At 47.3% G+C, this 57,147-nt stretch carries 51 protein-coding genes (1 of these 51 running past the window's edge); 27 read left to right on the top strand and 24 right to left on the bottom strand.

Translation table 11 applies throughout. The features are described 5' to 3' along the window. Positions 1-265 precede the first annotated feature (265 nt). From KME11_16585 to KME11_16575, 3 genes are all read right to left on the bottom strand, one after another. A complete protein-coding gene (locus tag KME11_16585) occupies positions 266-1,405 on the bottom strand; it encodes a PAS domain-containing protein (GenBank protein ID MBW4516829.1) in 1,140 nt (379 codons plus the stop codon). A 174-nt stretch (positions 1,406-1,579) separates the two neighbouring features. Next, a complete protein-coding gene (locus KME11_16580) occupies positions 1,580-2,806 on the bottom strand; it encodes a hypothetical protein (GenBank protein ID MBW4516828.1) in 1,227 nt (408 codons plus the stop codon). Between the two features lie 291 nt (positions 2,807-3,097). Further along, positions 3,098-4,210, bottom strand: a complete 1,113-nt coding sequence (locus KME11_16575) for a transporter substrate-binding domain-containing protein (GenBank protein ID MBW4516827.1) — start codon at positions 4,208-4,210, stop codon at positions 3,098-3,100. A gap of 322 nt (positions 4,211-4,532) precedes the next feature. Here KME11_16575 and KME11_16570 point away from each other — a divergent pair, with 322 nt between their 5' ends. The 3 genes from KME11_16570 to KME11_16560 all read left to right on the top strand — a co-directional run bounded on the left by KME11_16570 (position 4,533) and on the right by KME11_16560 (position 8,560). Further along, on the top strand, positions 4,533-6,398 hold the full coding sequence (locus KME11_16570; GenBank protein MBW4516826.1) for a serine/threonine protein kinase: 1,866 nt from the start codon (positions 4,533-4,535) through the stop codon (positions 6,396-6,398). Between the two features lie 226 nt (positions 6,399-6,624). Next, complete coding sequence (locus KME11_16565; protein ID MBW4516825.1) at positions 6,625-7,554, top strand: hypothetical protein; 930 nt, start codon at positions 6,625-6,627, stop codon at positions 7,552-7,554. Then, positions 7,547-8,560, top strand: coding sequence for a serine/threonine protein kinase (locus KME11_16560; protein ID MBW4516824.1), 1,014 nt, complete (start codon positions 7,547-7,549; stop codon positions 8,558-8,560). Before KME11_16565 ends, KME11_16560 begins: the two co-directional genes overlap by 8 nt. On the opposite strand, the gene KME11_16555 is transcribed toward KME11_16560, so the two are convergent. Then, positions 8,546-9,721: a glycoside hydrolase family 10 protein gene (locus KME11_16555; protein MBW4516823.1), complete on the bottom strand. Its 1,176-nt coding sequence runs from the start codon at positions 9,719-9,721 to the stop codon at positions 8,546-8,548. The two genes, KME11_16560 and KME11_16555, sit on opposite strands and share 15 nt — an antisense overlap. 368 nt (positions 9,722-10,089) lie before the next feature. Between KME11_16555 and KME11_16550 the strand changes: the two genes are divergently transcribed. From KME11_16550 to KME11_16540, 3 genes are all read left to right on the top strand, one after another. Then, positions 10,090-10,497: a DUF4278 domain-containing protein gene (locus KME11_16550; protein ID MBW4516822.1), complete on the top strand. Its 408-nt coding sequence runs from the start codon at positions 10,090-10,092 to the stop codon at positions 10,495-10,497. Positions 10,498-10,637: 140 nt separating this feature from the next. Further along, positions 10,638-12,371, top strand: a complete 1,734-nt coding sequence (locus KME11_16545) for a hypothetical protein (protein ID MBW4516821.1) — start codon at positions 10,638-10,640, stop codon at positions 12,369-12,371. 353 nt (positions 12,372-12,724) lie between these two features. Beyond that, entirely contained in the window at positions 12,725-16,237 is a 3,513-nt protein-coding gene (locus tag KME11_16540; GenBank protein ID MBW4516820.1) for a DNA polymerase III subunit alpha, read from the top strand. A 23-nt stretch (positions 16,238-16,260) separates the two neighbouring features. On the opposite strand, the gene KME11_16535 is transcribed toward KME11_16540, so the two are convergent. Next, entirely contained in the window at positions 16,261-17,181 is a 921-nt protein-coding gene (locus KME11_16535) for a glycosyltransferase (GenBank protein ID MBW4516819.1), read from the bottom strand. Between the two features lie 147 nt (positions 17,182-17,328). Between KME11_16535 and KME11_16530 the strand changes: the two genes are divergently transcribed. Continuing rightward, positions 17,329-18,519 carry a TRC40/GET3/ArsA family transport-energizing ATPase gene (locus KME11_16530; GenBank protein MBW4516818.1) on the top strand — a complete coding sequence of 397 codons (1,191 nt, stop codon included), beginning with the start codon at positions 17,329-17,331 and terminating at the stop codon, positions 18,517-18,519. On the opposite strand, the gene KME11_16525 is transcribed toward KME11_16530, so the two are convergent. The 3 genes from KME11_16525 to KME11_16515 all read right to left on the bottom strand — a co-directional run bounded on the left by KME11_16525 (position 18,516) and on the right by KME11_16515 (position 21,837). Further along, a complete protein-coding gene (locus tag KME11_16525; GenBank protein ID MBW4516817.1) occupies positions 18,516-19,157 on the bottom strand; it encodes a Uma2 family endonuclease in 642 nt (213 codons plus the stop codon). The genes KME11_16530 and KME11_16525 overlap by 4 nt on opposite strands. A gap of 68 nt (positions 19,158-19,225) precedes the next feature. Continuing rightward, entirely contained in the window at positions 19,226-21,019 is a 1,794-nt protein-coding gene (locus tag KME11_16520; GenBank protein ID MBW4516816.1) for a proline--tRNA ligase, read from the bottom strand. Positions 21,020-21,090: 71 nt separating this feature from the next. Then, positions 21,091-21,837 carry a creatininase family protein gene (locus KME11_16515; protein MBW4516815.1) on the bottom strand — a complete coding sequence of 249 codons (747 nt, stop codon included), beginning with the start codon at positions 21,835-21,837 and terminating at the stop codon, positions 21,091-21,093. Between the two features lie 464 nt (positions 21,838-22,301). On the opposite strand from KME11_16515, the gene KME11_16510 reads away from it, so the two are divergent. After that, on the top strand, positions 22,302-22,613 hold the full coding sequence (locus KME11_16510) for a hypothetical protein (GenBank protein ID MBW4516814.1): 312 nt from the start codon (positions 22,302-22,304) through the stop codon (positions 22,611-22,613). 173 nt (positions 22,614-22,786) lie between these two features. Here the strand turns inward: KME11_16510 and KME11_16505 are convergent, their stop codons facing one another. After that, the gene (locus KME11_16505; GenBank protein ID MBW4516813.1) at positions 22,787-23,218 is read right to left on the bottom strand and encodes an anti-sigma regulatory factor; all 432 of its coding nucleotides are present in this window, start codon (positions 23,216-23,218) and stop codon (positions 22,787-22,789) included. A 3-nt stretch (positions 23,219-23,221) separates the two neighbouring features. After that, positions 23,222-24,919 carry a SpoIIE family protein phosphatase gene (locus KME11_16500; GenBank protein ID MBW4516812.1) on the bottom strand — a complete coding sequence of 566 codons (1,698 nt, stop codon included), beginning with the start codon at positions 24,917-24,919 and terminating at the stop codon, positions 23,222-23,224. Positions 24,920-25,160: 241 nt separating this feature from the next. Between KME11_16500 and KME11_16495 the strand changes: the two genes are divergently transcribed. From KME11_16495 to KME11_16485, 3 genes are all read left to right on the top strand, one after another. Beyond that, positions 25,161-26,072 (top strand): branched-chain amino acid transaminase, encoded by a 912-nt coding sequence (locus KME11_16495; GenBank protein MBW4516811.1) that lies wholly within the window; start codon positions 25,161-25,163, stop codon positions 26,070-26,072. Between the two features lie 128 nt (positions 26,073-26,200). Beyond that, positions 26,201-26,398, top strand: coding sequence for a hypothetical protein (locus tag KME11_16490; GenBank protein MBW4516810.1), 198 nt, complete (start codon positions 26,201-26,203; stop codon positions 26,396-26,398). Positions 26,399-26,483: 85 nt separating this feature from the next. After that, a complete protein-coding gene (locus tag KME11_16485) occupies positions 26,484-26,960 on the top strand; it encodes a hypothetical protein (protein MBW4516809.1) in 477 nt (158 codons plus the stop codon). Here KME11_16485 and KME11_16480 read toward each other — a convergent pair. After that, the gene (locus tag KME11_16480) at positions 26,957-27,757 is read right to left on the bottom strand and encodes a fumarylacetoacetate hydrolase family protein (protein MBW4516808.1); all 801 of its coding nucleotides are present in this window, start codon (positions 27,755-27,757) and stop codon (positions 26,957-26,959) included. The two genes, KME11_16485 and KME11_16480, sit on opposite strands and share 4 nt — an antisense overlap. 100 nt (positions 27,758-27,857) lie before the next feature. Here KME11_16480 and rpsF point away from each other — a divergent pair, with 100 nt between their 5' ends. From rpsF to KME11_16465, 3 genes are all read left to right on the top strand, one after another. Beyond that, on the top strand, positions 27,858-28,175 hold the full coding sequence (gene rpsF / locus KME11_16475; GenBank protein ID MBW4516807.1) for a 30S ribosomal protein S6: 318 nt from the start codon (positions 27,858-27,860) through the stop codon (positions 28,173-28,175). Between the two features lie 233 nt (positions 28,176-28,408). Beyond that, on the top strand, positions 28,409-29,410 hold the full coding sequence (locus KME11_16470) for an NAD(P)/FAD-dependent oxidoreductase (GenBank protein ID MBW4516806.1): 1,002 nt from the start codon (positions 28,409-28,411) through the stop codon (positions 29,408-29,410). Further along, positions 29,410-29,967 carry a hypothetical protein gene (locus tag KME11_16465; GenBank protein MBW4516805.1) on the top strand — a complete coding sequence of 186 codons (558 nt, stop codon included), beginning with the start codon at positions 29,410-29,412 and terminating at the stop codon, positions 29,965-29,967. Before KME11_16470 ends, KME11_16465 begins: the two co-directional genes overlap by 1 nt. Positions 29,968-29,985: 18 nt before the next feature. Here the strand turns inward: KME11_16465 and KME11_16460 are convergent, their stop codons facing one another. Together KME11_16460 and KME11_16455 are read right to left on the bottom strand one after the other, a co-directional pair. Next, positions 29,986-30,699, bottom strand: coding sequence for a lipase family protein (locus tag KME11_16460; protein MBW4516804.1), 714 nt, complete (start codon positions 30,697-30,699; stop codon positions 29,986-29,988). A gap of 25 nt (positions 30,700-30,724) precedes the next feature. Then, positions 30,725-30,871 (bottom strand): hypothetical protein, encoded by a 147-nt coding sequence (locus tag KME11_16455; GenBank protein ID MBW4516803.1) that lies wholly within the window; start codon positions 30,869-30,871, stop codon positions 30,725-30,727. 291 nt (positions 30,872-31,162) lie between these two features. On the opposite strand from KME11_16455, the gene KME11_16450 reads away from it, so the two are divergent. Beyond that, a complete protein-coding gene (locus KME11_16450; protein ID MBW4516802.1) occupies positions 31,163-32,785 on the top strand; it encodes a DUF2079 domain-containing protein in 1,623 nt (540 codons plus the stop codon). Here KME11_16450 and KME11_16445 read toward each other — a convergent pair. Then, complete coding sequence (locus KME11_16445) at positions 32,774-33,436, bottom strand: class I SAM-dependent methyltransferase (GenBank protein MBW4516801.1); 663 nt, start codon at positions 33,434-33,436, stop codon at positions 32,774-32,776. The genes KME11_16450 and KME11_16445 overlap by 12 nt on opposite strands. 70 nt (positions 33,437-33,506) lie before the next feature. Here KME11_16445 and KME11_16440 point away from each other — a divergent pair, with 70 nt between their 5' ends. Genes KME11_16440 through KME11_16430 form a run of 3 tightly spaced genes read left to right on the top strand, consistent with a single transcriptional unit; the run spans position 33,507 to position 35,214 of the window. Further along, positions 33,507-34,643 carry an ABC transporter permease gene (locus KME11_16440; GenBank protein MBW4516800.1) on the top strand — a complete coding sequence of 379 codons (1,137 nt, stop codon included), beginning with the start codon at positions 33,507-33,509 and terminating at the stop codon, positions 34,641-34,643. 37 nt (positions 34,644-34,680) lie between these two features. After that, complete coding sequence (locus KME11_16435) at positions 34,681-34,890, top strand: DUF2281 domain-containing protein (protein ID MBW4516799.1); 210 nt, start codon at positions 34,681-34,683, stop codon at positions 34,888-34,890. Further along, on the top strand, positions 34,891-35,214 hold the full coding sequence (locus KME11_16430) for a PIN domain-containing protein (GenBank protein ID MBW4516798.1): 324 nt from the start codon (positions 34,891-34,893) through the stop codon (positions 35,212-35,214). A gap of 88 nt (positions 35,215-35,302) precedes the next feature. Here the strand turns inward: KME11_16430 and tsaB are convergent, their stop codons facing one another. After that, on the bottom strand, positions 35,303-35,953 hold the full coding sequence (gene tsaB, locus KME11_16425; protein MBW4516797.1) for a tRNA (adenosine(37)-N6)-threonylcarbamoyltransferase complex dimerization subunit type 1 TsaB: 651 nt from the start codon (positions 35,951-35,953) through the stop codon (positions 35,303-35,305). A gap of 50 nt (positions 35,954-36,003) precedes the next feature. Between tsaB and KME11_16420 the strand changes: the two genes are divergently transcribed. Both KME11_16420 and KME11_16415 read left to right on the top strand, forming a co-directional pair. Continuing rightward, entirely contained in the window at positions 36,004-37,884 is a 1,881-nt protein-coding gene (locus KME11_16420) for a tetratricopeptide repeat protein (GenBank protein MBW4516796.1), read from the top strand. A gap of 213 nt (positions 37,885-38,097) precedes the next feature. Further along, positions 38,098-38,304 carry a hypothetical protein gene (locus KME11_16415; protein ID MBW4516795.1) on the top strand — a complete coding sequence of 69 codons (207 nt, stop codon included), beginning with the start codon at positions 38,098-38,100 and terminating at the stop codon, positions 38,302-38,304. Between the two features lie 76 nt (positions 38,305-38,380). On the opposite strand, the gene KME11_16410 is transcribed toward KME11_16415, so the two are convergent. Beyond that, positions 38,381-40,660, bottom strand: coding sequence for an ATP-dependent RecD-like DNA helicase (locus KME11_16410; GenBank protein ID MBW4516794.1), 2,280 nt, complete (start codon positions 40,658-40,660; stop codon positions 38,381-38,383). Between the two features lie 361 nt (positions 40,661-41,021). On the opposite strand from KME11_16410, the gene KME11_16405 reads away from it, so the two are divergent. Both KME11_16405 and KME11_16400 read left to right on the top strand, forming a co-directional pair. Then, positions 41,022-42,218, top strand: a complete 1,197-nt coding sequence (locus tag KME11_16405; protein MBW4516793.1) for a DUF3747 domain-containing protein — start codon at positions 41,022-41,024, stop codon at positions 42,216-42,218. A 197-nt stretch (positions 42,219-42,415) separates the two neighbouring features. Continuing rightward, complete coding sequence (locus KME11_16400) at positions 42,416-43,525, top strand: WD40 repeat domain-containing protein (protein MBW4516792.1); 1,110 nt, start codon at positions 42,416-42,418, stop codon at positions 43,523-43,525. A gap of 10 nt (positions 43,526-43,535) precedes the next feature. Here the strand turns inward: KME11_16400 and KME11_16395 are convergent, their stop codons facing one another. Together KME11_16395 and KME11_16390 are read right to left on the bottom strand one after the other, a co-directional pair. After that, positions 43,536-45,836: a protein kinase gene (locus KME11_16395; protein MBW4516791.1), complete on the bottom strand. Its 2,301-nt coding sequence runs from the start codon at positions 45,834-45,836 to the stop codon at positions 43,536-43,538. Between the two features lie 56 nt (positions 45,837-45,892). Continuing rightward, positions 45,893-47,593, bottom strand: a complete 1,701-nt coding sequence (locus KME11_16390) for a trypsin-like peptidase domain-containing protein (GenBank protein ID MBW4516790.1) — start codon at positions 47,591-47,593, stop codon at positions 45,893-45,895. A 587-nt stretch (positions 47,594-48,180) separates the two neighbouring features. On the opposite strand from KME11_16390, the gene KME11_16385 reads away from it, so the two are divergent. Continuing rightward, positions 48,181-49,320 (top strand): CHAT domain-containing protein, encoded by a 1,140-nt coding sequence (locus KME11_16385; protein MBW4516789.1) that lies wholly within the window; start codon positions 48,181-48,183, stop codon positions 49,318-49,320. Positions 49,321-49,494: 174 nt separating this feature from the next. After that, the gene (gene tatC, locus KME11_16380) at positions 49,495-50,307 is read left to right on the top strand and encodes a twin-arginine translocase subunit TatC (protein ID MBW4516788.1); all 813 of its coding nucleotides are present in this window, start codon (positions 49,495-49,497) and stop codon (positions 50,305-50,307) included. Positions 50,308-50,331: 24 nt separating this feature from the next. Here the strand turns inward: tatC and KME11_16375 are convergent, their stop codons facing one another. Further along, positions 50,332-50,649 (bottom strand): DUF3067 family protein, encoded by a 318-nt coding sequence (locus KME11_16375; GenBank protein ID MBW4516787.1) that lies wholly within the window; start codon positions 50,647-50,649, stop codon positions 50,332-50,334. Positions 50,650-50,890: 241 nt separating this feature from the next. On the opposite strand from KME11_16375, the gene KME11_16370 reads away from it, so the two are divergent. Then, positions 50,891-51,253 (top strand): hypothetical protein, encoded by a 363-nt coding sequence (locus KME11_16370; GenBank protein ID MBW4516786.1) that lies wholly within the window; start codon positions 50,891-50,893, stop codon positions 51,251-51,253. On the opposite strand, the gene fmt is transcribed toward KME11_16370, so the two are convergent. Together fmt and KME11_16360 are read right to left on the bottom strand one after the other, a co-directional pair. Continuing rightward, positions 51,240-52,259 (bottom strand): methionyl-tRNA formyltransferase, encoded by a 1,020-nt coding sequence (fmt, locus tag KME11_16365; GenBank protein ID MBW4516785.1) that lies wholly within the window; start codon positions 52,257-52,259, stop codon positions 51,240-51,242. The two genes, KME11_16370 and fmt, sit on opposite strands and share 14 nt — an antisense overlap. 140 nt (positions 52,260-52,399) lie before the next feature. Then, a complete protein-coding gene (locus KME11_16360; protein ID MBW4516784.1) occupies positions 52,400-53,254 on the bottom strand; it encodes an OmpA family protein in 855 nt (284 codons plus the stop codon). Between the two features lie 381 nt (positions 53,255-53,635). Here KME11_16360 and KME11_16355 point away from each other — a divergent pair, with 381 nt between their 5' ends. After that, positions 53,636-54,325, top strand: a complete 690-nt coding sequence (locus KME11_16355; protein MBW4516783.1) for a hypothetical protein — start codon at positions 53,636-53,638, stop codon at positions 54,323-54,325. A gap of 20 nt (positions 54,326-54,345) precedes the next feature. Here KME11_16355 and KME11_16350 read toward each other — a convergent pair whose 3' ends face one another. From KME11_16350 to KME11_16340, 3 genes are all read right to left on the bottom strand, one after another. Continuing rightward, positions 54,346-55,551 carry a DUF4335 domain-containing protein gene (locus KME11_16350; GenBank protein MBW4516782.1) on the bottom strand — a complete coding sequence of 402 codons (1,206 nt, stop codon included), beginning with the start codon at positions 55,549-55,551 and terminating at the stop codon, positions 54,346-54,348. Further along, a complete protein-coding gene (locus KME11_16345; protein ID MBW4516781.1) occupies positions 55,548-56,156 on the bottom strand; it encodes a DUF3038 domain-containing protein in 609 nt (202 codons plus the stop codon). Before KME11_16345 ends, KME11_16350 begins: the two co-directional genes overlap by 4 nt. A 316-nt stretch (positions 56,157-56,472) precedes the next feature. Beyond that, entirely contained in the window at positions 56,473-56,757 is a 285-nt protein-coding gene (locus KME11_16340) for a DUF427 domain-containing protein (GenBank protein ID MBW4516780.1), read from the bottom strand. Positions 56,758-56,954: 197 nt separating this feature from the next. Here KME11_16340 and KME11_16335 point away from each other — a divergent pair, with 197 nt between their 5' ends. Then, positions 56,955-57,147 carry the 5' end (the start) of an AMP-binding protein gene (locus KME11_16335; GenBank protein ID MBW4516779.1) on the top strand. The gene runs 1,760 nt beyond the window's last position, so the window shows 193 of its 1,953 coding nt (coding positions 1-193); it begins with the start codon at positions 56,955-56,957; the stop codon falls past the right edge of the window.

Here is a 57,147-nt window from a genome sequence, read left to right as displayed (position 1 = left end):
CAGTAGTCAGATTGCTGGGATATGCTTTACTCATATTGCTTTCTCGGTGCTGCGTGCTTTCTATTCGCAGCTTACACTGAGAGAGCTTTTTTACCGACTAGCTGACTTTTCAAACATCCTCTTAGGTGAAATAGATTTTGATAGACGCGATCGATAGGTGGAGCTTAGAATCGCGCAAATATCAATTTAACTCAGGAGCCATTGAACTGAAATTACTTTTGTAACTGTTGTGATCAAAAGAGTTAGTTTTGAAGAGAATATGTGACTACTCTTTCATCTCTTTAGCCACAACCTGATATTCTAAAAGTCTGTCATCATGATCAAATAAGGCTTGACAGCGTAACTCTGGGTGCCGAATTCCCCTGAGCGCTTCTAAAGAACAAGTCGCTGTTGGGTTCTCTGGTGTCAATATTGCACAAGTTGCTTGCAAGCGATCGCGATCGTCATCTGGTAACACTGAGTAAAAATTAGAGCCAACGCCGCTTTCATCACCAAAACAGTTCTCGAAAAGATGATTAGTGAACGTCAGTGTGCCATCGGGCAGAAACCGAAAAACTAAATCTGTCGTCGCATCAACGATCGCCGTATACGCGGCATAGGTCGACTCTAAAACTGACTGAAGATTAACCCTGGCGCTAATTTCACGAAAGCTAAGAACAGCAAAACTTCCTAATTCCTCACCCAAGCGTAGGGTCGATTGTACCGGAAGATATTTCCCAGACTGCTGCTTCAATGAACATTGAAACGACTGCGGAATTTTTCTTTCCTTTAACGAGTCAAGCGCTAACAGCACCTTCCGTAGATCGGCATCATGTACCAAATTAAGAATACTCTCACCCATTAATAATTCAGGTGGATATCCCAAAATATGACCAATAGAGGGAGAAGTCCAGAATACGTGTGCCTCGAAGTCAAGCTGGATCAATAACTCATCGCTTTTCTTCAACAGCGCATCCCACTGGGCATTGCTTTCCACCAAAGCCTGACGTGCCTGATAACGAGGCGTAACATCATTAATCACCTCTACTAACTCAGCACCACCTACGCGGTTAGATATAAATATCTGTCCCTTGGAGGATAGCCAAACGATTTCATTTGATTTATTAATAATCCTGTAGTCTACCTCGAAGCTTTGACCATTCTCGGCGGCAGCTTGAAGCACTTTTTGAATGGGTCGCCGATCGTCGGGATGAACATGGGATAAAAAATCGAGATATTTTCCCTGGAATTCTTCTGGTTCTAGTTGATAAAGATGCTCTAAGCCGGATGAAAACTGAACCTCCATACGGCGCAAGTCCCACACCGCCATCGGTAAATTCAACTGGTCAGCCGACATCATGAGATTCGATCGCGGGTGAAGGAGAACCAGTCGAGACTGGTTGCAAGTCACAGGTTGTTGAGGCATAGTGAAACCCAGAATAAGCCCAAAACACAAATGACAAAGCACCGATATAAATAGGTAGAGCAATCGGGTGAAGATTGCAAACATAGTATTAGATCGGATTGCCAGTTGCATCCGATCCTTAATACGAGCATAAATTCAATGAACAGGACAAATATGATCTATCTGCCTCTAAATTTATTTTTTAGTGTTCACTTGAAAAACTAATCGTAAAATTTCCTCAACTGATTTGCCTTTAACAGTCTGCAACTGCACAAATAATTCAGAAATCAACTGGCGATCGCTTAAACTAAAATCGCCGTAGTCACCCATATCAAATCCAGCCTGCACTTTCGTACAAAGGTTATAAAACCATCGAGCCAGCACCTGTGCCGAGTGTTCAGTCGAAAACTCCCATCGTTTCGTATCAAACTCCAAAATCAATTTACCGCTAGCAGTTGTTAAAGCGTACTTTCCACCGCCCTCTGGCTCCGATAAATACCAAACCGATCGCGCCGAATAAACCTTTTGGCTAAAGTCTCGGAACTGTCGCAGCAACGGCAAAATTCTTAGCGCTTGAGAGCGATCGACAGCCAACCGCGTCGTCTTGCCCTTCGTCTGATCTCCTCCTTGCTGAAGCAAATCGCTATCAGGCACGACCTCAGACTTCAATGGCAGAGCCGCATTCACTGCTTCTACTTGCCACAGAGACTCAGATAACTCCCCCTTCTCATATAAACAACTGGGATAGTCATAAATTTTCATTTCAACAGGTTGCAGCGTCTGTGGGTGAAGTACCTCCACATGTAGCGACACTTGGATCAGCGGCTTCTCACCGGGCTGTGGATTGTAGTCATAATCGGGTGGCGGCTGATCTAAGCGCACGAGCTTCAGGTACCGTTGTTCCTTTGTCCGTAAATGAGTTAAGCAAAAAACATTACCTTCATAGAACACAAGCGCTCCATTGGTGCCTTCTTTCCATTTGTAGGTATGTCCTCCTGGCACAAAAAAGAGTTTACCTAGGTATTTTGTGCCACTCTCCGACGACTTGCGCCGCCGCCGAATGTAGACGTAAAGCTGAGGTGGCGTGATCTCTGAGCTATTGCGTCGTCGGTGAGAAATCCCTTTAAGAAATACCTCAGTCAAGGCATTTCTCCTTAGCACTTCTCCGCCCAATTCTTGACGCAAGTCATTCTCAAGACGAATAAATTCCGACATTTTTTTGAATTGGGCAGGCTCTAGTCTGCCGACCCAAGCCGAAAATAAATCGATTTGTTTCTGGGGAGATAGCTGCTGAACTTTCTGAAGAATTTGCGCCTTAGACAATCGCAACTCAGAGAGGTCTGTGCCAGATAATAGCTCTTTAGCACCAGGCTTTGAAGACCTAATAAGTTGATTGGAGGCTGATCGCGAGGGTTCTGCCATAGCATGTGGATGAAAAACAGCACGGATTGAAGAAATGATGAAATGCTATGACCCAGATCACAGACTTTGCTGTTGTACTGCGATATCTTGCTGGATAGTAGGGATCATGTCCTGAAAATAGCACACCTTTTTTAAGTTTAAATCGCTGAAAGTTGGGTAACTTTAAAATAAGCGATACCCGTATTAGTAGAAAGCTTCAGTAGTCAACCTTGTGGCTTTAAGAGATACGCAAGCTTTTAGTGTAAAGTTTTTGAAAACTAAGTCCATAAGCTGAATATTGAACCTAATTATTTAACGAAATGGCATGGGGCAAATGAGTCCGCCGTTGAGCCAAAGCTCATTAATTCCTCGAGGTAACTGAAACGGACTGCCGATATTACGTTGGTAAATCTCAGCATAGTTGCCTACGTGATGAACAACACGCTTCATAAAATCGTTAGGAAGGCTTAAGCTTGTCCCGTATGAGCCTTCTGCACCTAGAAAACGCCGAATCTGTGGATCAGGATGAGGACTTAACGCCATTACATTTTTTTTGCTCACGCCTAGTTCTTCTGCTCGAAACGTGCCATAGATAATCCATTTCACGACATCGAACCATTTTGATTCATTGCTCCGGACAATAGGGGCGATCGGCTCTTGTGAAAGCGTTAACTTGAGCAGTTGGTACTGTTCAGGATTCGTCAGGGTTTGGCGACGAATGGCTAGCTCAGAACGGTTTGCGGTGGCAATTTCGCAGTTACCGTTAGCAAAGTTAATAAATAGTTCGTTGTCCCCGTCTAACGCCACAGCGTTAATAGGAACTTGAGCTTTCTTAAAAAAGGCTTTGAGCGTAGCTTCGGCAGGTGTATCTGCCCGCACACAAATTGTTTTGTCTCTAAAATTTCCTAGAGAGGTTGTGTCTAAATTAATGGGTGCGAGTAAGCCTTGTCCGTCATAAAATATGGGAGATACAAAGTCGATCGTTGCATCTCTTTCAATCGTCCAGGGTGTATCGCGCAGCAAAATATCGACCTTGCCATTGAGTAAATCAGCAAACGCGCCTTGAGCGACGCGCTTGAATTCTACTTTGCCAGGATCGTCAAATAAAGCACTGGCGATCGCCCGACAATAATCTGCATCTAGCCCCGAATATTGACCATTGGGTGACTGAAAACTAAACCCTGGACGCTGACCGTCAACGCCGCAAATCACTCGCCCTCGACTGAACACAGTGGCAAGGGTGCCAGAGTGAGAAACAATAGAGGAAGACAGTGTAAGGGTGGAGCAAGCGGCACAGAGAATGAGCGCCAGGAGGCTAAGGGTAAGCAAGAGGAGCGATCGCCGTCGTAGTACCTTTTTAAGGTCTACAGCCCTAAAATTTACAGTCCTAGGCTGTGTCGCTCTAGCGAATCGAATATGAATCATGTCGGCGTTTTGATAGAAAGCCTGGCTTTGGATAAACCGAACCCTCCAGGTGAGTGAGTACAGAATAGCAAAAAAATATCCGAGTATCCAACTTTTCAATTTAGTTGACTACGCTAAATTAGCGTGTATGATATTGACTAACAGGCAAACAAAGATCCAGGCAAACGGTTATTTAGACAGGGATTTAGGCGAACGAAGATTTGGTGCAGATGCAGATAGAGATTCAGTATAGACAAGGATTCGGTGCAGATAAGAGCGGTGTAGAAAAACAACGAACGTTTAGTGACACCGTGAATTCATTCACCTCAAGATTGGAGTTTTTATGGTAGAAGTGTTAACTAAGCAAGCTTTGGGTGGACGTTACAAAGTTACCGAAGTATTAGGAACCAGCATCTTTAGCGATACCTATCTTGCTAAAGATCAGCAGTTACCTAACCGTCCTCTTTGCGTTGTCAAATGCCTTAAAGCACCCACTAGTGAACATTTCGACTGGGAGCATGCTAGAGAACTTTTTAATGCCGAAGCCCAAGCGTTATATCGTCTAAGTCCCCATAGTTCTCAAATTCCTCGGCTACTGGCGCATTTCGAGGAGAATCATCAGTTTTATTTAGTTCATAACTATGTTGAAGGTCATAACTTAAGCCAAGAATTGATCGTGGGGCAACCTATGCCAGAGGCGCAGGTCATTACGTTAATTCAAGATGTTCTGAGCGTGCTGGCGATCGTTCATGCTCAGGGTGTGATTCACCGAGATATTAAACCTCATAACCTGATCCGTCGCGATAAAGATGGCAAAATTGTGCTAATTGATTTCGGTGCTGTCAAAGAACTGAGCAATCAAGCTCACCCTGAAGGGCAAACTACCGAATCTATTTTAATTGGCACACCAGGCTATATGGCAGGCGAACAACGCGCCGGCAAACCACGATATTGCAGCGATATTTACTCAGTAGGAATGCTGGCAATTCAGGCAATAACAGGGCTTAATCCTAAAGAAATTGGTGAAGATATTCAGGGTGAGTTGTGCTGGCGACAGGTTGCTAAAGTTAGCCCTCGCTTAGCCACTATTTTAACTCAGATGGTTCGTTCGCATTGGCGCGATCGCTATCAATCTGTTGAGGAAGTTTTAACTGATCTAAACCAGCTTCAAAAAACCCGTCAGCCTCGAAAAATCTGGGGCATTCCACAAACCGTTACTCTGATCGCAATTTTGGCACTGAGCTTCACAGGCGTTCGTCAAAAAGATCAAATTCAAGCTCATCTCAAATCGTTACTGATGCCTGTCGTTGTCACTCCTCTTGCTAAAGGTGATATTGCCCCCACCCGAACCATCAATCAGTCTGGTTCAATCTTGGCGCTAGCAATGCATCCTAAGGGCGAAATTGTAGTGAGTGGCGGACAGAACAAAGTGATCCAGCTTTGGGATATGAAATCAGGTGCATCGCTGACTGCGCTGACTGGGCATCTCCAAGAGATTACTTCATTACACTTCACGCCCACTGGCGAAACCCTCGTGAGTGCCAGTGCAGACTCAACGTTAAAAGTCTGGAATTTACAGAGCGGTATCCTGCGTCATACTCTGGCGGGGCATACAGGTCGGGTTAATTCTGTGCATGTCACACCTAACGGTAAATTAACGGTGAGTGGAGGAAGCGATCGCCAAATTAAAGTATGGGATTTGCAAACAGGCAGTGAACTTCAAAGGCTCAGTGGTCATACCAACGCGGTTAACCAAATTGAAATCACCACAGATAGTCGTTTTATCGTGAGTGCTAGTGAAGATAAAACGGTTAAGATTTGGGACTTTCCCACCGGACAAATTTCGCAAACCTTAGTAGGACATGAAAGCGGCGTAAAAGTAGTTAACATCAGCCCCAATAACCAAATCTTGGCGACTGGGGCTGATGACCAAATTATGATTTGGAATGTGGCGACAGGTCAGCGCTTACGAGCATTACCCAAGTCCAAATCCACACGATCGCTTGCCTTCAGCAATGATGGTAAATATTTGCTGAGTGCCCATGCAGACGGCACCCTCAAACTTTGGAATTGGCAAAAGGGCGCTTTGCTAAAAACCGTCCGGGTGCATTCAGATAGCGTCGGGGCGATCGTTATTTGTCCGAATAATCGGACCTTAGTCACAGGCAGCCTCGATCATCGGTTAGAGATCTGGAAAATGAATCTTTAAATTTATAGTGAAAGGCATTGCTGAATGCAAGTATGAAAATCCTGTTCCCCTGCCCTCTTAGGGAAGGGGCTAGGGGTTAGGTCGATCGGCAACGCAGCTAGATAGACCTCTTCCTAAATCCCTCTCCTAAAGGAAAGGGACTTTGAATAGTTTCATACTTCTATTCAGCAACGCCAATTTATAGTGAAACTTTATAGCGACTATTTTTTGCACTCAGGGTCAAGACATGAAATATCTTTTTTGGTGCAGTGGCGCTTCCGCCCTAGTCCTTGGCTTTATTTTTCTACGTTCTTCTCAGGTCACTCAATCTTCAGCAAATCCTGTTGATCAAGACAACGACTCCTTGCAAAACTCTCAAAACAATCGCTCACTGCCCCCACCCCAAAATTTACAAACAACTGAACAGTCTATCCTCGAACGAGCAAAAACTAGCGCCAATAGCGATCGCCTTAAACAAGCCATTAACTTAGCCGATACCCTGCCAACGACCAGCGAATACTACGCAACTGCTCAGCAATTGAGAGAAGTTTGGGCACGCGAATTACTTCAACGTGCCATCAATAAATATGTTCAAGCTGACCTACCCACTGCATTAAAAATGCTGGCAGCCATTCCAGCAAATACCAGCAGTGCTGGGCAGTCCATACAACTTGCTACACTATGGCAACAAGAAAAGAGCATCACTCAGGTAGCATCTCAAGCCAAGACTTCTATCAATCTACTTAAAGTACTGTCTTCAAGATATCCAAAAGGGATTGCCCTGCCGCCTGCTGCCATTCAACCCTCTGCTATCCAACCCATTACAGCAGCCAGTAAACCACCCCAAAGAGTTGTTCTAGCTGAACCCTCAGCCGCTGCCTTGCAGGAAGATCAAAGAGTGTTAGAAATGCTTTCTACCATTCCTGCCCACTGGAATCAACATCAGCGGAATCAACGTCAGCAGGATCAACGTCAGCAGACAAAACCTGTGATTGAAAAAGCGATCGCCGACACAGAGTTTTCTGCTCCTATCAATCCAGTCGTCCCTGCTCCTCCTTCACCAGAAGCTTCTCCCTCTCCCTATTTTTCAACTATCCCAAACTCTGTCTCCAACCTTTCCCAAACGTTGCGCAGCGACTCACCCAGTTCTATTCCTACCCCATCTACTAGTGATTAATACCATTCTGAATGAACGCTATCACATTCTCCAAAGTTTAGGAAAGGGCGGCTTCAGCGAAACTTTTCTGGCGCAAGATGATCTCTCATCTGCCTTGCGTGTTGTGAAATGTTTAAAGCTTTCCTCTACACCCTCAGCAACAGCCCAAGAACTATTTGAAACAGAAGTCCAAACTCTTTACCAACTGGGCCACTTAAACCAGCAAGTTCCGGCATTGTTTGACCATTTTGTCGAGGATCAAACGCTTTATTTAGTCCAAGAATTTATTGATGGACATGACTTAGCCCAGGAAACGGCAAAAGGTCAGACTTGGAACCAGAAAAAGATTATTGAATTACTCCGACAGGTCTTGCCTGTATTACAGTTTCTCCATTCTCACCAAGTCATCCACGGCGACATTAAACCCCGTAATATCATTCGTCGAAAGGATGGTCGATTAGTGTTAATTGATTTTGGTGCAGTTAAACTGACCTCCTCTTCATCTTCCTCATCTGCCCAATCCGTAGTAGTGGGTACCGCAGGCTATATGCCCAACGAGCAACAAGCAGGGCGATCGCGCTTTAGCAGTGATATCTATGCTCTAGGCATGGTTGTTATTCAATGCATAACTGGTGTTCATCCTAGAGACTTAAAAGAAGATCCTAAAACTGGAGAAATTCAATGGAAAAGCCAGACTAATCTCCATCCTCAACTGGCAAAAATTGTAGAGAAAATGGTAAAAGTCCGCATCCGAGAACGATACCCCTCAGCAGCAGCAGTATTAATTGATCTAGACAGACTTGAACACGCTCAGACAAACAAGCAGTTCCCTGCTCAAGTCATGTACGGGAGCGTTCTTTTCTTGTTGCTATTAGGGGGATTGATCGGAGTGTGGCGACCTCTTGCAAGTATCTCAAACTCGTTTGCCCCTCCTTTACCCTCTCGTTCTCCGATCGCGCTTCAAATCATTGGCATATCGATTCCAATTACCACCCTAATGGCATTAGTTCGACTACGCCTGTGGTGATACTGCCTGATTTTCCAGTAAACGTGACGCTGGGTAAGGAAATAAAGCTTGAAAGCCAGCCAGCCTTTCCTCCATTGGCTCCGGGGCTTCGTGCCACAGACTTTCGTAATAGAAAAACGCCATTCCCAAACCTCGCTCTTGCACAGCCCGCACCTGCGACTGAATCTGCGCCATCGCCACCGGGCTATTTCTCAGCCCTGTCAATACCCCAATTCCCGTAGGAATCTTCTTCTGTGCCTCCTGAATTTCAGGACGATTAATCTGTTCTACAAAGCTTTGCATATCAGAACGATAGACCTGGACAATAAGCTCGTTTGCCACACCCTGCTTCACCCAAGCCAGCCAATCCTGCAAATGCAAACGGTAAGCAAAATCATAGTAATTAGGCGAAATTGAAAAAATAGCATTGGGCTTGTGTGCCTTCACTGCCTTATGCAAGTTCACCATAAACGCCGTAATCTTATCCGCACGCCACTTCACCCAAGCCGGATCTAACGCATCTGTGGGAGGGGCTTTCTTCGTCTCCTTTGTGTAGAGCGCCACAGTATAGCTGTCGTACCCAAACTCACTCGGCAAACTCATGTGATCATCAAACTGAATGCCATCAGCATCATACTGACTCACTAGTTCCACCAAAAGACTCGTGATAAACTGCTGCACTTCTGGACGAAACGGATTAAGCCACGCCACTTCGCCCGCAGCACTCAAAGAAACTTGCTCCCCATTCCGCTTTTGGGTTAACCACTCCGGGTGATTCAACGCTAGCTCTGATGTTGCTGGAGCCATGAAGCCAAACTCAAACCAAGGCATTACTAATAATCCTTGGCGATGACCTTGAGCAATCACATCTGCCATAATGTCTTGCCCCTCCAACCCCTTAAAGACGAAGGGCTGAATTCCTGCTTGATACGCCACAGCACTCGGATACATGACATAGCCTGAATTCCAAGCCACTGGATAAACCGTGTTGAAGTTGAGACGGCTTAGTTGGCTCATTGCATCCTGCACCTTGGCATGGTCGATCAGAATGCTCATGTCATTATTCGTCATCCAAACGCCCCGAACTTCCTGACGGGCGCGCTGCTCCGCAGATACCGCAAGGGTTGCCGATGCTGGGCTACTCGAAAGCAACGTACCCACTAGCGACAGGGCAAAAAGCATGTATGAGAAAGATTTGAGTGTTGGCATTACTCCTCGAAGGAACCGCCAGACCGAAAGAAGACGCGAGATCATAATATGAAAGTACAGGTGAGTGAGCCACTAAGGCACATGGTAGGTGCTGAGTTTTGCTAGCTACTTACTCTACAAGCTTTTGCATGAATGATCAGAAAACTTCCCTGTCTTCCTTAAGTTCTTCACCCTAAAGGGGGATTACTATTTCTCTTCTTTAAATGGTAGTCTGTTATACAGAAGAAAAAACGTTCATCCCAACTATTTAAGTTTTAGTTGAGGACGGAAGTAAGGAAAGCTCCTGAAGGAACGCGCTTCTCTTCACCTAGTGACCTATTACTTACTGGAGAAGCGAGACTATGAAACTCATTTATCGTGGCACATCTTTCGACTATAACCCTAGCAAAGCTGTAGGGGTGAACATGGGGCGACCCACTCGTCCTCATCATGCTTCCCTGGCTCCTTATACCCTCATCTATCGTGGTCAAACCCTTCAAGTTGACCCTACCCAGTCCGCCGAAGAGGTGATGCCCCGTGCGTATGAGCTTACCTATCGAGGTGAAAAGTACTATACGAATGGAGTTGCTCAGGCAACACCCGAACGCCGAGTATCTGTTCCAGCAACCTTGCCTTGTCAGTACATTGGTAAAGTTCACCAAGCTAACCTTCAAGAAAATCTTCAGCGGCGTTTGAAGGCGGCTCAGGAAAAAGGTGACCAGCAATTGGTTACTTTATTACAAGAAGAGCAGCAACAGATCACTGCTTAGGATAGGACGATCGCCCTCCTTGTTGAGAATGGGAGACTAAAAGCATGGACATAGCCTGCTATTCTCAGTAGGGGTTGGTTTCTCCCGTCTTCCAACTGAGTTTTATTCTTCTCCCTGTGACTAACTAGGAGGTTATTAGTATGGCTATTACTGTAGATATTCTATTAGACGAAAATGATGGCAATATCACTGCTGGAGACGTGTCACTGAGAGAGGCAATTGCCTTTAGCAGTGCTGGAGACACCATTGACTTTGCTCCGAGTCTTATTAATGGAACGATTACTCTGACTGAGGGTGAGTTAGTTATTAATAAAGCTTTAACTATCAACGGTTTAGGAGCGGATAAATTAACCATCAGTGGTAACAATGCTTCCCGCGTCTTTAGAATTGCCGATGCACAGGCTGGTTCTAGTAGGGTTGTCATTGATGGATTGACAATAGCTAATGGCTTTGTCGGTGAATCTGTTGGCGATCGCTTTGGTGCTGGCATCTTAAATGAAGAAGCCTTGACGCTGACAAATGCTGTCGTTAGAAATAATCGAGCAGCATTCTCTGGTGGCGGCATTGAAAATGGTGGAAATCTGTCTATCGCTAACAGTACGATCAATAACAACTCCGCAGGCTTTGGCGGTGGTGGCATTTCGAGTGGCGGCAGTGAAGGGCCTGTAAATCTTCTATCACTCGCCAATACCACCGTTAGCAGCAACGAAACCAATGGATTCGGGGGAGGGATCTTCAATGGCTTCACAAGCCGTCTAATTGTTAACAGCAGCACCATTTATCAAAACACTGCGGTTCGTGATGCTGGTGGGGTTTTCTCGCAATCTGCAACTATCAATAACACCATTATTGCCGGAAACCTTGATGGTGATAACTCAAACGGCAACCATCCTGATGTTTCGGGTAACTTTACCACAACATTCTTCAACCTGATTGGGGATGGGACGGGTAGCACGAGCTTTACAAATGGTGTCAATGGTAACAAGGTCGGCAGCAGCAGCGCCCCGATTGACCCTAAGTTGGGTTCTTTGCAAAACAATGGTGGCTCTACGTTGACTCACGCGTTGCTGAGTAATAGTCCGGCGATCGATGCGGCTAATCCTAGCGCCAATGTCCTAGTAGATCAGCGCGGTATAGCCCGTCCTCAGGGAAATGGATTTGATATCGGTGCACTCGAGCAGGTTCCTACCCGTGTTATTCCTCCTGGCGTTCTTCCTGGCATCATCAATGATCCTCCGGGAGGGGGTGGGGCGCTCCCTGGAACCATCCCTTTACCCAAGCGGGTTTTGGGCACTGCCAGGTCAGATGTGCTTTTGGGTAGTGCAGACAGCGATGCTTTTGTGGGAGGATCTGGAGGTGATGTGATGACGGGTGGCGCGGGTGCTGACCAATTTATTTACACAGGTGCTACTCGGCGGCGAGCGCTTGTAGATTCTCAAATCAGCAATTCTCCAAAGCTGACTCGTCGTCGCCTTGACCAGATCACTGATTTTAATACCGCAGAAGGGGATAGGATCAAACTTGATTTTGATAACAACTTAAGTACGGCTGAGCTTCCTAATCGAGTTCATAATGTTGGCAAAGTCAGACCAAAACCAGTTTCTGGGGGAGGCAAAGTGCAGCGAGGTCGGGTAGGGGCGATCGCTACAGCGTATGATGATGTCAATCCTATTATTCCTGGCAGACAGAGGGCACGGGTATCTGAAGCCGTGATTGTTACCCACAAAAAACGCACCTATTTATCTGTCAACGATAATCAGGTTGGGTTTAATCCAAAACGTGATTTGGTGATTGATGTAACAGGGATGATTTTTCAAAGTCCCCAAGATGCTGTCGCAGGCGCAACTTTGGCGGTTAACAACTACTTTACCTAATGAGCTAACAGTTATGGCGCAGAATATATTATGGCGCAGAAATAGTTTGAGCCATTGATTCTGATTCAATAAATTCTGAGCCATTGATAATGGACGAAACTCATTGACGATGCAGGGAGGACGATCGATCGCCCTCCTTTTTGCGCTTGAGCCTAAAAGCGATCGCTTGCCTATTTGGTACTAAAGTACTATATTGATGGCGCACCCTCATGCGTTCTGCTCAACTCTACCCCACACCACGGGTGGAGTTGAGCCTCCTTCACTTCTCAACAAAAATTCTAGATATAGTACTCGTAAGATCGGTTACTCTTATCTCAGTCTTATTGTTTTAGCGTGATTGTAGGTTTAAAGCTATGTCCTTTGTTGGCTTACACATTCACAGCGACTACAGCCTGCTTGATGGCGCAAGTCAGCTTCCTGAACTGATCGATCGCGTCTTAGAGTTAGACATGCCCGCGATCGCTTTGACTGACCACGGTGTCATGTACGGGGCGATCGAGCTACTGAAGGTCTGTAAAGCCAAGGGCGTTAAACCCATCATCGGCAATGAGATGTACCTGATCAACGGCGACATTTCTAAACAAGAACGTCGCCCCCGCTACCATCAGGTCGTTCTGGCAAAGAATACTCAAGGCTATAAAAATCTAGTTAAGCTGACTACAATCTCTCACCTGCAAGGCGTTCAGGGAAAAGGTATTTTCTCCCGTCCCTGCATTAATAAAGAATTACTTGAGAAATATCATGAAGGGCTAATTGTTACGAGTGCTTGTTTAGGGGGAGAAGTGCCCCAAGCCATCATGCAAGGCAGACCGGACATTGCCCGTCAGGTGGCGCAGTGGTATAAAGATTTGTTCGGCGATGATTACTACATTGAAATTCAAGATCATGGTTCGCCTGAAGACCGCGTGGTGAACGTCGAAATTATCAAAATCGCCCGCGAGTTAAACATTGAAATTATTGCTACCAACGACTCTCACTATATTTCTTGCTACGACGTAGAAGCCCACGATGCGCTGCTGTGTATTCAAACTGGGAAGCTAATTGTTGAAGATAAACGATTGCGCTATAGCGGCACAGAATATCTGAAATCTGCTGAAGAAATGAGTTGCCTGTTTCGAGATCATTTACCTGAAGCCGTGATTGAAGAAGCGATCGCCAATACCCTTAACGTTGCCAATAAAGTTGAACCCTACGAAATTTTAGGCGAACCGCGCATTCCCGACTACCCATTGCCCCCAGGCTACGCCGATCTCTCTGCTTACTTTGAATCCGTCACCCGCGAAGGCTTAATCAGACGCTTTGACTATCAATCCTATGATGAAGTCGATGCTACCTATCAAGCGCGACTAGACTACGAGTTGCAAATGATGCACACCATGGGCTTTGATGCTTACTTCCTGGTGGTATGGGACTACATTAAGTTTGCGCGAGACAACAACATCCCCGTTGGCCCTGGACGCGGCTCGGCAGCCGGATCGCTTGTCGCATACGCATTAGGAATCACTAATATTGATCCTGTCCATCATGGTCTGCTGTTCGAGCGCTTCCTCAATCCCGAACGCAAGTCGATGCCCGATATTGACACCGACTTCTGCATCGATCGCCGAGAAGAGGTGATTGAATACGTTACTGAAAAGTATGGCACCGATCGCGTGGCACAAATTATTACCTACAACCGCATGACCTCTAAAGCGGTACTCAAAGATGTGGCGCGAGTGCTGGATATTCCCTACGCCGAATCTGACAAAATGGCGAAGATGATTCCCGTGTCACGGGGCAAACCTGCCAAGCTGAAGGAGATGATCTCCGACACCAGCCCCGCTCCAGAGTTCAAAGCCAAATACGACAATGAACCCCATGTCCGCCGCTGGCTCGATATGGCAATTCGCATTGAAGGCACTAACAAAAGCGTCGGTATTCATGCAGCCGGAGTCGTCATTTCAGCCCAGCCGCTTGATGAAATTGTGCCGCTTCAGCGTAATGCCGATGGCGCAGTTTTCACCCAGTACTACATGGAAGATATTGAATCACTGGGGCTGCTGAAAATGGACTTTTTGGGTTTGAAAAACCTGACAATGATTCAAAAAGCGGTGGATTTGATTAAGCAGACCCATGGTATTGAGATCGATCTCGATCGCCTTTCCTTGGAAGATCCAAAAGCCTATCAACTGTTAGCCAAAGGCGAACTCGAAGGCATCTTTCAGCTTGAATCTTCAGGAATGCGCCAAATTGTTCGTGACCTCAAGCCCTCCGGCATCGAAGATATTTCTTCCGTCCTGGCTCTCTACCGCCCTGGTCCGCTTGATGCAGGTCTAATTCCCAAGTTTATCAACCGCAAACATGGGCGCGAAAAAATTGAGTACGAGCACAAAATTCTCGAACCCATTCTCAACGAAACTTACGGCATCATGGTCTACCAGGAACAGATCATGAAAATTGCCCAAGACATGGGCGGCTACTCGCTAGGGCAGGCAGACCTACTGCGGCGGGCGATGGGGAAAAAGAAAAAGGCGGAAATGGAAAAGCACCAGGAACAGTTTGTCAAAGGGGCTGAGAAAAATGGCGTAAAGGCAAAAATTGCTACTGATTTATTCGATCAAATGGTGATGTTTGCAGAGTATTGCTTTAATAAATCTCACTCGACCGCCTATGGTTATGTAACCTACCAAACGGCGTATCTTAAGGCGAATTACCCGGTTGAATACATGGCGGCGTTGCTGACCGCCAACAGTGGCGATCAAGACAAGGTGCAAAAATATATTGCGACCTGTATGGCAATGGGAATTGAGGTGGAGCCGCCGGACTTGAATCGATCGGGCGTGGACTTTACGCCATTGCAAACCAGTATTTTGTTTGGGCTGTCGGCGGTGCGAAATGTGGGACAAGGGGCGATCGAAGCTGTTCTAATTACTCGGGAAAAAGATGGCCCGATTAAGTCATTATCCGATTTATGCGATCGCATTGATTCACGTACTGTCAACCGTCGGGCACTGGAAGCTTTAATTCTTTCGGGCGCAATGGATACGCTAGAGCCAAACCGCAATCAACTCATGCATGATCTAGAGTTGGTGCTGGAGTGGGCGCAGTCTCGCGCAAAAGACCGGGCGGTAGGTCAAGGCAATTTATTTGATTTGTTGGGTGTGGGATTGATGGGCGGCAACTCAACCGCAACTGCCCATAGTTTCGAGAGTGCCCCTAAAGCTCCGCCTGTCGTCGATTATCCGTCTCAAGAGAAGCTGAAGTTAGAAAAAGATTTATTGGGCTTCTACATTTCTGACCATCCGTTGAAATGTATTCAGCAGGCGGCAAAAATTCTGGCTCCCGTTAACCTCAGCGATTTAGCAGACAAGTCCGATAGTGTGACATTGAGCGCGATCGTCATGATTAGCACCTTGAAGCCTGTGGTAACCAAGAAGGGCGATCGCATGGCGGTTCTGCAAATTGAAGACCTCTCAGGACACGCTGATGCTGTTGTTTTTCCCAAAACTTTTGCGCGTATTGGTCACTTAATCGAAGTTGATACGCGCTTGATGATGTGGGGCAAGGTCGATCGCCGCGATGAACGGATTCAATTTATTATTGATGACGCTGAACCGATCGAAGAAGTCCGGATGGTCACTGTAGAATTAACGCCCAACATTGCGGGAGATATTCGGGAACAGCACCGTTTGCGAACGTTGTTGTTAGAGCAGCGAGGCGAGGATGAGAATAGTAAAACACCTGTAATTGCGGTGATTGGTGGAGGCGATCGCCGAGAGATTGTCCGGCTAGGTGCCCAATTTCGAGTGCAAGATCACCAAGCAACGGTTGATGCCTTGCGACTTGCTGGTTTTCAAGCAGAAACTTCAGCCCTCACGAGCGTCTAAGCGTCTAAAAGATCTACAAAGATCTAAGCCTGACGCGCTTCGTTGTAGGCTGCGTAAACCCCTTTGACGTTGTACCAATTGAGAAAGATTCGAGCAATTTCTAACGCCAGTTGGGGTTTGCCTTGATCGATCAACCATTGCAAAAACGGAGCCAGCGATCGCTCGTTGAGTAATCCACCCACCGACAATAGCCCCCAAAGCGCTTGATGCAGCCAGGTCATTTGGATCATCATTCGCACTTCTAGGGTAGGATGCTTTTGGTAAAACAGTACGCCCATTCGTCCGCGCTGAATTTCTTTGTCAATTAGGCTCGGAATTTCTGCCAGGGAAAAAGGAGGGTGCCAATGATAGCCCACTGCGGCAGGACACTTCACTAATTTCAGCCCTAACTGCTTAAGCCGAACCCCCAGTTCCAGGTCTTCCCAGCCGTAGAGTTGAAAGCGCGTGTCGAAAAGCCCAGCTTGATCAAGCCATTTCCGGGCGATCGCCACATTTCCAGTGGCAAAGTAAGCTCTAGAATAATCCGTCACCTTAAACGGCTCGCTAGTAGGGTTCTCAAAATTGCAGGTGTTGATGACGCTGCCGTAGGTGAATAGGCGATCGCTCCCTAACTCCTGTTCTGCCTGCTTCAGCGCCTCAATGTGCGACTGCAAAAAAACCTCAGTCACAACCAAATCACTATCGATAAAAATAATCGTGTCGCCTTTTGCCTGAGCTACACCTAAATTTCGGGCGGCGGCAGGGCCTTGGTGGTTTTGCTGGAGCAGGCGGACATGAGAAAACTCAGCATTTTGCTGGAGCCAGTTAACTGTTCCGTCAGTGGAACCATCATCAACGACGACGATCTCGTAGGAGGCATCTGTGCGCTGATGTTCTAGTGCCTGCAAGCACTTCTCAAGGATGGGCTGACGATTGTAGGTAGGAATGATGATGCTTAGAAACACAGGGGCACTCGCTCGACGGTCACCTTTATCCTAACTGGCGAAGGGGCGCTGTTGAATCGATAGTGTATCCAAGATCTGCACCCTATCTCAGCAAAAACCGATAGAGTAAAGGAATGTAAATTCTTTTCAAACTAAGCTTTATCTCCCATGCGCGTAATTTTGATGACTGGTAAAGGCGGAGTGGGTAAAACCTCCGTAGCGGCGGCAACAGGTTTGCGTTGTGCAGAATTGGGCTACAAAACCCTGGTGCTGAGTACCGATCCGGCTCACTCCCTTGCCGATAGTTTTGACCTGGAGTTAGAACACGCGCCTCGGCTAGTGAAGCCAAACCTTTGGGGTGCAGAACTAGATGCGTTAATGGAGTTGGAAGGCAACTGGGGAGCCGTAAAGCGCTACATTACCCAAGTGCTACAAGCGCGTGGTTTGGAAGGGGTGGAAGCTGAGGAACTCGCAATTCTGCCGGGAATGGACGAAATTTTTAGCCTGGTGCGGATGAAGCGGCACTATGACGAAGGTGAGTACGATGTGCTGATTATTGACTCTGCTCCAACCGGGACGGCATTGCGACTGTTGAGTTTGCCGGAAGTTGCAGGCTGGTACATGCGGAAGTTTTATAAGCCGTTGCAAGCCATATCTGTCGCACTCAGACCTTTGGTAGAGCCAATCTTTCGCCCGATCGCCGGGTTCTCTCTACCTAACAGAGAAGTGATGGATGCGCCCTTCGAGTTTTACGAACAAATTGAGGCATTGGAAAAGGTCTTGACTGACAACACCAAAACCTCAGTTCGTCTCGTTACTAATCCCGAAAAAATGGTGATTAAAGAATCGCTTCGGGCACACGCCTACCTCTGCCTCTACAATGTGGCGACCGATATGGTGATAGCAAACCGCATTATTCCCGATGAAGTTACTGATCCGTTCTTCAATCGTTGGAAAGAAAATCAGCAGCAGTATCGCCAAGAAATTCACGATAATTTCCATCCTTTACCCGTTAAGGAAGTGCCGCTTTACTCTGAAGAAATGTGTGGTATGGAAGCGCTAGAGCGACTGAAGGAAACTTTGTATGCCGACGAAGATCCGGCTCAGGTTTACTACAAAGAAACGACGCTGCGAGTCGTGCAGGAAGCAAACCAGTACAGTTTAGAAGTCTATCTGCCAGGAATAGCCAAAGATAAAGTTGAGTTGAGTAAGACTGGAGATGAGTTAAATATTCGGATTGGCAACCATCGCCGGAACTTGGTGCTACCTCAGGCGCTGGCGGCATTGCAGCCTTCTGGGGCAAAAATGGATGAGGATTATTTAAAGATTAAATTTGCGACGTTGGCACAGAAAAACTAGGCGCGAAGATGTTGCAGCAGCCAAGCACAGGCGGAAGTTTGTCCTTCCTCTTGGCTGCGTTTGAGGTTTTGCTGAAGAAGATCGATCGCTAGTCCTGGCAAAACGATCGATTCTTGGATACGGCGGCTGCCTTGATTGGCGATCGCAAATGCCAAAATCTCGCAGGTCTGAATGTTCACAATCCAGTACTCAGAAATTCCTAGGGTTTCATATTGCAAACGCTTTGCACCTTGATCATCTGCCAAGGTTGTGTCAGCTATTTCTACGACTAAATCAGGTATAGGGTAAAGATTTAGGTCTACAACTCTTGTTCCCCAAGGAATAGCTTCTGCATTGTCGCCAATGTAATACGATAAATCTGGCTGAAACTCTTCTATGCCAGTTTTGCGGTAGCTGCAATTATCGTGTTCAGTTAAAGCAATATTGCTAACTGTTGCGAATAAACTAATGGCAAAAAGAACTAGGGCATGAACCCTAGAATGATCTGAACCAATCGGCGTGGCTTCAATCCTCATTTTTCCAGCATGGTAGTAGCAGCGATATTTGGTAGCGGCAGGAGTTTCGATCGCTTGAATATATTCCTCCCAACTTGCCTGAACCCAGCTATCGGTTTGTAACTGCTCTAAAACTGAGGTCATACGTTTGTCCTCAAGTCAAAATTTTTGATGGATTCACTCTAGCATTTCTGCTCCAAGCGCTAGTTCACCTAGACTCCGCTCATCCATTGCTGCAAGGTGGCAACGACTTCAGTTAGCAGAATTTCTTGGGCTTCGTGGGTGGCTCGTTTGACGACTTCTACCTTGCCTTGCTGGAGCGATCGCCCCGTCACAATTCGGTAAGGAATTCCCACCAAATCAGCATCTTTAAACTTCACGCCCGCCCGCTCATTCCGATCATCTAGCAAAGTTTCGATACCAGCCTGATTCAGTTCGGTATAGAGCGTTTCAGCAGCGGCGACTTGGGCAGCATCAGTGACGTTAGGGATGACAACGATCGCATGATAAGGGGCGATCGCCACAGGCCAAATGATTCCATCTTTGTCGTAAGACTGTTCCACAGCAGACTGTGCTAGACGGGAAACGCCAATTCCGTAGCAGCCCATGACTAAGGGAATCTCTTCGCCTTGCTCGTTGGTGTAGGTTGCACCCATGGATTGCGAATACTCAGTACCTAGTTGAAAGATATGCCCAATCTCGATACCTCTGGCGGTTTGAAGCGTTTGACTGGGGTTGTGGATTGCCCGATCACCCGCGATCGCCTTTCTCACATCTACGACCTGCGGTAGCTCAAACTGAGTCCCCCAATTTGCCCCTACGACGTGATGATCCGCTTCGTTAGAACCCGTTACAAAATTCTTGAGATCCACCACTGTTTGATCTGCTAAGCGTAAAAACTTGGGCGCGATATTTTTTGCCGCTTGGATAAAATCATCACTCAAGTCTGGCGCAATGTAGCCCAACGGTAGCGCTTTTGTTGCCCATTTTTGCTGAGCTTCGGCATCCGGCACGTCTAGCCCAATGACTGTTTTTCCGCCATATTGCCCTGCTAGTTTGCCTAACTCATTTTGCAACTTAACCTCATTAACATCCTGATCGCCCCGAATGTTGACTAACACTAAGACAGTTGTGCCATTGTCGTAAACAACTTGGTAAAGGACGTTTTTGACAATTTGCGTGGGTGAACACTCAAGGAAATCGCAGAGGGTGGCGATCGTCGCGGTTCCGGGGGTTTTCAATTTTTCGTAGGTGCGGTTAGAAGGGACAGCAGCGGCAGGCAATGATCCAGCCTTTTCCACATTTGCCGCATACTGACCATCTTCGGTATAAAGCACCTCGTCTTCACCCGCATCTGCTAACACCATAAATTCTTGAGAACCCGAACCGCCGATCGCCCCTGAATCGGCATCGACTGCCCGAAATGCCAAGCCTGATCGCTTCAAAATTTTGTGGTAGGCATCGTGCATTTTTTGATACGTCACTTTCATTCCAGCTTCGTCAGCATCGAACGAATACGCATCTTTCATAATGAATTCTCGACCGCGCATCAAGCCAAAGCGAGGACGAATTTCGTCGCGGAATTTAGTTTGAATTTGGTAAAGATTTTGGGGCAGTTGGCGATAGGTGCGAATCATGTCACGGGCGATCGCCGTGATGACTTCTTCGTGGGTCGGCCCTAAACCCACCTCCCGATTTTGGCGATCGGTGAGGGCAAACATAATTCCTTCAGCCTGGGTGTAAGTGTCCCACCGCCCCGATTCTCGCCACAAATCAGCGGGCTGTAACTGCGGCAGCAGACATTCCTGTGCCCCTGCGGCGTTCATTTCTTCCCGGACAATCTGAGAGACTTTTTGCAACACTCGCCACATTAAGGGCATATAGGCATACAGACCACTGCCCACCCGTCGAATAAATCCTGCCCTCAGCAACAGCTTGTGGCTGGGAATTTCTGCCTCTGCCGGATCTTCTCGTAAAGTAACAAACAGCATTTGAGACAGTCGCATGATCAGGCTTCCTTTTGCAGACATCGATATAACAGTTTAAGTTAAAGACGACTCACTGAGTCAGAGCGGATTTAGGTCTCTCCTAAAAACTCTAAGTATCCCTGGCTCAATTCCTTCACTGCCAAGTCATAAAATTGTTGACCTTGCTCTGGAGTTGCTAAAGCAGGATTCGACCCCATCCGCCCATCGGGATAGCGATCGCGGAAATTGTTAGCGCCATAGATCGGGTATCCCCGTGCCACTTCGGCAGAGAGCGGAGCTTGCTTAATAAAGTCTGGATAAAGATATTGAGTGAGTGCCACTTCGCTAGGCGTCGCATGGGAGCCTTCTTGCTCGCCGTAAAGCTCTCTAGCAAGTTTGTAGACTGAGCCGCAGGTGAACCAGTTAGCCAACCGACATTCCACCTGGTTAGCATGGGGCAAATTTAAGTCAGCAAGCGTGCCATAGCTTTCAGAAAAAGCAGCCTTTAGTGTCGCAATATTGCCACCATGACCATTGATAAAAAAGAATTTCGTGAAGCCAACTCGAACCAGGCTGGTTAAATAGTCACGGATTAACAAAATCAGGGTGCTGGGTCGTAGGCTGATGCTGCCTGGAAAAGCCGTGTGATGCATCGCCATCCCTACATTGAGCGTCGGACAAACTAAGGCATGGGTCGCTTCTCCAACAGCATGGGCGATCGCTTCTGCACAAATTGCATCAGTACCAATCAGTCCAGTGGGGCCATGCTGCTCAGTCGAGCCAATTGGCACAATTATTCCTTGAGAGTGAGTTAAATAAGCTTCTACTTCTAACCAAGTGCTCAAATGCAGCAGCATTGTTCTTTCGCTCCTAGCGGTACGGTGTTCCTACGAGCCGATCCCCAAACTTCATGGGTCAGGACTAGAATAGTAGGTACAATTGAGTATTCCAAATAATATCAGCAACCCCAATCCGCTAAAAATGAGGAATACTTATCCCCGTGGATACTGTTCATGACATCTGTGTTCTTTCCATGCACAATAGGAATATGTCAGAGTATGGGCTACTTAAATCTCAATCCTACCTCTGGGCAGCGTTCCCTAAAGTTTCTGAACTGAACTAAATGACAAACCTAACGGCTAGCTGCGACTCTAGAAGACCTTTGAAGATTGAGTGTCCCTCTTTTCTTGCAATGCCGATACCTCGTTATTCTAGCCGAGTTTCATTGAGGTCTGGAGGAAAGACATCTAAGCAGAAGGCTTCACAAAGTTATTCAGGTCGTTAAAGATTTCTAGAATTGTTTTCTCAGGAGAGGCAGTACATGCTACACCGCAAGATCTATCAGATCCATTGTGACGGTCGCGAGGTTTGGATCTTTCTGCGGGATCAACAACGATGGCTGGAGCGTGCGCGCATTCTAGACATTGAAGGTGATCTAGTGACAGTTCGCTACGAAACGGAGGAAGAGGACGAAGTTTGCTCTTGGGAAGAAATGATTCGTCTAGAAAGCATTGGCTCGGTCATGCAAAAGCTAGCAGCCGTTCCCCGAGGCAATGTTGAGCCTCTAGTTTCTGAAGATTGTCCTGATGCAGAGCGCATTTGGAAGCATCAACCAGAATCTAACTCTGATTGATGAAGAATGACTGAAACGCTAAACTTCAGGCTAAAGGAGAATGTGGGCAACCGTGTTCTCCTTTAGCTTGTGTGAGTAATTGTCTGGGTCATCCTTCTGCCAATACTCTCTGAAAACCCAAGCTTGCTCTTCTAGGAGGATTCTGGACAAGGTAGCACTGGGTTCTGTTCTACTTAGAGTACTAACTCCTTATGAGGCAATGTGGTTTGTAGTACTAAGCAATTGCGACCATTGACCTGAAGCCGATACTCCACTCGATCCATCAGCCGATTCAAAATCAGCCAGCCATATCCGCCCTCCTGCTGCGCTTCAGGCTCAGGAGCCAAATAGGTCGATAAATCGTAGCCCTTACCATGATCCCAAATTTCCAGATTCATCTCCCTATCTTTAAGTTCTAGACGCACTAAAACTGATAAGTTTGGTTGCTCTCGATGAGCGTGCCGAACAACGTTAGAGTAAGCTTCCACCAAGACTAACCGTAGCCGATTTGATTGTCTTGCCCAGTCTACTTGGTCTTCAAGTTCAATTTCGAGCGATCCCAGTAGCCAATCTTCAACCACCTTTAAAAACTTTAAATCGCTCGGAACATGGAGTTCAGTTTTCATGAGCTACAGAACCTCCAAAGAAAGAATCGTTTGATCATCTTCTTGAACCTGACTATGGTTTTGAATGTGAGCTAGTAAAGCACTCAAGTCCAATCGACCTTTCTCTTGAGTTAAAAGTTTCCAAAGCCCCGATTGTTGCAGCATTGCCGTACTAGATGGCGCTTCATCAGCAGATTCAGAAATCGTTGCTTCGGTAATACCGTCGCTGGTTAGGAGTAAGATCTCCCCACAGTTAAGGGTGCTACTTCCTGCTAGAGCTTGCCAGTTAGGCAAAATTCCTAGGGGTACGCCTCTGATTTTTAGGTAGGTTGGTTCAAGCGGTTTGTCAGCATCAGACTGTGCTACTAACTGTTGAGGCGACCACACCAGAGGATAAATATGCCCTGCATTGGCATAAACCAATTCACGGCTGGTTGGGTTGTATCGTGCCAATACCATGGTGATAAAGCAATTGCTGCCTACTAAGTCTTCCGACAAGTTGGCGTTCATATTTTGCATCACAATATTGGGTTCGGGTGGAACTTCTTGAGAAAGCTCGCGTCTCAGCAATGAAATTGCGCTTGCCATAAAGAGAGCGGCTGGTACACCTTTTCCTGAAACATCTCCTACAGCTACCCAAACGTCTCCTTGCGGGTGGACATAGACTTCAAAAAAATCTCCACCTACTTCACGAGCCGGGTAGCAATATGCCTGAATTTTGACGGTATCGAGTTGAGGCCAGCTTTGACGCAGTAGATTGGTTTGAATTTGGTGGGCGACTGCTAGCTCTGCTTGCATCTGCTCGGTTTGCTTTTGAATGCGCTGGTAGAGCTTGGCTTGGGAAATAGCTAATGATGCCTGCTCGGCAACCCCTGCAATTAACTGAACCTCTTCTTCAACCCAAGGTTCTGAAGGACTTTCTTTATAAAGCACTAGCACTGCTAGCGCCTCCTGTTGGTAGGAGAGAGGCACCGCCAAATAGGTACAAAAGGTATCATTTTCCTTGCTTTGAATCCGCTGAATTTGGCGGGTTTCCATGACCCATTCCAATTTTGCTAGGTTGAGATAGGGGAGTCGGGGTGAACCGTTGACACTTTGTTCTAAAGTTTGGGGATAAGAGAAAACCTCTGAGGAAAACTGGGAGGAAAAGGCGGTATTGCTTTGAATGGGGCGCAACATGCAAGTGTCGGTTGCAAAGGTGTGACCAATGGTTTCAACGACGGTCTGAAGCATACTGCGATAGTCGAGGGACTCTCGGATAGCAGTGGTGACTGCGTTGAAAAGAGACTCTCGGCGCAGGGCTCGGTGGAGTTCGTTGGTGCGTTGCTTTAGCACTCGGTAGGTTTCTGCGGCTTGCTGGACGACAACTGCAAGGTCATCGGGATTCCAGGGTTTCATGATGTATTTGAACACCTTGCCCGTGTTAATGGCTCCGACTAAGTCTTCGACATCGGTGTAGCCAGTTAGCAGAATCCGCATGGTGTCGGGGAAGCGATCGACAGTCCGGCTCAAAAAATCAGTGCCGTTCATTTTTGGCATTCGTTGGTCGGAGATAATAATCGCCATTTCTCCTTCTTGCTCTAGGATTTGTAGAGCTTTGAAGCCGCTTTCTGCCAAGAACACTTTGAAGTCGCGTCGAAAGGTGCGTTGGAGCAGTTCTAGGTTATCTGCCTCATCGTCTACAACCATGAGTTTGAGCTTGCTTTCATCTGCTTCAGTCATGCTTGGCTCGACTTGCTTGAGCATTTGCTTCAAATGGATTGCTTTCCATTGTCTATCCTGCTATTTGTCGCACGTAGTCAAGGTACCCGAAACGCGGGGGAGGAATAACAGTAGAGCGTAGGCAGGCAGGCAAGCAGCAAGTGAGCTAGGAAGGATGTTTTCAAAAGTCATGAAGGTGGATGGAGGCTGGGGTAATTGTGTGATAATGGCGGTCTTACAGGAACGTCGCTGGGGAACAGCTATGCATAATTTTTTGCCGATCGCCTATTTTGAAGATCAGTTCATCCCTTTTAAAGAGGCTAAGCTTTCGATCGCCACTCATGCGTTGCACTACGGCACTGGAGCGTTTGGAGGATTAAGAGGAATTCCTGATCCTCAAAATCCTAATCAGGTTTTGTTATTTCGGCTCGATCGCCATTGCGATCGCCTTAGCAACAGCGCCCGTTTACTCAACTACGACTTACCTGCCAGTAAAATTCAGTCTGTTATCGTTGACTTTGTTGAAAAGAATCAGCCGACCACCTCTTTCTATATCCGTCCGTTTGTTTACACCTCTGACCTAGGGATTGCCCCCCGCCTCCATAATATTGAGCACAACTTTTTTGTGTACGGCCTAGAGCTAGGCGACTACCTCTCCCCCGACGGTGTCAGTTGTCGGCTTAGCTCCTGGTATCGCCAAGAAGATCGGAGTCTACCGCTACGGGGCAAAATTAGTGGTGCTTACATTACCTCGTCTCTTGCTAAAACCGAGGCAGTAACATCGGGGTTTGATGAAGCTATTTTAATGAACTCGCAGGGTAAAGTGAGTGAAGCTTCAGGAATGAATATTTTCATCGTGCGGCAAGGCAAGATCATTACGCCAGGATTTGAGCAAGATATTTTGGAAGGAATCACCCGAGACAGCATTTTGACCCTTGCCCGTAATCTCGGTATTCCAGTGGTGGAACGTCCAGTTGATAAAACAGAATTGCTGATTGCCGACGAGGTGTTTTTGAGCGGCACAGCGGCAAAAATTACCCCAGTCAGACAAATTGAGAATTATCAACTTTCCACAAACCGACCTATCACTCATCAACTTAGGGAAAAACTTTCTGCTATTACCGAGAACCGTGATCCGGAATATTCAGATTGGGTGTTTGCTATTCCCATTTAAGAAGGAGTGAATCATCTGATACTTCTCCCGCTGACTGTATCTAATAAGCTATGAGTCAATCAACCCCGTATCCCCAAACCCTGACATAAAATAGGCTCAATGGGATAGGCGAAAGCCAGAGGTATCACATGTTAGTGATTGTGATGGAAGACCAACTCCTCTCTCCGCATCAGGTCTGCCAGGCTTGCTTAATGGCAGATCAAAGCGGTCAGCCCCGCTGGAATCAGGGAAAGCTGCGGTGTGGGCGGGCATTAGGCAAAGCCACTGAGCGGCTGCCTGAGCAGTTTGAGTGTCAGATGGGCTTTCGGATTGTTCATATTGAATAGAGGGTTCCTGCGACGGTTTGAGGGGTGCGGTATCCTAGGCTTATTGAGAGCAACATTCAGATCTTTGACGTTGGAGAGATAAATTATGTCTTGGCGCGGTTCTACATCCCCTCAAGATCGGGCGTTAGCTTGCTTGCCCTATCTTTTACCCCTGATTGAGTCTTTGGCATTTGCAAGTCCATTTTTGAGCCAGTTTCCAGTCCTTGGCATCTTATTTGTCCCACTGATGCCGATTATTAGTCTCTATGGCGCGATTCCTTTTGCCGGACTGATTGTCTTCTTTGCGCTTTATATGGGCGTGGTGCGGAATGAAAATATTGCTCATTTCATTCGTTTTAATGCAATGCAGGCAATTTTGATCGATATTATTTTGGTGCTGTGTAGCTTGCTCTTTAGCGTGATGGCACCGGGACTGGGCGGCGGGCTAATTATTGAGACTCTGTATAACGTTGTGTTTTTAGGAGCGATCGCCGCCATCATTTACTCCATTGTTCAATCGGTGCTGGGGCGCTACGCCGAGATCCCCACTCTTTCAGACGCAGTTTATATGCAGGTGCGCTAAGGCTCGATCGCCATTACAACAGGCTGCTTGGCAATGACTGAGTTTTCCAAGGAGCCAATGCCTTCAATTTCGATGCGAATGCGATCGCCCACTTGCACTGCACCCACGCCTTCGGGTGTTCCAGTCAGCACTACGTCTCCGGGTAGTAGGGTAATGGCTTGGCTGATGTAGGAAACTAAGACCTCTGGCGAGAACGCCATTTCATCAATTGATGCCGACTGTACAGGATGAGGATTATCGTTCAGAAAAGTTTGCAGCTTAGCCGCACTGCTGAGTTCTCGGACAATCCAAGGCCCCAGGGGGCAGAAGGTATCAAAGCCCTTTGCTCTAGTCCATTGTCCATCGCTTTTTTGCAAATCTCTTGCAGTGACATCGTTAGCAATGGTGAATCCCCAAATTTTGTTGCGGGCTTGCTCTGGCGTGCAGTTGGAACAGCGATTGCCAATGATGAGCGCAAGTTCGCCCTCATAATCGACTCGACTGGATTGAGGTGGGTACTGGATTGCGGCTCCGGGGGCAATGACTGCCGTTGAAGGCTTCATGAACAGTAAGGGCTCTTTAGGCACTTCGCCCCCCATTTCGGCGGCGTGCTTAATGTAGTTTTTGCCGACCGCAATAATTTTGGTGGGCGCACAAGGAGCTAATAACACATACTCATTAGCGGCTAGGACTTCCTCGGTGGGCAGACCGTTGAGCCAAGGCGGGGCATCAAGGATTTGCACTTTGCGATCGAGCTGGAGCACTCCGTAACAGAGTGTGCCCACAGTGGTTTGGATTCGGACGTAGCGTTGCGCCATAGGTGAATTGACTTTGTTTGATATATGATTGTAAGTCCTTGCTTCTTAGAGCAGATGATTTTTCTGCCAGAAGCCTTATGCCCACAAGGAGAAAACTACCATGCAACAGTATGAAACGATGTATATCTTGCGTCCAGACTTGGGCGAAGAATTAACCGATCAGGCGATCGGCAAGTACCAAAATTTCCTAAAGGAACAAGGTGCTGAAAACGTGGAAACCCAGCATCGGGGCAAGCGCCGCCTCGCTTACGAAATTGGTAAGCACCGCGAGGGCGTTTATATTCAAATGAATTACGAAGCTCCTGGAACGGCAATTGCTGGAATGGAGCGATCGATGCGCCTCAGCGATGAAGTGATTCGGTATTTGACCACAAAGCCCGACCCTGTAGCAGTTGAAGAAGTTGCAGTCGAGGCTTAAGCGGTTCTGGTCAGGTCTCTTTAAAGAGACAAGCAAGGGGCAAGCGATTCTAACCATCATTTGGATGAATCGCTTGCCCCTATTTACTTTCTCTGCCCTGCCGCCGCTCTTTCGAGCAAAATGGCACAATAGAGACTATATGAGTGCTGCATAGCCTTTGCAACAAATCTTAAAGTAAGGCTCAGCAAAAATTATTCCCTGATTATAATTTCAGGCATCTTAGGTTAACCGCTATGAAACTTTCAAAAAATACCCTGGATCAACGCCTAAATCATCTCTATGACGTGATTATTGTAGGCGGCGGCGTAGGTGGGCTTTCTGCCGCTATTTACCTTCAGCGCTATCGCCTCTCTTGCCTTGTAGTTGAGAAAGGGAAGGGGCGATCGTTTTGGATGCAAGATGTCACCAATTTTGTCGGCTTTCCCCCTCATACTCCTGGCAGAGACTTGCTGCAAAGAGGGCAAGACCACATGCTGGAACTGGATGCCGACTACCTGCGGGGCTTTGTGGAAGATGTGCAAGATGAGGGGGAAACCTTTGCTGTCAAAGTCAAAATTGGTAAGGTCAACAGCAGTTATCCTGTCTTTCGCTCTAAATACATTATTGCTGCGAGCGGACTCATTGATAACCTACCTCAGCTAGAGAACATGCAAAACGTGTTTGACTACGCGGGTTTCAACCTGCATGTTTGCATGATTTGTGATGGCTATGAGATGGCAGATAAGCGCTGCGGTTTGTTCGTCAATACTGAGGGAGCAATCAATACTGCTTTTGTCCTTAACTGGTTTACGCCTTACATTACCGTTTTTACCCATGGGCTTTTTGAAGTGGGCGCGGAGATGCGTCAAAAACTGCAAGATCATGGCTATCCTTTGGTGGAATCTCCCATTCAACAATTTTTGGGGCATGACCACGAAATGACTGGGGTGGAATTAGTGGATGGTTCTCAAGTTGATCTACAAACTGGATTAGTAGCAATGGGTTCGCAGTACCATAGCGGATATCTTAAGGGGCTTGATTTGGAATGGAAAGGGGGTAACCTACCGACAGATTCAATGTGCCGGACTTCTCATCCTCGCGTGTTCGCGCTGGGAGATTTAAAGGAAGGGATTAATCAAGTGTCAATTGCTGCCGCAGATGGTACATTAGCGGCTACGGCAATTTGGCGAGAGATTCGTCGCGGTTCACCCGCTCGTCGCTGGGAAGAAAATTTAATTGGAGCAGAAGTATCGTGATCCAAACTGACATCCCCACATCCTCTGATCTTCAGGCAGAGATCGCCCGACTACATGATGACTTGCAAATGCGAGATCAACTGGTGCAGCAGCTGTCTCAGGAGTTATTTCGGTTAGTGAAAACCAACACGAACCAAACCTACAGTGCTGAAGCGCCTGAGCAATATGAGGGCGAGATTTTGGCGTTGCGGGAACAGCTTCAGGGCATTGAGCAGCAGGTGACTTTTTATCAAGAGCAAATCACTAGCCGAGATGCTGAGATTTATCAACTGCGTCAATCGACCCAAGAGTTGAGCGATCGCTCTCGAATGCTAGAGCAAGTGGTGCAAGAACTTCCCCGCATTTATAAAGAGAAGTTTGAGCAACGGTTGACTCCGGTTAAAGAAAAAGTGACGCAGGTGCAGCAAGAGAACCGTCGCCTTCATGCTGAACTGCAAAGTGTTAGCTATCGCCTAGCCGTGCGGAACCGGAAAGCAACTGAGTTGGATTTGCCTAGCTTTCCTCAACTGGATAGTTTGGCAGAGTCAACCTCTTCTTTAAATAGCGTCCAAAACTAAGCTGTTGAAGCAGGAAGACTAGGCAGCGCGAGATATCGTAAGGTTTACTTGGAGAGGGGTGGAAGCCTCCCTTGCAGTATTTACGCTGCAGCCCGCTCCCTTTATGACTTGTGCACTAAAATCCACTTCCTGCATATTAAAAATTAGGTTGTGCTCGTATTCACCCATGTTGTGATCGCTGACTATTCCACAATCGTTCAGAAAGTCTGCCATGCCGCCTTTCACAGTATCTAGAAATTGATGCCAAAACTCAATTTCCTGATGTAATTTGCCTTCAGCGTCAAAATACAAGCACTTGCCCACATGGTCATAGCCTAGACTACGAAGTGCGACGCGCGTTACGAGGTCGTTATGATTAACGAAGCGGAAGGCGCAATTTTGGAAAGTTTGATTGAAAGCAGAGGCAAATTCTGGACAACCAACCCTGGGCGAACCAAAGGTATAAAGACCTTGAACTACCTGTCCGATAGTTGGAAGCTTGGCGGCGGCTAGAGTGGCGAGGGCGGCTCCGAGGCTATGTCCGGTAATAAATAGGGTTTGAGTATTAGTGCGGAAATGTTGAAGTTGGGTGATAACATCTTGCCAAATGGCTTCTAAGCCTAAACTAAATCCGCGATGAACTCGACCACCGCAATCTTTTAGGGTGGTAATGTCAACATCGGTCATCCAATCTTTGAGACAGCGGGCTCCGGTGCCTCGAAATGCCAGAATGATCACCTGATCGTTGCCCATTATAAAGGCTTGGGTGGCGCGTTGATCAAAAAAATGGAATGTTTGTAAACTGCCAGGTATGTACGGTGCTGGCAATAGCAAATTGATTGAGGTAGGCAAGTCGGGCAGCCTGGGCAAGTCCGATCGCATTTATGGGGCTATAGGCGATCGCGTTGGGCTCAAAGAAGAACATGGGGCACTCCTGATGGGGTTAAAGATGACGTTGTTGGGTAGATGTTTTAGTGATGATGGCAGCTACTCTCTTGTACGTTCAGGTTCCGGACTATTCAGATACCTAGGCGGGTAATCTTTCGGGCGTTCATGCTGTGAGTACAGGCGCAAAAAATGGATGGATTTAAAGAGGCTCGTAGAGAATCCAGCGGAGGGAATGCAAGGAAATATGCAGTTTTGCTTGAGCGATCGCCCATTCCATAAGAGGATGATCACTAGATAAAACGGTCAGCGGATACACACAGGCGGTCACATGCAAGTTCTACAGAAACATCCCCATTTGCGATGGCTAATCGGCGTTGCGGCCTTATTTTGGCTCATTTGTAGCGGGCTGGTTCTGCACCGATATCACAACTTCTTCCCGACCTTTGTTTCGTTTGATCAGGGCATTTTTAATCAGGTCTTTTGGAATAGTTTGCATGGGCAATGGTTTCAAAGCTCGCTTTCTTCTACCGAGTCGGTGACAGTCATGCAGGGCGATTTGCCAGAGGTTTTTTACCGTCGGTTGGGGCAGCACTTTACGCCCGCTTTGTTGCTGTGGCTGCCTTGGTATGCCCTGTTTCCTTCGGCGGCGGGATTATCGGTGCTGCAAGTGACGTTAATTACGGCGGCGGGTTTGGTGCTGTATGGGTTAGCGCGCCATTACCATCCGCCCCAGTTGGCGATGATGATTACCGTGAGTTATTACGGGGCGATCGCTCTCATTAGTCCCACCCTCGCCAACTTTCATGATATTTGCCAAATTCCACTTTACGCTTTCGGGCTATTTCTGGCAGTAGAAAAACGATGTTGGTGGCTGGTTTGGGTATTGGCTTTTTTAATTTTGGCAGTCCGAGAAGACAGTGGCGTGGTGCTGTTTGGAATTGGGTTTTATTTTTTAGTGAGTCGGCGTTTTCCCAGAATTGGCATCAGTTTTTGCGTCGTAAGTTTGGGATATATGCTGGCGTTAACAAACTTGATTATGCCGCTGTTCTCGGATGATCTTTCAGATCGATTTATGATTGAGCAGTTTGGTCAGTTTGTTGATGGAGAAAAAGCTTCGACGCTGGATGTGCTTGGAGCGATTTTAAGAAATCCAGGGCGGCTGATTGTGCAACTGCTCACACCGCCCGAAGCGACAGTGCGTTATTTGCTGGGGCAGTGGGTACCGCTCGCGTTTATTCCGCTCATTTCTGTTGATGCATGGCTGTTAGCAGGATTTCCCATTCTCAAAACCCTCATTCAGAATGATCCAACAGCGCTTTCGCTGCATCTCCGCTATGCTCAAACTTGGGTACCTGGACTATTCTATGGGGTGATTCTTTGGTGGGCAAAACATCCACGTTTGTTCAGGTTTCGGTTTCAGAAAATTTGGGTGGGCTGCATCATTCTTTCCCTGTTCTTTACAGTGACTGCAAACCCGAACCGAGCTTTGTCTTTTGTCATTCCTGATTCTATTCAGCCGTGGGTTTACTTTTCTTTGCCGCGCCAGTGGGAACACGCCGATGCAGTACGATCGCTCCTTGCTAAAATTCCTGATAATGCTAGTGTTACCGCGACCGATCATATCGTTGCCCATGTTTCAGGACGGCGGCAGGTATTGCGCTTTCCCATGGTGCAGTTTCGTAATGATGAACAGCAAGCAGCTTGGGTAGAATATGCGATCGCCGATCTGTGGTACTTACAGCAGTCCCAAATAGCGTTTGACGACTACCGCCAAACGCTACTAGCTAACGAAAAAGCGATCGCTCGCTTAATCCGAAGGAGGTTTGATGGACAGCGTTATGGCATCATTGGCTTTGAAGATGGCGTAGTGCTGATGCGGCGAGGCGTAAAATCAGAACGGGAGGCGTTAGGAGCGTGGAAGGCTTATCAAAAGGAGAACTCAGAGCTTTAACGCCAAAGTTAAGCCATCGGCGATCGGCACCATGCTAATCTGCACCCGATTATCCCCATGCAGCTTTTGATTAAACTCACGAATTTTTTGAGTTTGATTATCTTGCACCTCTAAATCAGCAACCTTTCCCGACCAAAGAACGTTGTCGATCGCAATCAATCCACCTGTGCGAATCAGTTGAAGCGATCGCTCGTAGTACCCCTCGTAGTTGCCCTTATCGGCATCAATGAATGCAAAGTCAAAGGTTCCAGCGTGTCCCGTTTCGAGTAGGTGATCCAATGTCTCTAGGGCAGGAGCAATGCGGAGGTCGATCTTTTCTGCTACCCCTGCGGCTTGCCAATACCGCCGGGCGATCGCCGTATATTCTTCGCTAGTATCACAGGCAATGATGCGACCGTCAGGGGGGAGGGCAAGGGCGATCGCTAGAGAACTATATCCAGTAAAAACGCCGACCTCCAAAGTTTTCTTTGCGCCCATTAGCTGCACCAACAGCGCCATAAACTGCCCTTGTTCCGGCGCAATTTGCATTTGACTCATAGGATGCTGAGCCGTTTCTTGACGAAGTTTGATTAAAATTTCTGGCTCATGGAGTGAAACCGATCGCAAATAATCGTTAAGTGAAGCAGGCAGTCCGAGGGTTTGGTTTGACATAGGAGCATCCAAAGCAGCATTTTCTAAAGAGTCTATCTTATGATGATGGCTACAGAGATGGAGTAGTGGCATGGACTGGTGGCAAAAGTTAAAGCGGAATTCTTTGGCGCGGTATGGCGGGCTGCTCCTGGTATTGTTTTATGTCATTGTGATTTTTGCCGAGTTTATTGCGCCTTACAATCCTTATGCAGCACAGGCAGATGGCTCATTGTTGCCACCTACTCAAGTTTTTTGGCAAACGGAGCAGGGGCAATTTATTGGACCTCACGTGTATCCCACAACGCAAGGTGCAGTGAGTTTAGAGACAGGCGATCGCATTTTGAAGCGCGATCGAACTCAGCCTTCGCCCATCCATTTCTTTGTCCAGGGTTCTGAGTACCAATTTCTTCAGTTTCGGCTACCTCTGCCCACTCGCTTCTCCTTGGCTGATCCCAGAATCGAAGTCATTGATATTTTTCCTGGATTTAAAAGCAACTTACATTTGTTTGGGGCGATCGGGGCAGGCAAAATTAATCTTTTAGGAACCGACGAACAAGCCCGTGATCAATTTAGTCGTCTTATCTACGGCGGACGCATTAGCCTGAGCGTTGGCTTGCTGGGCACGTTAATTGCATTTCCGCTAGGAATGTTGATCGGCGGTATTTCGGGTTACTTTGGCGGCTTTGTCGATGCGGTGCTGATGCGAGTTGCCGAAGTCTTACAAACAATTCCCAGTATCTATTTGCTAATTTCCTTAGCGGCGGTGCTGCCTCCAGGGTTGAGTAGCGCTGAGCGGTTTATGTTAATTGTGTTGATTACATCGTTTGTCAGTTGGGCAGGCTTGGCGCGGGTGATTCGGGGGCAAGTGTTGTCGATTAAGGAACGAGAATTTGTGCAAGCCGCAAAAGTTATGGGGGCGCAACCGCTCTACATTATTACTCGACACATTCTGCCGCAAACTGCGACCTACATTATTATCTCTGCGACCCTTGCCATTCCTAGTTTTATTGTTGCCGAGGCGGTTCTGAGCTTCATCGGTCTGGGCATTCAGCAGCCTGATCCATCGTGGGGCAATATGCTATCGCTGGCTATTAATGCCTCTATTTTGGTGTTGCAGCCCTGGCTGGTGTGGTCACCTGCGTTGGTCATTGTGCTGACGGTGCTGGCGTTTAACCTCTTGGGCGATGGCTTACGGGATGCGCTCGATCCGCGTAATACTCAGCGTTAAATCGGCGTTTTTAGGATAAATGGTAGGAGAATGCATTGTGAGAAGTCTAATCGAAAAAATCAATACGCTGCCGCCTCATTTAAGAGTGAAGGTAGAGGAATTTGTTAACGCTTTAGAAAAAGAGGAACTCAAGCCTAAGTCAGGGAAAAGATTACGACAAGATTGGGCAGGCGCGTTGAATGATTATCGTGATCGGTACACATCACTTGAACTTCAGAACGAAACAGTGGAACAGTGGACAAAGTAGATGTATCTGCTAGACACTAATATTTGGTTAGAGCGACTCTTAGAACAACAGCAATCTGAAGTCGTTCGACAACTCCTAAAACAAATTGCCTCTGAGCAACTCTGTATCTCTGACTTTGCTCTTCACTCGATCGCCCTTGCCCTGACTCGGCGGCATCGACTAGAAGCCTGGTTACGATTTGTTCAAGATGTATTGATTGACGGAGAGGTAACGTTAATACGCCTCCAACCCGAAGACTTACAAGCTGTTGTAGAAAGTATGGAGCAGCAGAATCTAGACTACGATGATGCCTACCAATATACTATTGCCAAAAATATAATTTGACTCTTGTCAGTTTTGATAGTGATTTTGATCTTACAGAACGTGGTCGCCAGACTCCCTCACAAGTTTTATTGTCTTTAGCAAGTAATCCCTAAACCGGACTCTGCCCATAAAACGGCAACACATCTGCCCAATGCGATCGCCCCCCTTGCTTCCACTCTAGGTAAGCCAACTCCAATAAACTCATGGCCGTCCCGCCTAGTCCAGCTTCTGCTTCAACGAGGTGATAAGGATTTTTCCAGTTCTCTAAAGTCTGCTCCCACTGATCTTGGGGCATGACGACATCGGCAATTTTCGGCACGATCGCCTCTGCCATGGAGGGATCAGCAAAGGAATAAATAGCGGCATGAACTTCGCCGCGTTGTGCCGCCATTTGCACCGCAATATCTTTTCCTACCACCTGCGCCCGAATTGACCAGGCGATCGCGGCCAACGACGAAATTCCAAACAACGGAATCTCTAACTGTTGCGCCAGCGTCCGCGCCATGACAACGCCAATTCTTGTCCCTGTAAATCCACCAGGCCCTTTCGCAACAGCAATAAACGATAGGTCTGTCCAGGTCTGGGGCTTAATAAATTCCATCAGGTGAACGTGCATATGGGTAGACAGATCGCGCCCTAAGGGGAGGGTTTGGGCACGGCTATCAGTAGCAATGTTGGTAGCACGGCTGTTAGGGGTAAAGTTGCTGATGGCTAAACCAAGATCGGGGCTAGCGGTATGGATGGCGAGAGCATAGGTCATGAATTTATTTGTATCATTAAATCTGCTGTTCTCTTGCACCTGTTATCCCCATGTCAGATACTCCTTCGTTGCGCGATCGCTATCTCTCGTTAATTGACGAAATTGTAAAAATGACTCTGAAAGGAGAAATTCGTGCCAAAGAGCAGGTTTATCAACTTTTGGTGGATGGAGTCAGTGGGGGAACGGGGGAAATTTTTGAACGATGCTTGGGCGATCGCCTGACTGAAGCACAGCAGCAGTTTGACACGCAAACGGATGAACTGAAGCAGGCGAAAGCGCAGCGCAGCCTGCGGGCAATGCGAACCATTCAAGGAGAATGGCTCCGGTGGCAAGAAAAGAACCAGTCCACGGAAGCGCTGGACACGGCTGTACAGCAAATCATTTTGGCGATCGGGCAGGGGGAACACTTGAGCGTGTTTCTGACAGTGACTGATCCAAACCGTCCCAAGCCGCTGAACTTAGCCCAATGGCAGCAGTTAGCAAAAAAGCTTCAGCAGCAAGCAGAGGGCGGCGAACTTTCAGACGGTACGGCAGGGCAAGCACGTCAGATCGCTCAAGGCATTTTACGCAGTTTGGAAGGATGGAATCGCCTAGAGAATTATTTGGTGAGTTGGATTTATGATCAAAGCCGAAATCAGCTTGGATTTGAGGGCGTTCCAGGTGAAAAGGGCCCTTGGTTAGCTTGGGCAAAACAGGTGAATAGTGATATTCCTCGATCGCTCTTTCAAACGCTGACGATGGGCGGTTCGGTGGTGGACTGGGTTGGGCAGAAAAATCTTGGTATTGGAGATTTTGTAGAAATTGCAGGGATTTTGCGCTGCCTTCAACAAGGCTTGATCAACTGGTTTGATAAGTTGGTGTATGACTCGAAGGTGGGAGCAAAGCTGTCGATTTCTACGTTTTTGGGGTTCTCGATCGTGTGGTCACAATTGGCAAGGGGGTTTGCCCAAGCGAGTACGCAGCCGCAACAGGAGAGTTTAATGAATGGATGTTTTCAAATGACACTGCAAATTTTGCGAACATTTGCTCAGTGCAGTTATTTCCCGTTGTACGGTGGCATCTTCGCTTCGTTCTCTGGCGAGTATCTCCGGGATGCCTTGAGCTATTTAGATGAGCCGTTGCGCCAAGCAGAAGGGACGCAAGAAAAGGCGCGAATTTTGACTTTGTTAGGATCTTCGACGCGGGCGTTGGGTCAGCCGGAACGGGCTTTAGCGTTTCATCAGCAAGCGTTGGAGATTGCGCGGGAGGCGGGTGATAGTGTTTGTGAGGTGGCAAACTTAAACCATCTGAGCCGAACGGGAGTGGCGCAGGGTAATTTTGCTGAGGCGATTAATTACGCGCAACGAGCGGTAATTTTAAGTCGGCAGAAGGGCGATCGCCTGGGTGAAGCTAATGCCCTGGCAAATTTGGGATACAGCGAAGTATTTCAAGCACAAGCATTAGAGCAAGCTGACCCAGATTTGTACGAGATGGCGGTGGATCGGTTGCAGCAGGGCTTAGATCTGTCGGAGAAGGTGGGCGATCGCCAAAGTCAGGCGCTTTGTTTGAGCAGCTTGGGCATTGCCTATGTGGTATTGAATCAAGCGGAAGGGGCGATCGGCTATTTAGAAAAGGGTGTTCAGATTGCTCAGTTCACGGGCGATTTATATCTACAGGGCATTAATCTGTCGTACCTGGCAGAGGCACACTATCGGTTAGAAGACTCTGGCAAAACGGTTCAAGCCGGATGTCTAGCCATGTATTTACTGGAACAAATTGCTTCGACGAGCTGGCGGCAACCTGCGGGGCTGCTAACGGTTTTGCGAGGAAAAGTGGGCGATGAAGCGTTTCAAGAATTGTTAACGCAACAGCGGGCAGCCATCATTCCGGTGATTGGGGTAGATGGGTATGACCATCTGCCAAGCTTGTTGAAGATATATCAGGGCAGTTGATAAAACGCTTAAGTCTACTTAAAGTAAGGATATGAAAGAACCGACAGCAGAACAGTTGCAGAGTTTGTATCGCGTCTGTCATGTTCTTACAAATGTGGTGTTTTAACCCATTCACATTGTTCGTATCGATAAGCGATCGCTCAATTTATTTATTCTGGCAGGGCAGGCTGAGGAAATTGAGCTTGAGATTCAACCTAATGGGAGGATTGAGCCATGAAGCAGATTAATTATGCAGAGATGAGCGATCAAGAACTGAAGCACTATCTGGTCAAAAATCGTGATGACCAAGCGGCATTTTACGCATATTTGGATCGACGACAGGCTCGCTCTAACAAAACAATCATTGAGTTAGATGATCCAGATTGGCAAGAGAAGATTGTGGCTGTAATTCGAGAGCAACTTAACGCCAATCAAAGTTGAACCGTAAGGAGCGCGAATACCATGAAAATTGAGGTATTGAAGAAGCGACTTGATAATAATCGTTCCATGATCACTATTACATCTGCTCTAGTCGTTGCGCTAGTCGGGTGTAGCGGTGTTGGTCTTTGACTTGGCTAACAGCAAGGGCGATCGCTTTTTCTGGGCCTACTACCACAGCTAGCTGCTTAGCGCGGGTAAGTCCGGTGTAGATAAGATTGCGCGACAACATTAGGTAATGCTGCATATACAGGGGCAGAATGACCACCGGATACTCGCTGCCCTGGGATTTGTGAATGGTAACGGCAAACGCAAGGGCGATTTCGTTGAGGTCGGCAGCGTCGTAAACCACAAGGCGCGCTGCTTCGCAGATACCGCAAGGGTCGCTAAATGAAACCATGGCTGATCGTTCTTCAGGATCGATATCGGTAATCACGCCTAGATCGCCATTGAACACGTCACGGTTGTAGTCGTTTACTTTTTGAATAATGCGATCGCCAACGCGCAAAGTAACGCTGCCGCGAATGATCTCTGGCTTTGCGGGATGAGGAGGATTAATCAATTGTTGCAAGACTTGGTTAAGGTTACGTGTACCCACATCACCGCGCGTCATCGGACAAAGAACTTGAACATCGCGGGCTGGATTAAAACCTAATTTAGGAATTAGCACGCTAATCAAATCTTGAATGGCTTGGACTCCATGTTGCGCTTCCGGTGCAGTTAGCCACAAACAATCGGATTTAGGATGATCAGAAACAGGTTCTAGGTCGGGGAATTCGCCGTGATTAATCCGGTGGGCATTGCGGACAATTTGGCTGGCTTGCGCTTGCCGAAAGACCTCTGTGAGGCGCACGACCGGAACTTTTTCAGACTTGATCAAATCTGCCAAAACGCTGCCAGATCCAACGCTGGGCAATTGATCAATATCGCCCACTAGCAAAAGCTGTGAATCTAGAGGAACGGCTTTGAGCAGGGAATAGGCTAGAAACAAATCCAACATTGAGGCTTCATCGACAATGATGGACTGAGCGGCAATGGGGTTATCAGCATTGCGTTTGAACTGGAGTTGGGACGGATCAAACTCTAATAAACGGTGGACGGTTTTGGCTTCTTGCTGGGTCATTTCGCTAAGGCGCTGTGCTGCTCGTCCGGTGGGTGATGCGAGCGCGACCGATTTACCCATAGCTTTCCACAGCGCCACAATGACGCGAGTAGAGGCAGTTTTTCCGGTTCCGGGGCCGCCTGTCAAAATTAGGACGCGCTGACTGGCAGCAATTTCTATGGCTTGACGCTGCTGCGCTGAGAGTTGCAACCCGGTTTTTTCAACGTAGCGGCTAATCCACTTTTGCACGCGGGGCATATCTATTGTGAGCGGCTCGGCTAATAATAAAAGCATTCGTTCGGCAAGCTTGTATTCTGCGCCATAAAAGGTCGGGGCATAGCAAATGATCTGGTCAGGCGCTATTTTTTCTAGCACCAATTGTCCATCTGCTGCCATTTGAAAAGTGAGGGCTTGAATCAAGTCGGGATTGGGTTGATGATCCGTTAGGAGCAGACGTTTGGCAGCGAGTTCGACTAATTCAGGTTGGGGCAGGAAGCAATGCCCATCATCGGCGGCTTCGCCTAATACATGCAAAATACCACTGCGATAACGGAATTCGGAACTGGGATGGATGCCCAGGGTACGAGCGATCGCATCGGCAGTAATAAACCCAATTCCATAAATATCAGTCGCTAATTGGTAAGGATTTTGGGTAACGGTTTCAATCGACTCGTCGCCGTATTGCTTGTAAATCTTGACGGCATAAGTAGTGGAAACGCCGTGTCCTTGCAAAAACAGCATTACTTCTTTAATTGATTTTTGCGATTCCCATGCTTCCTGAATGGCGAGAATTCGCTTGGGGGAAATGCCCGGAACTTCGGCAAGGCGATCGCTGTGGTGTTCAATAATATCTAACGTCTCTAACCCGAAGTGTGACACGATTCGTTTGGCAGTTGCCGCACCAACTCCTTTAATTAACCCACTGCCTAAGTACTTTTCTATTCCCGTTAGCGTTGCAGGCTTGGTTTCTCGGTATTGGCTGACCTGGAACTGCGATCCATATTTAGGATGATCGCGCCAGGCTCCTTCTAGTTGCAATGTTTGTCCAGGCTGAATGTTGGGGAAAGTACCGACGATGGTAATGAGTTCGCTAGCGCGGGGAGCTTTAAAGCGCGCCACGGTATAGCCCGATTCGGCTGAATGGTAGGTAAGTCGTTCAACTACGCCTTCCACAATTCCTGCGGGTAAAGGCGTGGCGGAAGTGGGTAAATTAGGGCGGGCGGCTTTGCCGTTACCGCGAGGGTCGCCTTCAGACATAATGCGGAATATAAGAACTACACCTACCACAGCCAGTTTACGCAAAGACTCCTCTATTTTCCACCAGTTTCTCAATCCTCACAGCCCAACCTATCATTCATCTTTTGTCATAAAAATTCCTTTAATCTGCCTGGAACCTTTTGTAGCCTTGCCTTGTCTATCCCTTTAGTTCACCCCACCGATTCTTCCCCACTGCTCCTCACCAGTAGTCAGGGTACGAAGCTGCACAACGTTAAACTTTTTGCTTGAACGGAGCCGATACATTAAATGGCATGAGCTGAAGAAAACAGCCGGAAACAATTTCGCTTCCTGCCGCATCTGTTCCATTACACAACTATTGCATTACCCTGAGACCTTAATTATGAAATCCAATATTCGTCTATTTGCTACCCTCGCTGCTATCGCTGCTGCTACAACCCTCGCCGCAGGTTCCAGTTTTTCAGCAAGCCAATTTGGTCAAAAAGAAGTAGACCAAAGCCAGTTTGAAGCGATCGCGTCTCCTTATCAAGCGGGCAAAGCTCACCAGCTTTTGGTCGTTGAACAAGTTACCGATGCGCGCCCTTGCTGGAGCGAGTCTGGTGCGGCTCCTACGTTAATTGAGCCGTTACTTTTACAATTCGACTTTACGGGCATCTGCGGACGTAGCACCGATGCAAATGGTTATTCCATTCGGATGAACGGTGAAGACTTGGGATTAAAGTACAGCTTGCGAGTTCTGCGCCGAGATAATGATTTAGTGCTGGTAGGCGCACCCCGCGATCGCGGTGGTCAAGAGATTCTAGTCGGGCGCACGAATGGAGTAACTACAGGCTTTGCAAAAATTGCGCTTGATCCAGGTTGGCGGTTTACAAAACGGACGTTGGGCGATCGCACTTTAGGTCACGTTTATTTAACCTATGACGGGAACGCTCCTGACGACGGCACAACTGGCGGCGGTGTAACGCCAACCGCTCGATTCCGCGATACGGCAAGCGATATTTACTTGGCAGAAATTAACCAGGCAGTTGATGCCGGATTCATTGCTGGCTTCTCCGATGACAATACCTTCCGTCCGCAAGCTTCTCTCACCCGTGAGCAGTTAGTGTCAATGGTGTTGGGCGCGATCGATAGTTTGCCTAATGTTAACTTGAGTGTCCCGGCTGCAACGGGCAATCCTTACGCCGATGTTACCTCTAACCGCTGGAGCGCTGCTAAAATTCAATTCGCCAAAGCTAACAACATTGTTAGCGGCTATGAAGATGGCAAGTTCCGCCCCGAACAACCTGTTACTCGGGCTGAACTCATGGCAGTCATGCGTCGCGGCGCTGAGTATGCTAAGACTCTGCAAGGACAGCCTGTAACGCTACAAGCTAATCGCCCATCGGTGAACTTTGTAGACACTACTAGCCACTGGTCAAATGCGCTGGTGGGTCAAATGTCTAGCTACTGTGGTGTGGCTTCGCCGCTGAATGAGCGGGGCAGCAGCTTTGCACCTGATAGTGCTGCTCAACGCAACTACGCTGCCGCTGCAACTCTGCGGATGCTGAATTGCGTTAAAGGTCAGCCTACGGTGCAGTAAGTGTTAATTTCCTAAGTTGTGAATAGCGGGGTGAGGCAACTCATCCCGCTTTTTTTGAGAATCATTTCTTCTTAAGAAGCATTAGATAATTTGTTGAGCAACGTCATTGACCTAAATAGATCCAAATGAATTCATATTTGGATAAATTCTGCCAATTTAGAATTTTAGGTAGATATTTTCTTTATTATCTTATGGTTATGGCTCTCAACCGAATTGCTTTAATTTCCTTCTTTGCATCGCTATCTGGCTACTCAGCCGTTGTTATTTCTCAAGGTTTAGTCCTTGCTTTTATCGTGCCTGGGGCGATCTCTTCGAGTTACCTGCAAGGGGTCGCTGCTACTCTGGTTGATCCAACTTGGAAACCTGGCACAGTAGATTATTTAGAGATTCCGGCAGAACTGGGTGGAAATTCTAGACCCGTGCGATCGCTTGCTTTTACGCCAGATAGTCAATTTTTGGTGAGCGGTGGGGTTGATAAAACGATCAAAATTTGGAATGTTGAAGCGCAATCACTTGTCCGATCGCTCATCCCCAGTCCAGCCCAAGAGGTCGGAACAATTGCATTGAGTCCGGATGATCAAACATTGGCAAGCGGCAGTATCGACGGCACCGTGCGGCTATGGAACTGGAAAACTGGAAAGCTTCTGCATACCTTAACAGGGCACTCAAGTATTGTTACCTCTGTTGCTTTTAGTCCCGATGGTCAAACGCTAGCCAGTGGCAGCGGAGATAAAACGATTCGTTTTTGGAATGTGGAGAATGGCTCATTGTGGCAAACCATTACGACAAAACAATTTATTGAAACACTGGCGTTTAATCCAGCAGACGATATGCTGGCAAGTGCTGGAATTGAAATGAGCGTTGATTTATGGAATTGGAAGACTGGTAAATTAATTCGTTCTCTGGGTCGTTATACAGGCGTTATTTATGCGATCGCCTTTAGTCCTGATGGGCAATCTTTAGCGTTCAGTCCCGATGCAAATGCAAGCAACCCGACCCTAGAGCAGAATACCTTACGATTGTGGAACCTGGAAGGAGAGCAAATTGGGCAAACCCTGAGTGGTCATACCGATTACATCGATGCAATTGCCTTTAGCCCCAGTGGACAAACGCTCGTTAGCGGCAGTTTCGATAAAACTGTGAAGGTCTGGAATGTGGAAACAGGAGCGCTTATTCCGGGTACAGCGATTCAGGAATATTTGAAAGATGATCGGCGGATTTTGGCGATCGCCTATCGTCCTGATGGCAAAGCGTTTGCTTTGGGCAGCGGTGATGGCAGCATCAAAATCTTTATCTCAAAAGAGTAACGATTGTCCGTTATAGTCGTCGCTCGATCCAACCGCTGCCACCACCCGAAGGCACGCTAGGGGGCGGCGCAGCGGCAGGAGGAGTGTTAGTGCTACCCGAACCACCACTGCCCGAACCGCCATAACTTTCAAAACCAGAGCTTCCGGAACCAGAGTAACTATCATTGCTGCTATAGACGGGAGCCTGTTGGACGGCTTGGGCAGCAGCTTTTGCCGCCGCCGCCGCCTTCTTTTGGGCGATCGCCTCAATTTCTCGGTTTGCTTTTGTTGCAATCTCTTGAACGTGCATTTTCCAATAAACACTATTTTGAGAGATAGGCTGCCCTAATATCTTAATGTTGCGAATCTGATCGAGTGCTTTTTGCCATTGGCTGCTGGTCAAGAATTTCTGAGCTGCTTTAAGAATTTCCTCATTTTTTTGCCATTCAGTTTGCCACTGTTGAATCGTTTGTTCGGCTTTGGGAGCTATGGCAGCACTGAACGGAATGGCTTGGGCGATCGCTTTTGCTTCTAGAAACTTGCCTTGACGATATTGCTCTGTCGCAGTTTTGAGAATGGCTTCAGACCACTGGTTCGTTAGACTTTGGGCTTGTGGATAGGCTTCCATGTTAGGAGAAATTGCACGAGTTTGGGCGATCGCATCCTTAAACTTCCGTTGCGTTGCCAAAGCTTTTGCTTGTGCCAACAAACAGTCACCTTTTAATCCTTGGGCTTGAGCATATAAATCTAAATATTGTTCAGAGACTTGGCTGGCTTGCTGAACACAGTCCTCATATTCCCCTGCTGCTTGCAAAGAACTAACCTGCCTTAAAGCGTCTTGTGCTTTGAGATAGGCTTGTTTTTGGACAACGTAAATTCCTCCTATTATTATCCCTATTCCAATCATGAGTGCACAACCACCCATGAGCCAAATAGGTTGAACAGTAGCAACAGATTTGGTTTCAGAATCAGCTTTAATTTCTGGTTCGATCGCTATTTCAGGCGCGTTAATCGTTTCTGGTTCTGTCTGTGGCTGTTCAACAATGGGTTCGACAATGGGTTCGACAATGGGGATGGGTTCGATAATTGACTCAATAGGACATTCTAATTCAAATTCAACAATGGGTTGTAGCTCAATAATTTCAGTCTTAATAGTTGATTCAAGCACTGGTTCAATAATGGGTTCAGAAATTTGTTCTACTTTAGGGTTAGAACTCTGCTCTGGCATGATTGATTCAGATATTGATTCAGATATTGATTCAGATATTGATTCAGGCTGAGAAACTGGCTCAATAATAGGTTCAGCCACCCCTTGCGGATAACTCGAAGCGATCGCCTCTTCAAGAGAGTCATTAATAGACTTTTGAGAAATGACAGTGGGCGGTAGATCAGTGGTCAGCTTGCGGTAAAGCGGAACATCATTTGAAGAAATAGCTGTCGGTTGAAGAGGCGTAACTGGCGTAACTAACGGTTTTGGACTAACGGGCACCATCCCCCGACGATTCATTAAACCTTCTAGGTCTTGCAAAACTTCTGTAGCAGATTGATAACGGTCTTTGAAATGATACCGCGTCATTCGAGCCAAGATGTTTGAAAGCTCGTTGCTGATTTGGGACTGATCTTGCCAAAGCAATTCTCCGGTTTCTACATCCTCTGGCAACTGCATGGGCGTTAACCCAGTAACTGCCTGAATGCCAATCATCCCTAAAGCATAAATGTCACTATTGGGGCGAGGTCTGCCATGGCTCTGTTCTGTCGGCATGTATCCTGGAGTTCCAACTGAAATGGTTGCAGTTGGCTGTCCCTGAAACATGATTTGGGTGCGGATCTGTTTAACGGTACCAAAGTCTACCAGGACAAATTGATCATCTTGATGCCGACGGATCAAGTTTTCGGGCTTAATATCTCGGTGGATAACGTTGTTCCCATGTACAAAGACTAAAACGTTTAATACTTCCCATAGCAAGGGATAGATTTGGTTTTCAGCCCATTGCTTTCCAGGCGGCAATTCGCTTGCTAAAGAATATCCATCAATCAGTTCTTGAACGAGAAAAAACTCTTCACTTTCTTCAAAATATGCCAGTAGCCGCGGAATTTGCTCATGGTTTCCCAGCTTTTCTAAAGTTTCGGCTTCCGTGGCAAAAAGTCTTCTGGCATTGTCTAGAAACCTTAAGTCACTGCTGGCAGGTTTAAGATGTTTGACAACACATTTTGGATTGCCCGGACGGCGAGTGTCTTCGGCAATATAAGTTTGCCCAAAACCACCCGCCGCTAAGGGACTAATGACCCGATAACGACGATCTAACAACTGCCCTAGGAATGAAGCTTGCATAGATATGGGCGATCGCCAAGCATGAATAGCCTAACTATAACCGTCTTGATACCGTCTTAATAACTAGAGTTGTTTCCAGGTTGAGGCGCTGTTCTCTTACTGTCTTCAGCCTGAAAGATGCCTGTCACTTGGTTATAATCTTCACCAATTTGAATCTGATCCTCGTTGTTGAGCAAATACCCTTCAAATGAAACTCGCGTTCCATTCACCCGCACGCCGTTGGTACTAAAGCTAGCGCCATCGCCATCATAAATGCGGTAGCTATTGTTCTCTCGCTTTAGAATTGCATGACGTTTTGAAAGAACATCCCAACCTGTTTCAGGCACTTTAAAGTCTGCCCACTGGCGATCGCGCCCCAACCGATGTTGGCTGTCTCTGAGTTCAAACTGTTGGACTTGACCCTCATGGTTTTTCAACTTCAAAATAGCCCCTTGAACCGAAAGAACAGTATCTTTGCTTCGTGCTAACGAACTCATAACCGTTCTGTTGTTGGGCGTTGCTGCCTGACCTGAACGGCTAGGTTGTCTCTCTATTGCTTCTGTGGAGCGATCGACAAAATCTTGCTCATCTGCCGGAACTCCTGCAAAGGCAGGTGTCGATCTGCGACGAACAATAAAGTAGGCTCCCAGCAGCCCCAGCAAAGCGATCGCCACACCTGCCAGTAACGGTATATAACTCTTGCTCTTCCAACGTTCTGCAATCTTCTGCTCAGAAACTTGAACCAGCTTATCCACTTCTGAATGCTGCTCAAATAGTCCTTTCACCGCCTCAAATTTTGTCTTCGCGCCTTCATAGTCCTGGTTCCAGTACAGATCTAGCCCTTCTCGATAAAGAGGTCCTGTAGATCCTTCTTCGTTAGCAGCACCAGACTTTCTCGTAAATTCCAAAATGGTGCTGGTCGGAATTGCATAGGGAAACCCAGTTTCCTCGTCCCAACCGCTGCCGCCAAAGGTAATCATGCCAATGACTTCGCCTTGCTGATTCAAGACAGGTCCCCCCGAACTCCCAGGAGCCACAGTTACATTAAGCTGCAATACTGGAGAGCCGTTTTGCAGTGTTTTATTGGAGTTTGCTACTTTACCATCTAGTGCAGAAGCCTCTGAAAAAGACTTGTCACTGAGAACAGACGTAACATCAGCCGCACCTGGATAACCCAATACAACAATAGGATCTTGTATTTGAACGGTCGTAGAATCACCTAGCTTCAAAACAGGTGCATTAGTAACTTCAATTTTAACGACTGCAACATCTTTACCAATGTCTTGGCGATCGGGGTCTACAACAGGCAGTCCACGTTCCTTCACCTCAAACTTGAAGATTTCACTATTGGGGAGAACAACGTCATTTCTGAAGACAAAATCACTCAAAGTGCTACTTTCTCTAATGTTCTCCTTACGTAGCTGGGATACGTTAGAAAGGTCATTCTCAGTTGTTAATCGTTTAACAAGATTGTTAAAAAGCCGCTCTCTACAAGCTTTTTCTCCTCCTTCTGCCAGGTTAACAACGTGCGCATTTGTCACGATGTAACCATTGGGATCTACAAAATACCCTGATCCTATTCCACCAGACAAAAACGGATATGAGACACCTTCATATTTATACCTACCAAAGCAGCCCGCTAAGATTCTGACCACGGCGGGCTTGGAGTACATGGTCAAGCGCTGATTTGGCTCAAGCTGAGAGTTTTTAGAAAGACCAGGAATTTGAGCAAAGAAGAAAATTGGCGTAATAGAGAACAGAGCGAGGGGGCGGCGCATGTACGATTCTCCTAAGCTAGAGCAGTATTAAATCAACCTAAATCTGATATTTAGAAGTGAGTTGTTATTCAAATTTCACTTCAGAAAACAGTTCAATCTTTAATCAATAATGTAGATCTAAAATTTAGGAGATCTGCTTTAGAGAATCTTGTATATTCTGGGCTAGTGACATAATATCCGGACGAGGCGACAAAAATTAAAAAGTTAACTAAATTTTAAAGATCCTAGGATGATTCCATAGAGTTGCTGACCATAGGATGAGGAATAAGCAAATAGAAGCTTCTATCAGCAATGCTCGCTGGATTTGGCGAGATTAAGGTTCTTTAGTCTTCTCTTAAGGCTGTCAATGTATTCCAATGTATTCAAAATACTAAGAGGATGTCTGAGAAGTATCAAAGATTCTTACACTCGCCCCCCAACCCCCCATTTTGGGGCAGGACTTCCGAGCCACTCCTTCTTCAAAGTCCCCCAAAATGGGGGATTTAGGGGGCGGATTGGATAGCAACCTAGACTTCTCAGACAACCTCTAAGGTGGTTGAACACAAGGTATTGCAAAAATTCTGTTTCCTACTGACACAAAAAGCCGAATGCACGCCCGTAGCTCTGTAAAAACAATCTTGATTTTGGCAGCGAATCCTACCGATACTGCCCGTTTGCGGTTGGATCAGGAAGAGCGTGAAATTGATGACAGCTTAATTTTGGCTAGGAAACGCGATTACTTTGATTTAAAGAAGCGATCGGCTGTGAAAGAGCGAGATATTCGGCGGGCTTTGCTTCGTAATGAGCCTCAAATTGTTCACTTCTGCGGACATGGCTACGGGTTAGATGGATTGGCTGTAGAAACTGATGATGGGAAAACTCACTTATTTCCGACAGAGGCTTTGGCGGAACTCTTTAAGCTTTTCAAAAATCAAGTTGAGTGCGTTGTTTTAAATGCCTGTTTTTCGGAGGTGCAAGCCAGGGCAATTAGTCAACATATTCCTTACGTGGTCGGTATGAGTCAAGATATTGGCGATCGCACCGCAGTTGAGTTTGCCGTGGGCTTTTACGATGCCTTGGGCGCAGGCAGAACTTACCGCGAAGCCTACCAGTTTGGCTGCAATGCGATCGCCACCCACAAAGTATCAGAAGCCCTCATTCCTAAACTTTATGCTCAACAAGAGCCAGTCGATCCCCTCCCCTTCAGATCCAAACCGCCTCAAACCCAATCGGCTTCGCCGCAACCCTACCGTAACAATCAAGGTTCAAATCAGCCCTCATCTGGATTTAGACCTCCTCGATCGCCCGCTCGCATCTCGCTCCCAACGCAACGTAACGCAAAGTCACTCAGCTTCAAGATTTTTATTCAAAAAGCCTGGTGGCTGATGGCGTTAGTTCTTGCTGCTTGGCTCATGACTGGGTTGGAAGCAGCGGATGCCGAAGACCAACTGCAATCTCCAATATTTAGATTTCTCTCCTACGGTGCGTTAGCTGGAGCAGTCAGCGGAATTTGCGGTGGATGGACATTGCGAAGATTAAACTCAGCCACTCCATTGCATCAGGTTTTACTAGGTCTGATCATTGGCTCTTTAGCAGGCGCTCTGCTGTGGCTTATGATTGCAGAGCTTTATATGACGTTGATTCCTGGAGGCTTGAGGAGTGGTAGCGGTGGCTTAGGTTTAAGTGTGGGTGTAGCAATTATTGGTTGTATCTATGGAGTTGCCAGACGATCGCAAGCTAAAGGCTAAAAAACAGCATCACAATAGTCTTAGAACTTAGTCCCAGAAATTGGATGGGTCAAAATAAAGCTGTAAAATCTCTCGTTTCCGATCCCTACAATGATGCCGGGAGACAGCCCTTAAGATAATGCTCTAAACTCTTCTGTAAAATAGAGATTCAGCAACTCCATAGTCCCCTCTCCAATGACTGCACCTTCAGAATTAGAGCCAGCTACTCAACCCGTGGCAAGCACCACTGCCCCCCTTTCAAACGGCAACTCGATCGCGCCAGAGCCAGAGCCAGATAACGAACTACCCGACGAGGTAGAGATGTCGTTGTTTGACCATCTAGAGGAACTGCGACAGCGGATTTTTTATGCCCTGATTGCGGTCGTTGTAGGCGTGGTTGGCTGCTTTGCCTTCGTTAATCCCATTGTTCATCTCCTAGAGGTTCCGGCGCAGGGAGTCAAGTTTTTGCAACTGGCTCCGGGCGAATATTTCTTTGTGTCGATTAAGGTGGCAGGGTATAGCGGAATTTTGGTGGCTAGCCCCTTTATTCTTTACCAAATTGTGCAATTCGTCCTGCCTGGACTAACTCGCAAGGAACGGCGATTTATTGCGCCTATTGTATTTGGCTCGACGTTTTTGTTTGCTGGAGGCTTGGCATTTGCCTATTTTCTATTGATCCCGGCAGCGCTTAACTTTTTTATTAATTATGGCGAAGGGGTTGTAGAACAGCTTTGGTCGATCGAGCGCTACTTTGAGTTTGTGTTGCTCTTGCTATTTAGCACAGGGCTGGCATTTCAGATTCCCGTGATTCAGCTTTTATTGGGCTTAATTGGCATTGTTTCATCTAAGCAAATGTTATCGGGATGGCGCTATGTAATTTTGGGGGCGGCTGTTTTGGGAGCGGTGCTAACGCCTTCAACTGATCCGGTAACTCAGAGTTTGCTTGGTGGAGCAGTGCTGGGGTTGTACTTTGGCGGTATTGGCATGGTAAAGATGATTGGGCGTTAAGCTAGGCGTTAAAAACATTGGACGCTAAAACTCTTCTAGCAGCCATTCTGAGGCTCTTGCGCCCAAGTCTATGGGAATACTGACAGCTTTGCCGAGGCGAGGGCGATCGCGCGTTTGGGCAATAAAGCGCTGCACCTGAATGTCTCCACCCCAGGCGCTAACGTAGCTGGCTACAGTATCTAAATGGGCTAAGTACTCTGCTTCAGTCATGGGAAAAGAGGCTTGCTCCAGGTATTTCCACATAATCTGAACCAACATTTTCTGCTGTACGCGCCGAATTTGGACATCATAAGAATGTCCCCATTTGATTAAAAAAAGCTGCTGTAATTCTTCTCCAGTCATAGATTTGGCAGTTTTATCTAGAGCATCACGATTTGAGTTAAGGGTTTTTTAAGATTAAATTTAAGATTAAATTTATAAACCTGTCTTGAAATGTTAGATACTTTGATCACGAATTAGTACGCTAATCTTGTAAATATTCTTTTAAGTAGCTTTATCAGTAATCTTTCAAGTGAGTTAATGCAAGCATTAGTGATTTGTCTTAGGCTCCTATCCTCTCACAGAATGTTGGACTGAGGTTTCAATGGAAATCTGGGAACAGTTAAGCCGACAACGGGTAAAGCATATCGTTAGCAGCTATCAATTAGGCGGCGACGAAGCGATGCGTTTTGACAGCTATTTAGAGGAACTCTTGCAAAGATATCCTCGCCCTCTGATTGAGCTAGCGCTGATTGAAACTTTGGTCGATGCTTGGTTGACGATCCCGTTGGTACGCGGGGTCAGTTTTTTGATGAAAGTCCATGACAAACTGAAGCTTTGGGAAAATCAGCCTATTGTCAGCACCATTACTTCAACTCAATTTCAGCAAATTGCCGGGCTTGATCCGGCACCTGTGTTTGGTTCGACTGAGCTTCCTCCAGCTTGCTCAATTGTCAGCCCTTCGTAATTTGTTGATCTAATTGATCTATATTTATTGTTAATATTTCGCCGACTTGCAAGCGAGTGCCGTTCATAAAGTCCCAGCCCGATTGCAATCGCTTGCCTGCCATTTGTACTTCTTTCAACAATAGCTTCCCTGCTCCGGTTTGCACAATCGCACCCTGGTTTTTGAGTAGCTCTACCACAGTTCCTGGTGCAGCCTCTAAATTCTCTGACCCGTCATATTGCTGAAGTTCGGACGGTAGCAGAGCACGATCGCCATTGAGTGGCACTGTTGCAGTCACTTTGAGGGATTGATTCCGAAACGTTGTCACGCAGTTGGGATAAAAGCCTCGCACCTGGTTATGGAGCGCGATCGCCGCTTTTGTCCAATCTAGCCCGTAGTTTTCCTTACGAATTAGTGGCGCATAGGTTGCTTGCTCATGATCTTGAGGAATGGGTTGAATGCTGCCTTGGTCGAGTCTTAGCAGCGTATCCACCATGAGATCGGCGGTGACGACAGCCAGTGTTTTGGCGAGATCTTGGGCATTGTCGAAAAGGGCGATCGGGGTGACCGCTTTCAGCAGCGCTGCTCCTGTATCCATGCCTGCATCCATTAGCATTGTCGTAATCCCGGTTTCAGTTTCGCCGTGGTACAAACACCACTGAATTGGTGCTGCCCCCCGATATTGGGGCAATAAGGAACCGTGCCCATTAATGCATCCCAGACGCGGCAGATCCAGAATCTCTTGAGAGAGAATTTGCCCGTATGCCACTACCACAAAGGCATCTGCTCCCACTGCTCGTAATAACTCCAGCACTTCTATATCTTTTTTAATGCGCTGCGGCTGCCACACTGGAATTTGATGCGCCACAGCAACGCCTTTGACCGGAGAGGGCATCAGGTCATTGCCCCGACCTCGCCGCTTATCGGGTTGGGTAACGACTGCTGCCACTTCAAAGGTATCGCAGTTCAGCAGGCGTTCTAGGGTAGGCACCGCAAATTGAGGCGTTCCTAAAAAAACAATTTTCATCAACTTCTTAAAAGACTATAATTCAAGGTCAATTTAGCCATCACCCCATAAAAGTATCAACCTGTTCAAAGCCCCTCTCTACTTCAAAGCCCCTTTCTTTAGGAGAGGGGTTGGGGAGAGGTTCTTCGGCAAGCTCGCTTTTATTGAGGATCGATCGCAATTTCAATGCGGCGGTTTCGTTGGCGATCTCCTTGAGACATCCGCGTGGAGTCGCCTTGAGAGCTATTTCCTGCCAAAGGACGGCTATGCCCGTAGCCGATCGCCACCCACTGATAATTTTCGCCCAGCTTGCTACTTAAATATTGCTTAACAACTTTTGCCTGTTCAAAAGAACGGGAGCGATCGGCTGCAACTGCACCTTGCTCGTCTACATGCGCCAATACCCGAACAGTAGCGCCTGGGTAGCGCTGAAGATCGCTGATCAGGCTATCGAGAAGAGCAAGACTTTCGGGGCGCAAAGTAGTTTGGGTCGCATCAAATAGGCTATCGCTAGGCAAGGTTACTATCAAGGCTTGCCCAAGGGGTGTTGTAGCCGAGGAGCCTAGCTGAGTTTCTCCTAGCTGAGTTTCTATAGTAGCAGCGCGATCGCCTAATCCCTTAAGCTGCGCCTGAAGCTGTGCTAGTTCTGCCTGAAGCTTGTCTCGGTCAGCCTTTGAGAGTGGAGCAGAGGGTGGGGGCAACTGATTGATCGGGGAGGGCGCGATCGGACTGGCTGGAGAGGGTGCGGTTAAAGGCTGGGGCGCTGGAAATAGTGCCTGTTTTTGTTGATTCACCCAATTCTGGGACTGACGCAACGCCTTCTCCACGATCGGGGGTTCTTGGGCAGTATCTGGATAAAACTGGGCGATCGCTATTCCTACTAGGGCTGCAAGGCTACCACTGATCCCCAGTAGTAAGAGCCGAAAAATTAATACCAGCAAAAATCCTCCCTTAACTTCAGATTTACGGGCATGTTTTTCGACTCGTTCAGAAGGCTGGGTAACTGGATTCACCATGAACTTGACCTCGTTGTTCCTCGAAAGTGAGATTAAGATTCATCTAATGCTGTCTCATTTAAGCTTGCTATTAGAAAAATGTTATTTTTAGAAAAAATACAGCGAATTGAAGGGTTCTGCAAGTTCGGATATCAGCCCTCATTTATTTAATCTTGAAACATTTAATCTTAGAAGTATTAGGTTCAGGCCGAATAACGAGCCTGGCACTTTATCCTCTACAGACTTTTTCCTAACCCCCTTTACCATCACTCGACTAACTAAACTCACTCAAGGCGCAGTTCATGATTCTTAATGCTTAGACTGGCTCAATATCTCATTGATTACGTAATATATTGTCTTTCTTGCTGACCCTAAGCTCTTCACTCTGGGTGTTTTTGTAGAATGAATATACAGTCTGTGCAACTCGATCCGCTCAACAGTCCTCATCCTATTCCCTGGACCTGGGTCACCTCCATTGCGCTCGGCGGCGGCTTTGCGCCGGGTTACTATGGTTATTATCGTAGCCAGTCCCTCCTTTCGCCGAATAGAGATTATGCGGCATACAGTCGGATACAAGTGCAGCCCGCTGCGCATTTTACGCAAAGCCGAGTCGTCAGTGCTTTATTTCTTGAAAACTTGCGCACAGGCAACCTGCAAACCATCATGGCATCTTCGCCATTTGCCGATTCTCCCTTCAGAACAAGTGAATCGGAACAGGCAGGAACGATCGCCGTTCTCATTCCGATTGCTTGGTCAGAAACGGGCGATCGCCTCCTTGCGAGGGAATTTGAGGCGATCTTTGGCAGCAGCGTCGCCTCCGACTTTGCCGTAGTTTGGGATAGCCGCACTAATCAAACTCAAACGCTTGCCCCTTCGCGAATTAACTACAGCAACGCAGTTTTAATGGGCTGGAGCCAAACTCATCCTGAACAAGTACTCTTCCAAGCGGGGATGGTGGGTGATCCGCATTGGAATTTTTACACGGTTAAAACCAATGGTCAAACCCAGCTAGCAGAAGACGATCGCCCCATTACTTATGGACAAGTCATGACTAACATTTGGGCAGGTCCGCAGGCATATAGGTGCCTATAGCTTAATCAGTTACACAAACTCTAGGGTGACGAGTTTTGGGTTGGACTGTGCCATGGACTAATTTCTAAAATACCATCGGGTCTGAAAATAACTAGAAGCTGAGCCACAGGTACGGGGCTAGGAGTGGCTCCTGTTGGGTTATAGCGCAAGTCAAGCAAGGGTGTTTCCTTGACATAGGTGAGCGCTGCATCATTGGCAAACTTAAAGCCCAAGATTTCGCCATTTTCAGCCACACCTACCCGATATTCCAGGTTCGTGGTAAAGCTTTGGGGGGGCTTGGTGTTCCACCCTTCATATAACTTAGATTGCAGCGCCACAATAATTGAATCTAGCTTGCCTGGATCTGTAATTTCAGGAGCAGTGCTGAGAATTCCATCAATTTCTTGAGAACCGCTAGGGCTAGCGATCGCTGTGCTGTTAGCAGCGGCTGGGCTAACCGATGGACTAAGCAATGGACTAGCCGCAACAATACTAGCCGGACTGACCGATCGAGCAGATGGGCTGACAGCCACCGTTGAACTGGGTGAAGCAACTGGGGTAATCGTAGGATTAGGTGTTGCAGAGGCAAGAGGATTAGTCAGCGCAGGGTTTGCCGCGATGGGCTGGGGACGACGGTTAGGTGGATTAGGCACATAGAAGAGCGCGATCGCGGCTACCGTCAAGCTTGATAACCCCAAAGCCGCAGGTAATGCCCGCTTGGCGATCGGTTCTTGCGCTGCTGCAAACCGCTTTGAAAGGGGAGTTAAATTCAACGAAAGTTCTGGCAACGTCTGGGCATCAGCAAAAAACTGATCAACAGCCTCAACCATGTCAAAAAGCTGCACTGTGGTTAGATCAAGCTGTGTAGCAGGCGTACTCGGCATCTGATGCAGCCTCGCTTTATCCTTTCCAATCGGATTATCGATTTGAGGCTGAACCATCAGGCGATGCAAGTTGGTGTCAATTCTTTGTAACTGCACCAATTTAGGAGTGCCACGATGCTTTGAATGGGTCGCTAGATGAGGAACACCACTTAAATATTCTTGGGCATAAGCACTTACTGCTTTAACTAAGCTTTCTAAAAGCTCCTTACCGCCAATTAGAGGGCGATCGTGCCCTGCCACACGGCATTCCACATGCGTCACCACCGAAATAGGGGGACGACCGCTCCCATCAGCCCCATCTTGACTCAAACCCTCAATTAATAGTTGACAGTTGGGAAGGCTGTACTGGCGTTGAATCGTCATGAGGCTTCTCCATCAAACAAACTGCTCCAGAATCGCTGTGCGCCAGAAGTACCTGTACAAAACAAAAGTTGACCCAGTAAACTCATTGCCAGTTGATTCAGCTTTTCATCAGAGTTGTAAGCGATAACGGCAGTCCGTTTAGGATTCATGCGGGAGCGAAAATGGGCGCGAAATCGTTCCAAGTAGCTGCCTAGCCGAATATGTTGCTCCAGGGGAAGCTGCTTTTCTAGAAGCTGGTCGTACACCAAAAGCATCTGCCGAATTAAAACGGTCATGCGTCGAGCCAGGTGGCAAGTCATAAAGACTAAAGCTTTTGCCTCATTCAACGTTAGGGGACGGCGTTGACTATAGCGACGGAGAGGGTTTGTTGCTCGCAGTCGCCAGAAGGAAACGCGGTTTTTGATGACGCTTTGCAAGTCTAGTTCTTTGGCAGCGGTCAGCATGGCTTCTGCGCCGCCTAAATCTAAAGCTTCGATCGCCAGCAACATTAGGTCAAGCTGTTGCCGCGTGCGTCGAGGGCAAACTGCTTCCGGCAGTGGAGGGTTGGGTAACGCATCCAAAATTGCGGGTGCTATGGGTTGAATGGGCGGACGACTTAATTGCATTACCCTCACAGAGTTAATCAGCAGAAATTGTATATCAAACGTTGACCCACGATCCGATAAAAGCGCTAGGGTGGCAAATGCTCTTGAGTTCTGATCGCCTATGCTACCACTTCACTGTTAACTGACGAATGCGCCTGGCTATGGTGCCTATTTTTTAAATATTGCGCCACTATGCCCAGATATTATGCCCATATCCTTTTGGCTGCATCTTTGGAGACAGATTTGAGTATCAAGTTTTGTGTCTTGTGACAGTTTGAAAATTTTATGACAGTTCTAAAGTTAGCTCAGCTTCATGCCTCGCTTCTGCTTCGATCGCCTACGCCTCAACCTTGACTCCGCGCCAAAAGGCAATATAGCCCTCAATGTTTTTTGCGGCATCTTTAGCTTGAGGATAGTACCAAGCTGCATCTACATTGGCTTGTCCATCGACTTCAAGGCTGTAATAACTAGCGGTGCCTTTCCAGGGACAGGTAGTATGGGTAGCGCTGCTTTTGAAGTATTCAGTTTTAATAGCATCAGGTGGAAAATAGTAATTTCCCTCAACCACTTCACAGCGATCGCTCTCGGCTAAGACTGCTCCATTCCAAGTTGCTTTTGGCATTCTTTTTGCTCCAGTGAGGTACGTTTTGACTAACAGATCATTAATGGATTGACAAATTGTTGACTGTCCATCTCAATTGCTTATTCTAGTGCGTCAAGCCGTAGGCTATGAGTAGTTCTGATAGCGATTCATCTAGATATTTTAGACATCTACACAATTTTCTTAATACTGCTTTCTACAATTAGGAGATAAACATCATGGCTGCTGCGGGTTCTACTTCGAGAGGTCACGTGTCAACTTCCCCCATAGACTATCAACATGTTCAGTCTTTACCTCAGCTTTGGGCGATCGCTGCCCAAAAATTTGCCCCCATCACAGCAGTCCATGATCCACACTCCCAGCCCGTTGTAAAGCTCACCTATGCCGAACTTTACCAGCAAATCCAGCAAT

This window comes from Timaviella obliquedivisa GSE-PSE-MK23-08B (genome assembly GCA_019358855.1).
Lineage (GTDB): Bacteria > Cyanobacteriota > Cyanobacteriia > Elainellales > Elainellaceae > Timaviella > Timaviella obliquedivisa.
This window is presented reverse-complemented; position numbering and strand designations above follow the sequence as displayed.

Coding starts and splice junctions, on each gene's coding strand:
- KME11_16585 (MBW4516829.1), bottom strand. CDS start 1,405: ATGCCTCAACAACCTGTGACTTGCAACCAGTCTCGACTGGTTCTCCTT.
- KME11_16580 (MBW4516828.1), bottom strand. CDS start 2,806: ATGGCAGAACCCTCGCGATCAGCCTCCAATCAACTTATTAGGTCTTCA.
- KME11_16575 (MBW4516827.1), bottom strand. CDS start 4,210: ATGATTCATATTCGATTCGCTAGAGCGACACAGCCTAGGACTGTAAAT.
- KME11_16570 (MBW4516826.1), top strand. CDS start 4,533: ATGGTAGAAGTGTTAACTAAGCAAGCTTTGGGTGGACGTTACAAAGTT.
- KME11_16565 (MBW4516825.1), top strand. CDS start 6,625: ATGAAATATCTTTTTTGGTGCAGTGGCGCTTCCGCCCTAGTCCTTGGC.
- KME11_16555 (MBW4516823.1), bottom strand. CDS start 9,721: ATGCTTTTTGCCCTGTCGCTAGTGGGTACGTTGCTTTCGAGTAGCCCA.
- KME11_16550 (MBW4516822.1), top strand. CDS start 10,090: ATGAAACTCATTTATCGTGGCACATCTTTCGACTATAACCCTAGCAAA.
- KME11_16545 (MBW4516821.1), top strand. CDS start 10,638: ATGGCTATTACTGTAGATATTCTATTAGACGAAAATGATGGCAATATC.
- KME11_16540 (MBW4516820.1), top strand. CDS start 12,725: ATGTCCTTTGTTGGCTTACACATTCACAGCGACTACAGCCTGCTTGAT.
- KME11_16530 (MBW4516818.1), top strand. CDS start 17,329: ATGCGCGTAATTTTGATGACTGGTAAAGGCGGAGTGGGTAAAACCTCC.
- KME11_16525 (MBW4516817.1), bottom strand. CDS start 19,157: ATGACCTCAGTTTTAGAGCAGTTACAAACCGATAGCTGGGTTCAGGCA.
- KME11_16520 (MBW4516816.1), bottom strand. CDS start 21,019: ATGCGACTGTCTCAAATGCTGTTTGTTACTTTACGAGAAGATCCGGCA.
- KME11_16515 (MBW4516815.1), bottom strand. CDS start 21,837: ATGCTGCTGCATTTGAGCACTTGGTTAGAAGTAGAAGCTTATTTAACT.
- KME11_16510 (MBW4516814.1), top strand. CDS start 22,302: ATGCTACACCGCAAGATCTATCAGATCCATTGTGACGGTCGCGAGGTT.
- KME11_16505 (MBW4516813.1), bottom strand. CDS start 23,218: ATGAAAACTGAACTCCATGTTCCGAGCGATTTAAAGTTTTTAAAGGTG.
- KME11_16500 (MBW4516812.1), bottom strand. CDS start 24,919: ATGACTGAAGCAGATGAAAGCAAGCTCAAACTCATGGTTGTAGACGAT.
- KME11_16495 (MBW4516811.1), top strand. CDS start 25,161: ATGCATAATTTTTTGCCGATCGCCTATTTTGAAGATCAGTTCATCCCT.
- KME11_16490 (MBW4516810.1), top strand. CDS start 26,201: ATGTTAGTGATTGTGATGGAAGACCAACTCCTCTCTCCGCATCAGGTC.
- KME11_16485 (MBW4516809.1), top strand. CDS start 26,484: ATGTCTTGGCGCGGTTCTACATCCCCTCAAGATCGGGCGTTAGCTTGC.
- KME11_16480 (MBW4516808.1), bottom strand. CDS start 27,757: ATGGCGCAACGCTACGTCCGAATCCAAACCACTGTGGGCACACTCTGT.
- rpsF (MBW4516807.1), top strand. CDS start 27,858: ATGCAACAGTATGAAACGATGTATATCTTGCGTCCAGACTTGGGCGAA.
- KME11_16470 (MBW4516806.1), top strand. CDS start 28,409: ATGAAACTTTCAAAAAATACCCTGGATCAACGCCTAAATCATCTCTAT.
- KME11_16460 (MBW4516804.1), bottom strand. CDS start 30,699: ATGGGCAACGATCAGGTGATCATTCTGGCATTTCGAGGCACCGGAGCC.
- KME11_16455 (MBW4516803.1), bottom strand. CDS start 30,871: ATGTTCTTCTTTGAGCCCAACGCGATCGCCTATAGCCCCATAAATGCG.
- KME11_16450 (MBW4516802.1), top strand. CDS start 31,163: ATGCAAGTTCTACAGAAACATCCCCATTTGCGATGGCTAATCGGCGTT.
- KME11_16445 (MBW4516801.1), bottom strand. CDS start 33,436: ATGTCAAACCAAACCCTCGGACTGCCTGCTTCACTTAACGATTATTTG.
- KME11_16440 (MBW4516800.1), top strand. CDS start 33,507: ATGGACTGGTGGCAAAAGTTAAAGCGGAATTCTTTGGCGCGGTATGGC.
- KME11_16430 (MBW4516798.1), top strand. CDS start 34,891: ATGTATCTGCTAGACACTAATATTTGGTTAGAGCGACTCTTAGAACAA.
- tsaB (MBW4516797.1), bottom strand. CDS start 35,953: ATGACCTATGCTCTCGCCATCCATACCGCTAGCCCCGATCTTGGTTTA.
- KME11_16420 (MBW4516796.1), top strand. CDS start 36,004: ATGTCAGATACTCCTTCGTTGCGCGATCGCTATCTCTCGTTAATTGAC.
- KME11_16415 (MBW4516795.1), top strand. CDS start 38,098: ATGAAGCAGATTAATTATGCAGAGATGAGCGATCAAGAACTGAAGCAC.
- KME11_16410 (MBW4516794.1), bottom strand. CDS start 40,660: ATGTCTGAAGGCGACCCTCGCGGTAACGGCAAAGCCGCCCGCCCTAAT.
- KME11_16405 (MBW4516793.1), top strand. CDS start 41,022: ATGAAATCCAATATTCGTCTATTTGCTACCCTCGCTGCTATCGCTGCT.
- KME11_16400 (MBW4516792.1), top strand. CDS start 42,416: ATGGCTCTCAACCGAATTGCTTTAATTTCCTTCTTTGCATCGCTATCT.
- KME11_16395 (MBW4516791.1), bottom strand. CDS start 45,836: ATGCAAGCTTCATTCCTAGGGCAGTTGTTAGATCGTCGTTATCGGGTC.
- KME11_16390 (MBW4516790.1), bottom strand. CDS start 47,593: ATGCGCCGCCCCCTCGCTCTGTTCTCTATTACGCCAATTTTCTTCTTT.
- KME11_16385 (MBW4516789.1), top strand. CDS start 48,181: ATGCACGCCCGTAGCTCTGTAAAAACAATCTTGATTTTGGCAGCGAAT.
- tatC (MBW4516788.1), top strand. CDS start 49,495: ATGACTGCACCTTCAGAATTAGAGCCAGCTACTCAACCCGTGGCAAGC.
- KME11_16375 (MBW4516787.1), bottom strand. CDS start 50,649: ATGACTGGAGAAGAATTACAGCAGCTTTTTTTAATCAAATGGGGACAT.
- KME11_16370 (MBW4516786.1), top strand. CDS start 50,891: ATGGAAATCTGGGAACAGTTAAGCCGACAACGGGTAAAGCATATCGTT.
- fmt (MBW4516785.1), bottom strand. CDS start 52,259: ATGAAAATTGTTTTTTTAGGAACGCCTCAATTTGCGGTGCCTACCCTA.
- KME11_16360 (MBW4516784.1), bottom strand. CDS start 53,254: ATGGTGAATCCAGTTACCCAGCCTTCTGAACGAGTCGAAAAACATGCC.
- KME11_16355 (MBW4516783.1), top strand. CDS start 53,636: ATGAATATACAGTCTGTGCAACTCGATCCGCTCAACAGTCCTCATCCT.
- KME11_16350 (MBW4516782.1), bottom strand. CDS start 55,551: ATGACGATTCAACGCCAGTACAGCCTTCCCAACTGTCAACTATTAATT.
- KME11_16345 (MBW4516781.1), bottom strand. CDS start 56,156: ATGCAATTAAGTCGTCCGCCCATTCAACCCATAGCACCCGCAATTTTG.
- KME11_16340 (MBW4516780.1), bottom strand. CDS start 56,757: ATGCCAAAAGCAACTTGGAATGGAGCAGTCTTAGCCGAGAGCGATCGC.